The following is a 56889-nucleotide window of genomic DNA, read 5'->3' on the forward strand; positions in this document are numbered from 1 at the left end:
CAGCGGAAGATGAAGGCCGGTGCCAAGGAGATGCTCGCGCGCATCGGCAACACCACCCTCTCGCTCACGCAGGAGGTGGGCGGCATGTCCGGCGGCCAGCGCCAGGCCGTCGCAATCTGCCGGGCGGTCGCCTGGGGCGCCAGGACGGTCATCTTCGACGAGCCCACCGCGGCCCTCGGACCGAACGAGAGTGCCGAGGTGCACCGCCTCATCGCCTCGCTGCGCGAGCAGGGCATCACGGTGATCCTCATCAGCCACAACTTCGAGGAGGTCATGGGACTCGCCGATGTCATCTGGGTCATGCGGCAGGGGCGGGCCATCGCCAAGCGGAGGGCCTCGGAGACCACGGGCCGTGAGCTCGTCACGCTGCTGACCGGTGCGGACATCGCCGCGTCCTGACACCGGGTGGGAAGGGCGCGGCCCTCCCCCGGACGGGGCGGGCCGGCCCCTCCCGCCGTGGCGGGACGGGTGGCACCGGCGAGGCGGTGCCGTCCGGGGGAGGTGCTGCCGTGGCACTGCCAGGCGATGGCCGCGGTGCGCCGGGGCCGAGGGCATCGTAGGCTCGCATCATGTGCCGAAATCCGCGTCGACCCGTGCCCGCATCCTCGGACGGCGCCCCATGACGGGGACCGACCCGCAGGCGGAGTGGTGGCGGGACGCCGTCGTCTACCAGGTCTATCCGCGCTCCTTCGCCGACCACGACGGCGACGGGGTCGGCGATCTCCCCGGCCTCACCGCCCGCCTGCCGTACATCGCGGACCTCGGCGTCGACGGCCTCTGGATCACCCCCTTCCAGCCGTCGCCGCACGTCGACCAGGGGTACGACGTGAGCGACTACTGCGGCGTGGACCCCCTGTTCGGGACCCTGGCGGACTTCGACGACGTGCTCGACGCCGCCCACGGCCTGGGCCTGCGCGTCCTCATGGACATCGCCCCGAACCACTGCTCGTCCGAGCACCCGCTGTTCCAGGCCGCCCTCGCCGCCGGACCCGGCTCACCCGAACGGGACCTCTTCCACTTCGCGGACGGGCCCGACGGCGACACCCCGCCGAACAACTGGATCTCCTCCTTCGGCGACCGGTCCTGGACGCGTGCGCACCCCGGCTCGGACACCGACCAGCAGTGGTACCTGCACATCTTCTCCTCCGCCCAGCCGGACTGGAACTGGCGGAACCCGGCCGTCGGCGACTTCTTCGAGGACGTCATCCGCTTCTGGTTCGACCGCGGGGTGGACGGCTTACGGGTGGACGTCGCGCACGGGCTCTTCAAGAGCGAGGGCCTGCCGCACGCCGAGGACCCGGCCGCCGTCGCGCGGGGCCTGCGCTTCAATCCGCACCTCACGGACCAGGAGGAGCTGCACGGGGTCTACCGGCGGTGGCGTGTGATCGCGGACGGATACTCGCCCGCGCGGGTCCTAGTGGGCGAGGTGAACCTCGACGCCGACCGGGCGGCTCGGCTCGTCCGGCCGGACGAGATGCACCAGGCGTTCGCCTACCCCTTCGTCAAGGTGCCCTGGGATGCCGCCACCTGGGCCTCGGCCGCCGGCGCGCTCACCGCGGCACACGCCGCCCACGGCGCGGCTCCGGCGTGGTCCGTGGAGAACCACGACGTGGTCCGGGCCGTGACCCGCTACGGCGGCGGGGCGAGGGGGCAGGCCCGGGCGCGGGCGGCCCTGCTCACCGTGCTCGCCCTGCCCGGCGGAGCGTACCTCTACCAGGGACAGGAACTGGGCCTGCCGGAGGTCGACGTGCCCGTCGGGGACCGCGTCGACCCGATGTGGCTGCGCGGCGGCATCTCCCGCGACGGCGCCCGCATCCCGCTGCCCTGGACGACGGCGGAGGAGGGGTCCTTCGGCTTCTCGCCGGCGGGGACGGACGCACCCTGGCTGCCCACGCCGTCGTTCTGGGGGAGGTACTCGATCGAGGACCAATGGAAGGACCGGGACTCGATGCTGACCTTCGTGACGACGGCGCTCGCACTGCGGACCTCCCTGGTCGCCGACGGGACGCTGGTCCCCGCGCGGGAGGCCGGCTTCCGGGTGGAGGACGGCGGCCTGCTGGTGTGCGCGCGAGGGGGCCGGTTCCTCGCAGTCATGGCGATGGGGGACCAGCCCGCCCGGCTGCCCGCCGGTGACCTCCTCCTCGCCACGGCGCCCCTGACCGGCGATGGGCTGCTCCCTCCTGACGCCGGCGCCTGGCTGGTGCGCGCGCCCTGACACGCCGGCGTCATCCACCGACGTGTCCGGGACCGGAGTCCTCGGGTCCCCCCTACAGCAGGAGTGAGGGTGGGGCAAACGCTGTTCGGGCGTCGGTGCTGCCGCCTACACTCTGAATCAGGTGGAGATCCGTTCGGAACCGCAGGTGTCGCAACCGTTGGGGAGCGACTGATGTTGGGGACGGGACCGGGGATCCACCGCGCCAGGCCATGGCTCCATGGCCACTTCGGGTTCACCTGGTGACCCGCCCACGGCGAGTGTACGCAGCGCGGACAGATCACGTCCTGGCACAACGGCCTGCCGTTGCCCGGGCCACTTCCGCGACCCCACGGGATGCACGATGCGCTTCCCCTCCCGACACCAGAAGAGGACCCATGATGCGAAACCGCACACAGATCCGTACCGGCATCACCGCGATGGTCATCGCCGCCAGCCTCACGTCCCTCACCGCCTGTGGTGCCGGTTCGCGGACCGGGGCCGAGGACGCGACCGCCGTCGAGTGCGACTACACGATGCCCGAGGGCGAGACCACCGTGAACGTGCTCGCCTACAACTCGTCGGCGATCGATCCGTTCACGAACACCATGGTCAAGAGCTGCACACGCGAGAACGTGACGCTCAAGCACGACCCGATCGACTTCAGCGGACAGGTCACCAAGACCACGGCGACGCTCTCCAGCGATACCGGCAGCTACGACATCCTCGAGACCTACGGCTTCGCCGTCCCCGAGATCGCCTCCGCCGGCAGCATCGTCCCGCTGGACGACTTCGTGGCCGAGTACGGGGAGAAGTACGAACTGGACGCCCTGAACGAGGGCATGCGCTCCGCGCTGTCCTACGACGGCAAGCTGTACGCACTGCCGATGCAGGCGCAGATGTACGTCATGGCCTACCGCCAGGACATCTTCGACGAGCTGGACCTCACCGCCCCCGAGAGCTTCGAGGACATGATCGCGGCGGCCGAGGCCATCCGCGAGCAGGGCGACATCGAGTACCCGATCGCCCTCCCCATGAGCGCCACCGCGGACATCTCCACGATCTACCAGGCCGCCATGAACTCGACGGGCACGGACTTCCTCGACGCGGGGGAGCCGCAGTTCACCTCGGACGGCTCGCGCGAGGCGCTCGAAGGCCTGAAGTCGCTCCTGCCGTACATGGACCCGGAGGTCACAACCTTCGACCAGCCGTCGGTCCAGCAGCAGATGTTCAACGGGAATGCGGCCATGGCCATCATGTTCTCGGGGCGCATGAACGACCTCACGCTGGAATCGAACTCGCCCAACTTCGACAAGTTCGGATTCGCCGCTCCGCCGTCGCTCGCCGCCGATGCCCCGTACCTGTTCAGCCGCCTGTCGGTGGACGGGTGGGCGATCCCCGAGAACACGCAGCTCGACAAGGACATGCTCTTCCAGATGATCGCCTCCTCCGTGGGGGAGGACGCCTCGAACGCGTCCGTGCCCGCCGCCTACCCGGCGCGTGAGGGGATCGTCACCGACGAGAGCTCCGCGTACGCGGTCGCCGCCAACGAGACGATCGCGGCCACGATGCCCGCCCCGAACGACCCGTTCAGCGCGCCCGTGACCAACGCGATCCGCCCGGTCCTCGTCGAGGTGCTCCTCGGCCAGACCGAGGTCGAGGACGGCATGCAGGAGATGCAGCGCCTCGCCGAGGAGACCGTCTCGGGAAGCTGACGCCTCCGGGAGTGAGCGCCCCACCGGCGCTCACTCCCTCGTTCCTTGTCTCTTCCGAAGCCAGGAGTACCTTGTGCGTCGTCGTGAATTCGCCAGCTTCATCGGCCCCAGCCTGCTCGTCATGGTGGGCCTGCTCGTCCTCCCCCTGATCCGCACCGTCCAGTGGAGCTTCCAGGAGGTCAACTACGGGCAGGCGGGAACCTTCATCGGGCTGTCCAACTACGCGCAGGCCCTCGGCGACCCCCGGTTCGGCCGCGCCGTCTTCTTCACCCTGCTGCTCACCGCCATCGTCACGGCGCTCATCGTGGTCGTCGGGTACCTCGTGGCCATCGGTGTCAACGGTCTGGGGAAGCTCCGCCCCTACATCCTCGGTTCCATGCTCGTGGCCTATGTGCTTCCCGGCGTCGTCGGGGCGGTGAGCTTCTCCTGGCTCTTCAACTCGAACTTCGGCGGGGTGCTGAACCTCGTGATCGAGCGGCTGACCGGGCAGGAACTCCTGTGGTTCACCGACACCTGGCCCAACCGCGTCATGATCATCGCGCACACCGTCTGGCACCTGCTGCCGTTCTCGGTGCTCATGATCCTTGCCGGCCTCCAGGGCGTGCCGAAGGAGCTGCGCGAGGCGGCCAGGATCGACGGCGCCAATGCGCTGAAGATGCACCTCTGGGTGATCATCCCGACCATGCGCGGCATCATCGGCTTCGTCTGCCTGATCACCATCATGGACGTGCTCCGCACCTTCGACAGCCTGATCCCGCTCTCGCCCCAGGCGGATGCGATCGGCAACGAATCCATCATGTTCTATGTCTTCGACAATGCGTTCCGGGACGGCTCGCAGCAGCTGGGACTCGGCAGTGCGGTCAACGTGCTCTCGATCCTCCTCATCCTGATCTGCCTCTTCCCCTTCATCCGGGACCTCCTCAAGGAAGCGAAGGCCAAAGCATGATCCCCAGTACCGCCACCGCACCGGCCACGAAGGTCGTGGGGCCGGCCCCGAAGCGCCGCCGCCGACGGACGAACCCGACCGCCGCCATCCTGCTGATCCTGCTGGCCGTCGTCATGCTGGCGCCCTTCATCTGGACGGCGCTGTCGGTCACCAAGCCCACCGACGTCGCCTTCGCGAACCCGCCGGTACTCAGCGGCTACACGCCCACCCTCGAGGCATTCAAGAACCTGTGGGAGACCACGTACTTCGCGGAATACCTGGTCAACACTGCCGTGGTGGCGGTCATCTCCACGGTCGTCGCCCTGGTGCTGGGTATCCCCGCCGCCTACGCGCTCTCCCGCTTCCCCGGGTACGTCTCGGCGATCCTGCTGCTCCTCGCCCTGGTCTTCAGGTCCCTGCCGCGCTTCGCCGTGGTGCTGCCCATGTACGACATCAGCCGGGCGCTCGGGATCTACGACACCAATTTCGCGCTGGCCGCAGCGCTCGTGGCCATCAACCAGCCCTTCAGCATCTGGCTGCTCCGCAATTTCTTCGCCGAGATCCCCAAGGAACTGGACGAGGCGGCGATGATCGACGGCTGCACCCGGTGGGGTACGCTGCGCCGCATCATGATCCCGCTGATTCGACCGGGCATCCTCACCGCCGGTGTCTTCGTCTTCCTCTTCGCCTTCCAGGAGTACCTCACGGCGCTGGTGCTCACCGACACTGCCTCCAAGACGGTGCCGGTCTTCATCACCACCCAGCTGGGCCAGACCCTCCCCATGCTCCAGCAGGCAGGCGCGGCAGCCATGCTCCTGACCCTTCCGGTGATCGCCATCTCCTTCATCGCCCAGAAGTACCTCGTCGCCGGGCTGAGTGACGGCTCCGTGAAGGGCTAGGCGGACCGGTTCGGCACGTGCTGGCGGCGGCGGCCGTTTCTGCCCCGTCATTCGGGGGATACACGTCGGCGATCCACGCCGGCGGTTGCTGGCCCCTTCGGTGCGGGACGGGTAAACTGCTAAGCCACCTGATGATTTCGGGTGTGAGGCGCACGACCGAAGGAGATCCGATGGGTATCAGCACTATGGTCAAGAATGCAGCGAGCCGCTACCTCGGCCGGTCCGGCACCGGCACGACGTCGGGCCGTCCCGCCGGAGGCGTGTCGGGCGGACGGCGCGGAACACCGGTGCCGTCCGGCAAGGCGGGCGGAATCCTCCGCAACCTCCTCAACCGGCGGTAGCACCGGCGCTCGGGCCCCGACCCCCGGGGAATAGGGCCCGAGCCCGTCGCGGTTGTCCCCGGTATGAAGATCGAGATCTGGTCCGACGTCAAGTGTCCGTGGTGCTTCGTGGGCAAGCGCCGTTTCGAGAAGGCCCTCGCCGACTTCCCGCACAGGGACGGCGTGGAAGTGACATGGAAGAGCTACCAGCTCGATCCGGACCTCCCCGACCACTACGACGGCACGGAGCAGCAGTACCTCGCGGAGCGCAAGGGGATCGATCCGGACCAGGTCCGGCAGATGTGGCAGCACCTCGCCCAGCAGGCGGAGGGCGAAGGCCTCGCCTTCGACTTCGACCGGATCGTGGTGGGGAACAGCTTCACCGCCCACCGATTCCTGCATCTCGCCAAAGCCCACGGCCTGGGCGATGCCGCCAAGGAGGCCGTCATGTCCGCGCACTTCGAACAGGGCCTCGACACGTCCGACGTCGATGTCCTGGTCCCGCTCGGCGCGGGGATCGGGCTGGCGGAGGACGAGATCCGGTCCACCGTCGCCGGGGACCGATTCGCCGAGGACGTCCGCCGCGACATCGAGGAAGCGCGCACCATCGGCGTCCAGGGCGTCCCGTTCTTCGTCATCGACCGGAAGTACGGTATTTCCGGAGCCCAGCCCACCGAGCTGTTCCGGCAGGCCCTGGATCAAGCCTGGCAGGAGGCGCATCCGCTGGTGTCGCTGACGCCGTCGGCCGACGGACCGGCCTGCGGCCCCGACGGGTGCTGAACAGCCGGCGCCGCCCGCCACATCACATCGATCGGCCCTCGTCGGACGCCTGACCGGATCGGGCCCCGGCGCGATCACGGCGGGACGGCGAGATGATGACGGGTATCCCACTGGCCATCTTCCTCAGTTCCTCCTGCACGCGGTCCATCTCGCGCCGCCGCTGGACCTGCACCTCGTCCGGGTCCAACGGGCGGCGTCGCGGTGCGGCGGGTGGCTCCCGTCCGTCGTCGTCCTGCTCCGGCAGGTTCTCCTCCGGCCGTCGGCCCTCGCCCTGCAGGGGGTCGAAGAACAATCCGTTGCGCTCCATGGTCCTCCTTGCGCTCTCTGCTCGGACCCGACGGTATCCCGGTCGTGTTTCCAGCTGTTTTCGAACGCCCGGCAGCGGTCAGCCGAGGCCCGACGCGCGGGTGATCACGCCGCCGTCGCCGATCCGCGTCACGGCCCACCCGATGCCGCCGACGGCGTAGAGCGAGACCGGAACCAGCAGGCACCACTCGCGGATCGAACCCGCGTTGCCGAGCAGGGGCACGGCGATGTTGCCGTTCGGCCGCCACACCTGCGCGATCACTGGAACGCCGGTGAGGCGTCGTGGTCTCCGCAGCCGCAGGGGGTAGACCGGATTGCAGCCGCCGGTCGTCAGCATGTCGCCGAGGATGTGCACCACGACCCCGATGCCCACGGATAGCGGGAACCAGAACTGCTCCTCCGGGGCGAACGCCGTGACGAAGGCCCCGGCCGTCAGCCCGACGGCCCAGGGTGATCTCCGCATGCCGTCCGGGATGATCTTCAGTGCCTTCGCCGCGAAGGAGACGAGCAGGACAGTGAGCAGCCCGGCGCCCGGGTAGACGGTACCGAACCGGGCGGTCTCCACCGTCCAGAGGCCGGCGAGGAAGGCGACGGCGACGAAGGCTGCCACACCGAGCAGCGAATGGGTGCCGCGGCGGTGGCCGCCCGAGATCATGCCGACGCCGGCGCAGAAGAGGTTGGACAGCGGCGGGAGTGAGTGGGCGATCGTGGCGCTGTGGTGGTCGGCGTCCGGCAGGAGGGCCGCGCCCGCCGTGACGAGCGCTCCGGTGACCACGCCGACCGGGCTGACATCCAGCAGCCCGAGGCCGAGGGTCACCGAGTCGGGGAGGGCCGGGACGAGCAGGGCCGGGTGGACCTCGATCCGGGTGGTGGCAGCGACCCAGGCGGCAGCGCCGCAGGCAGCATGGTGGGCGCCCATCATGGCGGGAGTCCTTTCGGCAGAGACCACGCCGGCGCGGGATGGCGGCCGGCGGCGATCTCCCATCCTGCCCGGTGGCACGGTCATTATCCGCAGCGGTCTCCCGGGGTGCACCTCCCGGATGCACCGGCCCGCTGCCGACGGACGGCGTGACGCGACGCGCCACGCACGGAATGGGGCCGGGACGCCCGTGGTTCCCACCGGTATGCCCCTCCCCTTCGCTGCCGTGTCCATCCTCGACCGAGCGCAGTCACGCCAGGGCTCGCCCGAGGCGGAGAGCCTGCACCACGTGATCGCGCGTGCGCAACGCGCCGAGGAGCTGGGCTACCGGCGGTTCTGGGTGGCGGAGCACCACGGCGTACCGGGGATCGCTGGATCGGCGCCCGCCGTGCTCGCCGCAGCAGTGGCATCGAGGACATCGACGATCCGTGTGGGGAGCGGCGGCATCATGCTGCCCAATCACCAACCGCTGGTCGTCGCCGAGCAGGCTGCCACGCTGGGTGCGCTGTTCGGGGGCCGCTTCGACCTGGGGATCGGGCGATCGCTCGGATTCACGCAGGCCGTGCGGTCGGCGCTGCGGACGGGCAAGGACGAGTCCGCCCGGTTCGGCGAGGACGTCGACGATCTGCTCGCCTTCCTCGACGGTTCGGCACCGGTCACCGCCAGGCCCGCGGACGCGGGGCGGACACCGGTGTTCGTGCTCGCGACCGGGCACGGCGTGGAGGTCGCCGCGCGGGCCGGTCTGGCCGTCGTCGTGGGTGGCCCCGCGCTCGCCAAGAAGGCCGGTGGTGCCCTGGAGCTGTACCGCGAGTCCTTCCGGCCCTCCCGCTGGTGGGACCGTCCGTTCGTCCTCGCGTCCCTGAACGTGGCCGTCGCCGAAACCGCGGCGGCGGCGCGGCGGCTCCTGCTGCCGGAGGCGCGGGCCCTGGCCTCCTCGCGGACGAAGGGCTCGTTCCCGCCGCTTCGGGCCGAGACGGGGGAGGGCCTGACGGATCGTGAGTCCGGGTACCTCGAGGAGTCACTCCGCTCCGCCGTCCATGGCACACCACCCGAGGTGGAGCGTTCGCTCGTCGACCTGCAGGCGCGTACCGGGGCGGACGAGTTGCTGGTCAGTGGCGGGGCCTACGACCTCGAGGGCCAGGCAAACTCGGACCAACTCCTGGCGGACCTGTTCCGCTGAAGTGCCGGGCCGGTTCAGCCCGCGTAGGTGTAGGTGCCCCCGCGCTGTACCGACGGGAGGACGGACGTCACGTAGGTGCCCCGCTGCAGGGGACGGGCCTGGTCGGTGGCTCGGGCTGCCGTCGAGACGTAGGTGCCCTCCGTGCCGGGCCGCGGCGTGGTGGCGGTGACGTAGGAGCCACCCGGCAGGTCCGGGGTGTCGGCTGCCGGCTGGTGGGTGGTTGCGGCGGAGTGGCGGGCGTAGCGGGGGCGGTCGATGATCGTCATGGGTGCGTCCTCACGTCGGTGGGGCCGCCCGGGGTGTCGGGCAGGCTGATTCGGGGCGCGGCACAGCACGGGGAGTGCATCGGGGAGGACCCGCGCCGTCCTGGCTGCGGCCGTACTCCCAGGCTAGTTCTTATTATGATTTACTCAAAATAAGCCGGGCGTACGATGCATCACACGCGGCAGGCGGTGCCCCCCGTCAGTGCCGCCCATCCCTGCCTGTCTCCCCGGACCATTAGTAAGCATGCTTGCTATATCCGGCCGGGCGGCCCTACCCTGAGGTTCAGCCGCCGCTTCCATGGCCGCTCCCGACGACAGGACTCCGCATGCTCTCGATGACCGACCTCGATCCGTTGATCCGACGCCGCAGCGCAGTGCAGTCGGGTGACGGCGACAGGCTGGGTCCGATCGGTGTCGTCTATCTCGACGATGCCGACGAAACACCCACCTGGGTGACCGTGCACACGGGACTCTTCGGCACGCGGGAATCCTTCGTGCCGCTGCAGGGGGCGTCGGTGCAGGGACAGAAGCTCGTGGTCGCCTACCCGCGCGATCTCATCAGGCATGCTCCGTCGATCGATCGGGACGGCCACCTCGGTCCCGAGGAGGAGGCCGAGCTGTACCGGCACTACGGTCTGGATCGGGTCGCGCCGCCCGCGACGTCGTCGGCCCCAGCCACCCCGGTGGCGGTGACGCTGCAGCCGGAGGGCCCGGCTGTTCCCGGCGACGGTGGAATGCGCATGCCCGACGACGGCGGTACGCGACCGCTCGACGACGGCCGCACGCGCGCGCTCGGCGCTGCAGGAACAGGCCCAGAGGACGCGGTCGGCACACGCAGACCCGACGAGGGCGCCCCGCAGACCCACGACGACGGCCGCACGCGCGCGCTCGGCGCTGCAGGAACAGGCCCAGAGGACGCGGTCGGCACACGCAGACCCGACGGGGGCGCCGCGCAGACCCACGACGAGGGCGGCACCCCGTGGGTCGTCCGGTCCGAGGAGCGGCTCCGTGTGGGCACCGAGCGGGTCGACGCTGCCCGTGTGCGCCTGCGGAAGTACGTCGTCACCGAAGAGGCCATGGTGAGCGTTTCCCTGAAGCGCGAGGAGTTGCGGATCGAGGTGGAACCCGTCACGTCGGCATCCAACCTCGACGGTGACGACGCACCGTTCCAGGAGCAGTCCGTGGAACTCGTGGCACGGGAGGAAGTCGCCGTCGTGGGCAAGGAGACGGTGGCCCTCGAACGCGTGCGGATGAGAACGGTCGAGGGGGACGGCAGGGCGACGGTGCGTGAGGAGGTCCGCAAGGAGCGGATCGCCAGCACTGTCGCCGGCACTGTCTCAGGCACTGTCTCAGGCAGCGTCGAGGGCAGCGCCGGTGGCGTCGATGCCGCCGACGTCGACGACGCGCCGACCAGCCGAGGGCGCACCTCCTCGACCCGCGACCGCACGTCCTCCGCCCGCGACCGCACCCGGACGGGTTCAGGGAGCCCTTCGACCACCGGATCGAGGGCGAACCCGCTCATGAAGGGCGGGAAGAGGCGGCGCTGACCGGGGCGCTGATCGCTGGGCGACCGTAGGGTTGGCAGCATGGGAGACACCGGGAACGACGCCGCAGCCTTCGCCGACTATCAGGCCGACTTTTCCGAGGCGCCCGGGTACCTGAACTTCGCCAGCTACGGTCCGCCGTCGGGCCGGGTCACGGACCGCGTGGCGCACCTGCTGCAGATCGCCGGTGACGGCGACGCGCGCGCAGCGGACCAGCTGCACGGTGAGGACCTGCGGGCCCGGTCCGCGTTCGCGAGGCTCACCGGTTTCCCCCTCGAGCAGGTGGGGCTGACGGGCAGCACGTCGCTCGGGCTGTTCCAGGTGGCCTTCGGCCTGACCGGCGGCACGGTGCTGGTCGGCGCCGGCGAGTTCCCGTCCAACATGTACCCCTGGCTGCGCACCAGCGATGCCGGCCGGGCCCGCGTCGAGCTCATCGGCGAACCCGGGACGCAGATGACGCCGGACGTCGTCGCGCGCGGACTGACCGACGACACCGTGGCGGTGAGCGTCAGCGCCGTCGACTTCCGGACCGGCTACCGCGCGGATCTCCCCGGCATCCGGGACGTGATCGGCCCTGATCGGCTCCTCGTCGTCGACGGAATCCAGGGATTCGGCGTCGTGGACAACGCCTGGACGCTCGCCGACGTCCTGATCGCCGGCGCCCAGAAATGGGTCCGCGGCGCCTGGGGCGTGGCCGGGATCGCCGTGTCGCAGCGGGGCGTGGAGCGGATCGAACCGCTGCTCACCGGCTGGACGGGCGTCACCGAGTCGCGACGGTACGACGGCGAGGAGCACCCGCCGCTGCCGGGTGCCGGGCGGTTCTCGATCTCGAACCTCTCGCCCTACGCGAGCGGCGCCTTCGCGGAAGCCCTCGAGCTGATCGAGTCGGTGGGTGTTCCCGCGATCGAGGGCATCGTGTCGACGCACGCGCAGGCGCTCATCGCGCAGCTGGACGACGCCGGCGTGCCGGTCCTCTCGCCGCGCGACCGTGCGGAGCGGGCGGGCATCGTGGTCGCGCAGGTCCCCGGCCGCGCTGCCGAGGCGCAGGCCGCCCTCACGGCCGCGGGCATCTCGACGACGGTCCACGGCGAGGACCGGATCCGCCTCTCCGTGCACGCGACCACCCGCTCCGAGGTGTTCGGCGAGGCGGCCGGAGTGCTCGCGTCCTTCAGGTAGGCGGGCGCCTTCCGCCAGCCGGTCGGCGCGGCAGTATACGTCGCCTCGCCCTCCTCCGCCAGAGGGGGACACGCCGATGGTTCACAGTAGGCAACGATCTTCCGAAGTGTCCTGGCGCGGTGCTAGCGTGCCCAGCAGAACGTGTGACCTAGGCAACATGTTCTGCCACACCAGGTACTCAGCCTGCAGATGCAACACACCAGCTGGGACATTTCATGAAGGAGAACCCTTGAATTCCATTCCTCGTACCCGGAGGCTGCGGTGCGCGATGGCGCTCGCCGTGACCAGCGCCGTCGTCCTCGCCCCGGTGAGCGCGCAGGCCACCGCCGGTGCCACAGCAGACGCACCGACCGCGACGTCGTCGTCCTTCACCTCCTCGCCCACCGTCGACGGCGCCGCCGAGAAGCTCCACGACCGTTCCGACCCCGCGGCGGAGGAGCGCCGCGACCGCAACCAGCAGGGCGTGGCGAAGGTCATCTCCGGTGCGGCGAAGGTCGAGGACCGCGGAGGGTCCAGGGCGGTCAAGGTGGCCCCGGGCCAGTGGGCGCAGTACGGACTGCAGGACAGCGACCAGATCCTCTCCTTCCTCGTCCAGTTCGGCGACACGGTGGACCCCCGCTTCCCCGGCTCGACCGCCGGCCCCGTCAGCGGCGCCATCAAGGAGCCCGACCGCGCGGTGGACAACTCCACCTACTGGTCCGGCACCTTCGACCGCGAGCACTACCTCGACATGTTCTTCAGCGAGGAGGGCGAATCGCTGAAGGGCGTCTACGAGGAGATGTCGAGCGGCCGCTACACGGTCGACGGCGACGTCAGCGACTGGGTGACCGTCCCCTACACCTCGGCGAGCTACGGCGAGACCGAGAGCCAGGCCGACATGACGCGCTTCGTGCAGGACACCGCGGACGCCTGGTACGACGCCCAGATCGCCGACGGCACGACGCCGGCGGAGATCGACGCCTACCTCGCGACCTTCGACCAGTGGGACCGCTACGACTTCGACAAGGACGGCGACTTCGACGAGGCCGACGGCTACATCGACCACTTCCAGGCCATCCACGCCGGCGAGGGCGAGGAGGCCGGGGCGGCGTCGTCGGCCATCTGGTCCCACCGCTGGTCCGTGGGCCAGGCGGGACGCGGCACGGCCGGCCCGGCAGCCAACCCCTTCGGTGGCATCAGGATCGGTGATTCGGACGTCTGGATCCGCGACTACACCACCGAGCCCGAGAACGGCGGCCTCGGCGTCTTCGCGCACGAGTACGGACACGACCTCGGCCTTCCCGATCTGTACGACACGAGCGGTGGCGAGAACGGCACGGGCTTCTGGACCCTCATGAGCTCCGGCTCCTGGCTCGGCCACGGTGACGGCTCCATCGGCACCACCCCGAACCACATGGGCGCCTGGGAGAAGCTGCAGCTCGGCTGGCTGGACTACGACGTGGCCAAGGCCGGTGTGAAGTCGACCCACAAGATCGGGCCGTCCTTCCACGCCACGAAGGCCCCGCAGGCCGTCGTCGTGAACCTGCCGAAGGACGCCGCCGGCAAGGACCGCTTCTACATCGCCGAGAACCGAATCTACGCCGGCTACGACGCGACGCTGGCCACCGGTCCGTACAACTTCGGCTGGGGCGTCACCGCCCCCGACACCGTGGAGCACTACGCGTACCAGGACGGCCTGAGCATCACCTACTGGAACACCGCGCAGAGCAACAACAACACGCGCCAGCACCCCGGGGCCGGCCTGGCACTCCCGGTCGATGCGCATCCCAAGGCGCTCACCTGGTCGGACGGCACCGTGGTCCGCAACCGCATCCAGAGCTTCGACGCCACCTTCGGCAAGCAGGCCACGGACGCGCTGAGCCTGCACCGCGAGACCGCAGCGGGCTCGAGCACGGTCACGGCTCCGTCGCAGCCCGGTGTCGCCGTCTTCGACGACACCGACCCGAACGCTTACTATGACGTCACGAACCCGCAGGGGTCCGTCGTCGTCGCCGGGACGGGGACGAAGATCGAGGTCGTGCAGTCCAACCCGACAGGCATGCTGACCCTGCAGGTCCGCTAGTCCGCCGCGGGCACCCGCCCGCACGCACGGAAGGAGCCGGGACACGCGTCCCGGCTCCTTCCGTGTGCGGACGTGGCGCCGCGCTGTCAGCGGATGCTGGCGGTACCCTGCAGCGTGGCCTCAGCGGAGGACGTGCCGACGTAGACCGGGACATTGCCGGTCGGCGTCACCCAGGCGTCGGTCGCCGAATCCCAGGAGGAGAACGCACGCGGGTCGAGATCGATCGTGACCTTAGACGTCCGTCCGGCCGGAACGTCCACCTTCGCGAAGCCGGCGAGCTGACGTGCCGGCGTGGCGACCGCCGTCGTCGGGAGCGAGCCGACGTAGACCTGCACGGTCTCCCTGCCGGCGCGGGCGCCGGTGTTGGCGACGTCGACGGTGACCTTGACGTTCGCCGTGCCGCCGTTCTTCACGGGCTTGCCCGAGGAATTCACCTTGAGCTTCGAGTACCCGAAGTCGGTGTAGCTCAGGCCGTGACCGAAGGCGAACTGCGGGGTGATGCCTGCGGCGAGGTAACCGCGGTAGCCGATGTTCACGTCGTCGGCGAAGGAGGCCGTCCTGCCGATACCCGGGAAGAGGGCCGGCGCGGCCGTCGGAGTCGCGGCGTCTCCGGTGGCGAAGGTGACCGGCAGCTTGCCGGACGGGTTGACGTCCCCGAAGAGGACGCGCGCGATCGCCGCGCCCTGCTCCTGGCCGCCGTACCAGGCCTCGAGCACCGACGGCACGCGGTCGAGCCACGGCATGGTGACCGAACCGGCGGTCGTCAGGACGACGACGGTGCGCGGATTCGCGGCCGAGACGGCGTCGATCAGGGCATCCTGCTCGTTGGCGAGCGTCAGCGTGTTCTTGTCGCGGCCCTCGCCCACGTAGTCCCGGGCGAAGACGACGGCGACGTCCGATGCCTCGGCGGCAGCGACGGCCTCCGCGACCGCCGGGGTCACCACGTCCTCCGGGTGCTCCCAGGTCATGACGAGGTCGGCGGCGGATTCCTGGTCGGGATCACTCGCGTTGTTGGAGTACTCGACGCGCAGGTCGCGGGCTTCGCCCGCGTCGAGCTGCAGTGCGAGGCTGGAATCAGTGCGGACGGCGTGGGGATCGGAGGCATCGATGACCTCTTCGCCGTCCAGGAACAGCCGCGCGCTGCCGAAGCCGGTCAGCGAGAGGGTGTATTCGCCGGTGGCGGGAGCCGTGATGGTGCCGGACCAGCGTGCGGTCAGCGGGCCGCCGAACGGGTAGCCCGGGATCTTCGGGACCGACGAGCCGTACAGCCCGTCGAGGGCGAGGAACCCGGCGCTCATGGCGACCTGGTCCTCGACGCGTGTCACCGTCGGAGTGCCCGCCGTGTCGGCGCCGTTGAACCAGTACTCGGCTGTGATGCCGGTCGCCATCGGCTGACCTGCAGGCGCGAGGACGGAGGACGGGACCGCCGCACCGCTGAGCGAGTGCGCCGGTCCGACTGCGTCGGTGCCCTCGGCGTAGGTGACCTCGACGCCGGCGCCGGCACGGGCCGTGAGCGCGTCGAGGGGGGTGGAGGTGCTGGTCGGCTTCACCACGGAGCTGCCGCCCCCGGTGGCGAGGGCGTCCGCGTCCGCCCCGATGACTGCCAGGGAGGAGATCGAGGCGGCGTCGATCGGGAGGGCGGCCGACGGCGAACCGGCCGGGGCGTCGTTCTTCAGCAGGACGGCGGAGCTCTCGGCCACCTCGCGTGCGACGGCGTTGCCGGCCGCGACGTCGATCGGCGTGACCGCGACCGGGGTGTCGAAGCTGCCGAACTCGAACATGGTGCGGAGGATACGGTGCACCTTGTCGTCGATCGTGGCAGTGCTGACCTCGCCCCGGTTCACGGCGTCGATGAGCGGTTGCCCGAAGTACACGGCGGCCGGGAATTCGACATCGAGCCCGGCGTTGGCGGCGTCGACCGTGCTGTGGGTTGCGCCGTAGTCCGTCTGGATGAAGCCCTTGAAGCCGTAGTCCTCCTTGAGGATGTCGAAGACCTCGGAGCTCTCGCAGGCGTAGACGTCGTTGACCTTGTTGAACGAGCACATGGCGGACCCGACGCCGGCCTTGATGGCGGCTTCGATGGGCGCGAGGTACACCTCGCGCAGGGCCCGCTCACTGATGGCGACGTTGCCACCGGCCAGACGCGACTCCTCCTGCGAGTAGGCGGCAGGGTGCTTGACGGTCGCGACGACGTCGTGCGCCTGGACGGCCTTGACCTGGGCCTCGAGGAGACGCGAGGTCAGGCGGGGATCCTCGCCCAGGCTCTCGAAGGCGCGCCCCCAGCGGGCGTCGCGCACGAGGTCCCCGGTAGGACCGAGCAATCCGTTCTGGCCGGATGCACGCGTCTCCGCGCCGAGGATGTCCCCGTACTCGGCGGCCAGTGAGGTGTCCCAGGTCGCACCGAGTGCGAGTGGTGCAGGGAGGGCCGTGGCTCTGCCGTCATTGGTGTCCTGGTTCGTGACGCGGACGCCCGCTCCGGCGTCGGTCAGGAGCAGGGCGGGGATGCCGAGCCGCTCGAGCGGCGCGATGTAGAACGCGGTCTCGCCACTGAACTCGCCGTGCAGGCGCGAGACCTTCTCCTCGAGCGTCATCTGGGCGAGGAGGAGGTCTGCCCGGCTGTCCGAGGAGAGCCGGGTGTTCATCCAGGCTCCGTCGACCGGTGCGACGGTGGTCTTGCGGCCCGACCCGTTGCGCAGGGCCTTCTCGCGGGCGTCCTGCTGGGCTCCGCGGCCGGCGCCGTTGTTGTTCTCCGACCGCGAGGGGGAGTCTGCGGGTGGTGCGGCTACGGCGGGGAGCCCGACGCCGGCGGTGACGGCAAGGGCCAGGGCGCCGGACGTGACGGCGAGGGCCGTCCGGTTGCGGCGCGTGAGTGTCTTCGTGATCAAGGTGTTCCTCTTGCGTGGTGCGGATGGGAGGACCTGGCGGAGAAACGCACCACGGGCGGAGGCTCCTGAGCCGCCATGCACCACGGGTGTCCCTGCACCACGGCGGGCAGAAAGAAAACCAAGTCTCCTTAGATTCTGGTTCACAGGGACTTCTCGGAAACGGCGCTCTTCTACCCGAAATATGCCGCCGGCACTCTAGTCTGCGAGCAGCACTACCCGATGAACCGGTTCAGGTTGCAGGGGTCCACCGACCTCACCTCGCGCAGTGCCCTTCCGGTGACGTCGCGCCGGTTCCGCCGCGGTCCGCCGCGCGGACACAGAAGGAGTCGGGGACACGCCTCCCGGCTCCTTCTACCTGCGTGGCCTAGTGCGTGCGGCGCGGGCGGCGAGGCTGGGCGACGACGGCGATCGCCAGGGCCAGGGCGACGGCGACGATACTGAGGACGCCTGCAGCGATGTAGCGGGCGGGATCCGAGCCCAAGGGGGTGGCGGCCTCGACCACGGCATCACCGGCCGGCTGGTCCTCGGGCGTCGTCTCGGCCGATGCGGCCGAGGTAGCCGGGGCGGCCGACGTGGTGCGTGCGGTTCGGGCTCCGGACGCGGGAGCGCCCATGCCTCCGGTGTCATTGCCGACGTTCCTCACAGGCCCTCCGGCCCCGGCGGCTCCCTCGGCGGAATCCGTCGCGGGCGCCGTCGCGGCATCCTCCGAGGGAGTGGGGGCCGGACTCGCGCTCTCATCGGGCGGGGTCCCGGCCGGTGCGGGCGGACTGCTCGCAGGGTCGGCGGTCGGTGCGGGATCCGCCGCCGGCGCCGAGGGCTCCGGGGCGGGAACCACGGCTGGGTCGGAAGTCGGGGGAGCGGGCGCTGCCGGGTCGGTGGGGCCGGTGTCCGGCGGTGCCGGCTGGCCGGGATCCGGAGGCACGATCGGCGTCTCGCCGGGGGCCGTCGGAGGCCCGGGTTCGACGGCGGGCACCGGAACCGGCGGCAGCGTCGCGTTGGCTGGGGGTAGCAACACCGGTCCCTGGTGCCGCGCCGACGCATCGGTCCGGTTCGGGGAGGCGGGTGCCGGCGATACGGTCTGTGCGACGGCGACCCCCGGGAGGGCGATCAGGAGGCCGCAGCTGAGGGTCAGGGAGGTGATGGCGTGACGGACGCGCATGGGAACTCTTCGGGACGCGGGCGGACAGCAGCTTCAGAAGCATGCTGAGGATCTGGGTCAATCGTACGCGGGACGGGCGGAGCTTCCCAGAGGAGTGCGCCGCCCATCGCCGATGGTGCTTCGGCGCCGGACCTGCCTACGGACCGGTCACGGAGGGCTGTGGCGAGGCCGGGAGGGTCGCCGGGCGGAAGACGAAGAAGCGGTAGGCCCCGTAGCGGAACACGTTGCCGAGCAGGACCCCGATCACGTTCGCGGAGATGTTGTCGGCGAGCGGACTCGTGAGACCCAGGACGTAGTGGGATACGACGAGGCAGGCAGCCGCGATGCCGAGCCCGATGAGGTTGGTGAGTCCGAACAGCAGTGCTTCCTCGCGCTTCGGCCGCCCGGCGAACATCCGGAAGGTCAGGTAGTGGCTGCCGACCCAGGAGACGCCGGTGGCGAGGACCACGGAGACGATCTTCGACGAGATGGGCCCGATGCCGAGCCCGGACGCGAGGATGTTGAACACCGAGATGTCGACGACGAAGGCCACCGTACCGACGAGGGTGAAGGAGCCGAGTCGCCACAGTGCTGCTCGCACATGTCCTCCCTCCGGTGCCGACGATCCATCTTACACTTAGGCTGCCTAAGCAACTAATGGGGGTCGACGCGGCGGAAGGGCCACCCCTGACGGGTGGCCCTTCCGGAGGTCGAAGCGCGCCGGATGGTGCGCGGTCGGATGGCTAGTGGCCGGGGGTGATCAGGCTCGACGCCCCGGTCCTCGCGGCCTGGAAACGGGCCTGGACATCGGCCCAGTTCACCAGGTTCCACCACGCCTTCACGTACTCGGGCTTCGCGTTCACGTAATCCAGGTAGAACGCGTGCTCCCACATGTCCAGCATCAGCAGCGGGACGGTGCCTACGGGCACGTTGCCCTGCTGGTCGTAGAGCTGCTCGATCACGATGTTCTTCCCCAGCGGCTCATACGCCAGCACCGCCCACCCCGACCCCTGCAGCGACGTCGCAGCGGCGGTGAAGTGCGCCCGGAACGCGTCGAAGGACCCGAACGCGTCATCCAGCGCCGCGGCGAGCTCACCCTCGGGCTTGTCCCCGCCCTCGGGCGACATGTTCTTCCAGAAGATGCTGTGGTTGATCACACCACCCACATGGAACGCCAGATCCTTGGAGAGCTTCGGGATCGTCCCGAACTCGCCCTTCTCACGGGCCTCGGCCAACTGGGCCAGGGCATCATTGGCGCCCTTCACATAGGTGGCCTGGTGCTTGGAATGATGCAGCTCCATGATCCGGCCCGAGATGTGCGGCTCCAGGGCCGCGTAGTCGTAGTCAAGATCCGGCAGTACGTAGTCGCTCACGTAGTCCTCCTCGGTGGTGGGGTGGTCGTCGTTCGGTCGTTCAGTCCAGCAGCGACTGGTCGCCCAGCCGGTGGTAGGAACGGTTGTGGTAGACGAGCGGTGCGCTCCCGCCGTCGTCCGCTGCCTGTTCGATCCCCAGCACTTCCGCGGCGAGGATCATCGAACCGCCCACGGGCAGGCGGTGCAGGATCCGGCAGCGCAGTGCCCAGGGCGCGTCATTAAGGAGCGGCTCTCCCGTCGGCAGGGTGCGCCAGACCGTGGCCGGGCCGAAGCGGTCCGCACCGCGCGTCGAGAAGAGCTGGGCCAGACCGAGCTGGCCGGCTCCGAGCAGGTGCACCACCATCGTCCCGGCGTGGACCAGGGCGGCGGCGGACGGCGATGCCGTCGAGACGGAGAACGCGAGGACCGGCGGCTCGGCCGACACGGACGAGACGGACGACGCCGTCAGTCCCACCGGACCCTCCGGCCCCTGCGCCGTGATGACCGCGATACCCGCCGGATGGGCGCGGAAGGCGTCCTTGAAGAGATCGGCGGTGGGGACCGCGTGGTCCGTCGAGGCTGTCATACCCTCCACGCTAGAACCTCGACAAAGGTTGAGGTCAAATCGGGGGATCACGGATCGAGGAGGGTCGACGGCACACCGCGGCGCCCGGCGTCGTCGTCCGGGTTGACGAAACCGCACGTCGCGAGCGAGAGGCAACCGCAGCCGATGCATCCACCCAGACGGTCCCGCAGGTGCTCCAGCTGGGCGATCCGCTGCTCGATCTCCTGCCGCCAGGCCGCCGACAACCGCTGCCAGTCCTCCTGGTCCGGGACCCCGTCCGTCGGCAGTTCGGCGAAGGCCGTGCCGACGGACGCGAGGGGGATGCCCGCGCGCTGCGCCGCCCGGATGACGGCGACGCGGCGCAGGACGGACCGGTCGAAGCGACGCTGGTTGCCCGACGTGCGGTGGCTCCGGATCAGGCCCTGGCGCTCGTAGAAGTGCAGGGCGGACACCGTCATGCCGCTGCGGGACGCGAGCTGCCCCACCGAGAGGTCCTGGTCGTTCGGCACGTGTCTCCCCTCCGGTCTCCGTGATGCGTGGATGCGTCGTGCCAGCGTAGCGGCGGCCGGCCCGCGGCGGCCTGCCGGCTACCCGAGCAACTCCGCGACGTACTGCCTGAGGGGCGTGGTGGGTCGGCCGATGATGCGGGACAGCGTCCCGTCGCTCTCGGCCAGGAGGCCGTCGGCGATGTTCGCGTCGATCGCGGCGACGAAGCCCGCCGTCCCCTCGTCGAGCCCGAAGCCCTGGAGCGCGGCGACGTGCTGGTCGGTGGAGACCTGTTCCACCGCGACGTCGTCCCCCCGCACGTCGGCGACCACCGATGCGAGCTCGTCGACGGACCACGGCTCGTCGCCGCCGAGCTCGAGGATCTCGCCCGCGTACTCGTCGGACAGCAGGACGACGGCGGCCGCCTCCGCGTAGTCGCGGCGCGTCGCGCTGGCCACCCTGCCGTGCCCCGCGCTCGTCAGGATGCTGCCGGTGGAAGCGGCCTGGCGGATCGTGTCGTCGTAGTTCTCCGTGTACCAGTTGTTGCGCAGCACGGTGTAGGTGAGGCCGGACCCCTCGAGCAGGCCCTCGGTGGCCTTGTGCTCGGGTGCGAGGACGAGGGCCGACGTCGAGGCCTTCGGCGCGCTCGTGTACACGAGGGATGCGTCCACCTTCCGGGCGGCGTCGATCACGGCCTTGTGCTGCACCGACCGCTTGCCCACCTCGCTGCCGGAGATCAGCAGCACCTTCTCTGCGCCGGCGAAGGCGTCGTCCAGGGTGGCGGGATCCGCGTAGTCGATGCGAGCGGTCCGGACACCGTGCGCCGCCAGTGCGGCGAGGGCTTCCTCGTTGCGGCCCCCGGCGACGACGGTGGACGGATCCACGCCCCGGGCCAGCAGCTGCTCGACGACCTGGCGGCCCAGGTGCCCCGTGGCTCCGGTGATGACGATGGTCATGGCAAGTCCTCCCGATCGGGCGCCAGGCTGGCGCGTCTACTGGCGGTAACCGGGATCAGGCCGAAAGGCTTCCCGTGCGGCTCCGAGGGTGGTGCACGGCGAGCCGCACGGACTGCTGGAGGGGCACGCGCCGGAGCGGCCCGGGCCGACGAGCGAAGGGCAGCATCAAGGACCGACCCGCGGCCGAGGACGACCGGTGGAGCAGGAGGCGCCGGCCCTGCGCCGCGCAAGGGCTCACCGTCGAGGTAACGGCCCGGTCGCCCGACCTCAGGAGATCGGCTGGCGGGCGGCGAGGATGCTGAGGAGCTGCAGCTTCTCGAAGCCCTCCGAGCCCGGCGGCGCGGTGAGGACCAGGAGCGACTGCGCCTGGTTCTCCGTGAAGAGCACCTGGCAGTCCACCTCGATCTCGCCGAGCTCGGGGTGCACGAGGGTCTTGTGGTCGTCGAACCGGCTGCGGATCTCGTATCCGCTCCACACCTCGGCGAACTCCTCGCTCTCCGCCAGCAGGGCGTCGACGATCCGCCTGCCACGGGTGGAGGTACCCGTTCCCAGGGCTGCCCGCAGGGCCGCGGCCCGCACGCGCGACTGGTGCGCGTGGTCCCGCCCGGGGTAGAACCGGCGTTCCGCGGGATCGGTGAACCACCGGTAGTAGGAGCTGCGGGCGAGCCCCCGGTGGCGGAGGTCGTCCCCGAGCAGTGCCACCGCGAGCCTGTTCTGCACGAGGGTCTCCGCGAGCTCCGAGAGCACCAGGGCGGGAGTGTCCTCGAGCCGGTCGAACACCCGCATGAGGGCCGGGCCCACATGCTCGGAGGGCTGCGAGCGCGCGGGCGGACGCTGACCGGCGAGGAGGAAGAGGTGGTCGCGTTCGTCGAGGCTCAGCCGGAGGCCACGCGTGATCGCCAGCAGCATCTGGTCCGAGGGCTGCGGGCCGCGGCGCTGCTCCAGGCGCGTGTAGTAGTCGGTCGACATGCCGCACAGCACGGCCACTTCCTCGCGGCGCAGGCCGGCCGTCCGGCGTCGCACTCCCGGCGCCAGCCCGACGTCGCCGGGCTGGAGGGACTCACGGCGCTTGCGGAGGAACTCGGCCAGGTCATCGCGCTTCATGGCTCCATCATGGCCCCCCGCCGGGGGTGGAGACAGGGACCACCGATCCGTGGATGAGCCCTCCTCTCCCGCCCGTCGGCGGAACGGGGCACTGTCGAGGCATCAGCACTCAGCCCCTCGGAAGGACCATCATGCAGCTCACCGGAAAGACCATCCTCATGGCCGGCGGAACCTCGGGCATCGGACGGGGGCTCGCCCTCCGCCTGCATGCCGCAGGCAACCGCGTGATCGTGGCAGGCCGCCGCGAGGAGATCCTGCAGCGGATCGCCACGGACCATCCCGGGATCGACACCGCCGTCCTGGACATCGCGGATCCGGACTCGATCTCCTCGCTGCGGGATGCCCTGCTCGTCTCCCACCCGGACCTGGACGTCGTCGTCGCGATGGCCGGGATCATGGAGCCCGAGGACCTCCGGGACCCGTCGTCGCTCGCCACCGCCGAGCGGACCGTGACCACGAACCTGCTCGGCCCCCTCCGCCTGGTCAGCGCCTTCGTGCAGCACCTCGAGAGCCGGGAGGATGCGGCGATCATCACGGTCACCTCGGGCCTCGCCTACGTGCCCCTGCCGGTCGCACCGACCTACAGCGCCACGAAGGCGGCGCTGCACTCCTGGACCGACAGCCTGCGCGTGCACCTCGGGGACACCGCCGTCCAGGTCATCGAGCTGGCCCCGCCGCTCGTGCGCACCACGCTCATGGGTAACCAGGACAATGAGCACGGCATGCCGCTGGAGGAGTTCCTCGACGAGACCATGGCGCTGCTGGCAGCCGGACCGGAGGCCCGGCAGATCCTCGTCGAGCGCGTGAAGTACCTGCGGTTCGCGGAGGCCACGGGGCAGTACGACGCCGTGCTCGACCACCAGAGCATGCTGCCCGGGTAGCCCGGGCCGCGCCGCAGTGCATAGGGTCGGAGGATGCAGCCCGATGCGATCATCGCCCTCCGCCGCCAGTTCCACGCCCACGCCGAGCCGGGCTTCCTCGAGTACCGGACGGCGTCCGTCATCCTCGGTGAGCTCCGCGCGATGGGTGTCCGCACCACGACGGGCACGGACGCCATCGCCCTGGGGAGCATCGCGCTGCCGCCCACCGAGGCGGAGCAGGAGGAGTGGGCGCGACGCGCCGTGGAAGCCGGGGCGCAGGCCGACGACGTCGCCTGGCTCCGGCAGCACGGCACCGCGGTCATCGCCGAGCTCGAGGGCAACCGCCCCGGTCCCACCTGGGGCCTCCGGGTGGACATCGACGCCCTGCCCGTGGACGAGGAGACGGCGGCGGACCATGCGCCGGTGGCGGGCGGGTTCCGGTCCACGACGCCGTACATGCACGCCTGCGGGCACGACGGGCACGCCGCGATCGGCCTCGCCCTCGCCGACCGCCTCCGCGACGGCGATTTCCCAGGCCGAGTACGCATCATGTTCCAGCCCGCCGAGGAGGGGGTGCGGGGGGCGCAGCCCATGATCGACGCCGGGGTGACCCGCGGTGTGGACCGTATGCTCGCCGTGCACCTCGGCGGTGACCTGCCCACCGGCACCGTGCTCGGCGGGGTCACCGACGCGATGGCCACCACCAAGTGGACCGCCCGCTTCGAGGGCGAGGCCGCTCACGCCGCCGCAGCTCCCGAGAAGGGCAGGCACGCACTCGCGGCAGCCGCGCAGGCCACCCTCGCGATCCTCGGGCTCACCCGGTTCGCCGAGGCGGACACACGCGTCAATGTCGGGACCTTCCACGCGGCCGGGAGCGCGAACATCATCCCTGCCCTCGCCACCATCACCTACGAGACACGGTCCACGTCGAATACCGTGCTGGAGGAGCTGAACCGCCGTGCCGAGGCCGCCGTGCAGGGTGCCGCGCGGATGTACGGGGTCGAGGCGGGCACGAAGGCCTACGGCCGCGCCGCGGTGTCCCAGCCCGACGCCGTCCTGGTGGAGGACGTGGGACGCGCCGCGGAGGGGGTTCCGGCGATCACCACCTTCACGCCGGCCGGCGCCTCGGGAGGAGGGAGCGACGATGCCCACCTGCTCATCGACGACGTCCAGCGTGCGGGCGGACTGGGCACGTACGTCTTCGTCGGGGCCGCCAACCCCGCGCCCCACCACCACCGGCGGTTCGACCTCGACGAGGACGCCCTGGCGATCGCCGTGGACCTCCTGGAGCGCCTCTTCCGCGGCTGACGCGACATTCCCTGGACCGGTGGCACGTCCGGTGCCATGGTGGGTCCATGGTCAGCGAACACGACGTCCGGTCCGCGTGCCTCGCACTGCCGGGCGCCACCGAGCGGCTGAGCTGGAGCAGGCCCGCCTGGTTCGCGCGCACGCTGTTCGCCCGCATGTGGGACGACACCGTGCTGACCGTCAAGACCGGTGAGCGGGACGCGTTGCTCGCCGGGCAGCCCGGTGCGTTCTTCGTCCACCCGCACCACGAGCGGTATCCCTCGCTCGTCCTGGTGCGCCTCGGCCGCATCGGCGGCGGCGAGCTGACCGAACTGATCGAGGAGTCCTACCGGATCGCCGGGACCAGGACACCCTGACGCCGGGCTCCCGCTACGGCAGCGGTGCCGCGAGCCCGACGCCGTCCCCGAGGCCCTCCGCCACGCCGGACGGATGCGCGCGCAGGTGGGTGGGCAGCACGCTGCCCGGCGCACGGCTGCGGATGTGGAGGAGGTCCAGGGCGTGCTGGTGCAGCCGGCGGTCCTCCTCCGAGCGCGGCACCCAGGGCGGCACCGGTACTGCGGAACCCTCGGCGTCGCGCGCCACCATGACAGTCAGGCACGTGGTGGTCAGGTCCATCTCGCGGGAGCGCGGGCTGCCGGAGCGCACGTGCACGGCGACGTGCATGCCCTTGTTCCCCGTGTAGACGAGGCGCGCCTCCACCTCGACGACATCGCCGATGTGCAGTGGCTTCAGGAACCGGACGCCGCCCGAGAACACGGCCACCGTGTCCAGCCCGCAGTGCCGGGCGGAGCACACGTAGGCCGCCTCGTCGATCCAGTCCATCACCGTGCCGCCGTGCACCTTGCCGCCCCAGTTGACGTCGGTGGGCGCGGCCAGGAACCGCAGGACCGTCCGCTCGGCGGTGCCCGCCGCCGTGTACTCCTGCCGCCGCATCTCCTCGACGATCTCCCTGCGGACGCCGATCCGCGCCTCCGCGTGCTCGCTCTCCCTCCGCTCCGCCGCCGTGCGGGGCTCGAAGGCCGGCACGGGGACGGGCGCGCCGTCCGGACCGACCGCCACGAAGACGACGAGGCACTCGCTGCGCCTGCCGCCGCCCTCTCCGGAGACCGGGCCGGAGGACACGACCGTGCGGATGTGCATGGAGGACGTGCCGGTGTGCACGATCGTCGCCTCGACCTCCACGAGGTCGCCGACCACCACGGGATCGGCGAAGTGGATGTTGCCCACGTACGCCGTGACGCAGTAGGTCTTGGCCCACCCGACGGCCGCCGCGTACGCCGCCTTGTCCACCCACTCGAGGACGGTCCCGGCGTCCACGGAGCCGCTGTGCCCGAGGTCCGTGGGAGAGGCGAGGAAGCGGAGGGTGACGGCGTTCGGCGGGGTGCTCATGGTGTCCATGATCCAGCCTTCACGCCTGCAGCCAGGCGAGCAGCAGGGCATCGAACCGCTCCTGCTTGGCGCGGGCGTCGTCGAGGTCGGTGAAACCCACGGTCCCGCGGTCGGCGGTGATCGGGGCCAACAGGCCCGACGGGTCGGCGAAGACGAATGTGCCGACGTCGTCGCGCACCGCCGCACCCCGATGCAGGACGAGCTGCACCCGGTCCACCGGACGGAGGTTGAACGTGACGCGGTCCTCGCCCTCGTGGGTGTAGCTGGGGGCGTTCCACTTCACGTGCTCGCCGAGCGGCAGGGGCAGGGCGAGGATCGAGGTCCGCAGGAACATGATCGTGGTCCGGAGCGGGTGGTCCGACCGTTCGAGGAGCGTGTCGACGGCGGGCGAGGGTTCGTTCATTCACCAGTATCACCACGGGACGTGATCGAGCGGTAGGCCGTCGCCGTCAGCGGCCGACGTCGATGACGGTCACCCCGCCCGCCGAGCGATCGCCCGCCATGGCGACGAGGGCGTCCGGAACGTCAGCGAGGGTGATGCGGCGTTCGATGAGGTCCTGCGGGCGCAGCCGTCCCTCCGCGACCAGCGCCATGAGCCCGGGGTAGTCCTGCGCGGGCATGCCGTGGCTGCCGAGGATCGAGAGCTCCCTGCCGATCACCGCGCCCAGGGGCAGGACCGGGTCGGCGGGGAAGAGCCCGATCTGCACGTGCCGGCCGCGCGGCCGGAGCGAAAGGATGCCGACCGCAGCGGTCTCCTCCCGGCCGAGGGCGTCGACGGAGACATCCACACCGTCCGGAGCGGCGTCCCGGAGCGCTGCCGGCACCTCCTCGCGGGACCGGCCCGAGGAATCGACGGTGGTCTCGGCGCCGCACCGGGCGGCACGCGCCAGAGCGTCGCCGTCGATGTCCACGGCGAGGACCCGCGCACCGAGCGCTGCGCCGATCATCACTGCGCTCAGCCCCACTCCGCCGCAGCCGACCACCACGAGGGTCTCCCCGGCGGCGAGCCGCGCCTGGTGGACGAGGCCGCGGTACGAGGTCGCGAAGCGGCAGCCGAGCAGCGCGGCGGCACCGGCGTCGAGGGTCGCCGGGACCGGGATCAGGTTGGTGTCCGCGTGGTGCAGTGCCACGAGGTCCGCGAACGAGCCCCAGTGCGTGAAGCCGGGCTGCGTCTGGTTCCGGCACACCTGGCCGTTGCCGGAGAGGCACTCGGGGCAGGTTCCGCACGCGCAGACGAAGGGCGTGGTCACGCGGTCGCCGACGGCGAAGCGCCGGACCTCGTCCCCCACCGCCTCGATGGTTCCCACGAGCTCGTGGCCGGGCACGTGCGGGAGCGTGATGCCGTCGTCGTGCCCCAGCCAGCCGTGCACGTCGCTGCGGCACAGACCGGTCGCCTCCACCCGGACGACGACGCCCGCAGGGGAGGCCGTGGGCTCGGGGACGTCCCGGAGGACAGGGCGGGCGGAGAACCCGTCGAAGCAGACAGCGCGCATTGCACCATTCTGCCCCGCGGGCGCTCCGCCCGGAGAGCCGGCCACCCGGGAGGTGGCGGTCAGGACCGCATCAGCTTTCGGGACGAACAGCCTTGCGTCCGACGCGGGCGCCGGTCCTGCGTGCTCCCGTGATCATCGGATCCTTCGCCAGGTCCATCATCAGCGCCACGCACAGGCCGATCATCACCAGGAGGAACGGTGCGGCCGCGATGATGGTGAGCGTCTGCAGGGCTTCCAGACTCCCGACCGACAGCAGGACGGCGGCCACGCCACCGGTCAGCGCGCCCCAGAGGATGGTCAGCCACTTCCTCGGCACGGCCGCGCCGAAGGAGGACAGCGAACCGAGGACGATCGATGACGCATCGGCCCCGGAGATGAAGAACACGGCCACGAGGATGACGACGAGGATCGAGGTCACGGATGCCAGCGGGTACTCGGCGAGGAGGGCGAACATCGCGGACTCCTGGCTCTCCGCGTTGGCCGCCGCGATGTCCACGCCGTTGTCCTGCAGATTGAGGGCCGAGCCGCCCCAGACGCCGAACCAGATGACGCTGATGACGCTGGGGACGGCGACGACGCCGATGATGAACTCGCGGATGGTGCGGCCCCGCGAGATCTTCGCGAGGAAGGAGCCCACGAAGGGGGTCCAGGAGACCCACCAGGCCCAGTAGAAGATGGTCCACGCGGCGAGCCACTCGTGGCCCCCAAAGGCGCCCGTCCGGGACGCCATCTGCGGCAGGCCGATGAGGTAGTTGCCCGCGGAGGCCGGGATGAGCTCCAGGATGAAGACCGTCGGCCCGACCACGAAGAGGAAGAACAGCAGGGCCAGGGCCAGGATCATGTTGCCGTTGGACAGCCACTTGATGCCGCGGCTGACACCGCTCACGGCGGAGATGATGAAGCAGACGGTGAGCACGGCGATCAGGGTGATCTGCAGGGGCAGGCTGCTGCCCACGCCGAACACCTCCGTGAGTCCACCGTTGATCTGCAGCACGCCGAGCCCGAGGGACGTCGCGGAACCGAACAGGGTGGCGAAGATGGCGAAGACGTCGATGGCCCGCAGGCCCCGGGGGGTCGGACGGCCGCGGAAGAGAGCGGTGAAGGCGCCGCTGAAGCCCGCGCCGCGGCCCTTGCGGAAGGCCGAGTAGGCGAGGGCCAGGCCGACCACCGCGTAGATGGCCCAGGGGTGGATGGCCCAGTGGAACAGGGTGTAGTTCATCGCCTGGCGCGCGGCCTCGGGCGTGCCGGGCGTGATGCCGTCGACGGGCGGGGTGAGGTAGTGGGAGATCGGCTCGGTGACGCCGTAGAACATCAGGCCGATCCCCATGCCGGCGCTGAACATCATGGCGATCCAGGAGGCCCTGCTGTACTCGGGCTTCTCACCGTCCTGGCCGAGCGGGATCCGCCCGTACTTGCTGAAGGCGAGGAACAGGGCGAACACCACGAAACCCGTGGCCGTGAGGACGAACGCCCAGCCGAAGTTCGCGACGAGTCCGTTGAGCACGGACGTGGTGATCGCCGAGAATCCGGCCGGGAAGACGACCGCCACGAGCATGAGCAGGATGACGATCGAGAGGGAGACGAAGAGGACGGGCCTGTCCAGCGGGGCCTTCGCGGGAGCCTCTCCTGGAGGCGCCTCGAACGGCGTGTCCTCGCTGGGCGGTGATCCTTGAATGGGCTCGGTGGAATTAGACATACGCCTCAGGGTACGCGCGGCGCGCCGGTCCGGTCAGGGGCCGGCGGTGTCCGCACGCCCCCTGGGGTGGCGCCCTCGTGGCACGCTCCGACCGCTTCGCTGCGCGCTGTCGCCGGGCGGGGTGTACGGCGGACAACACCCCTGCATCCGCGCGGCTGCGGCGATCCGTCCCTCCGACCGCGACGCCGAGCCCGGCTGCGCACGGGGCGGACGGCCCCCGCTGCGATACCGCGGCGGGACCGACGCGCGTGGCCCGGATCGACCGCTGGATTGTGACCAAGCACCCACCTGAGGCACCGGATCGCAGGGGAAGATCCCGGCGGACGAGCTCAGTCCTCGCGGAGTCGGTGGCGCTCCCTGCGGTCCCCGCGGACGTCGGTGGTGAGGCTCAGCCCGAGCCCCGCGGCCACGAGGACGATCATCACGAACGGGAGGATCCCGAGCCCCACCCCGTCGAGGAGGAGCCCGCCGAGCAGCGCACCACCGCCGATGCCGATGTTGAACGCCGTCGTCTGCAGGGCGGCCGAGAGGTCGCGGGTGCGGAAGGACGCCGTGCGCAGCATGCGCGTCTGGAGCATGGCCGGGATGCCACCGAAGGCTGCGCCCCAGACGATGACCGCGATCAGCACCACGACGGTGTTCGTGGTGGCGAGGGCCAGGGTGAGGACGGCCGCCATGACCACGAGGACGACGCCGATGAACGCCTTCCGCGGGAACCGGTCGGCGGCGTAGCCGGCACCGAACAGGCCGATGATCCCGGCGCCGCCGTAGAGGAACAGGACGAGGGCGATCGATCCCGGTTCGAAGGACGAGACGTCGGTCAGCCAGGGGGCGATGTACGTGTAGAAGGTGTTCTGACCGGTCAGGAGGATGAGGATGACCGTGCAGAGCAGGAGGACGCCCCTGAAGCTCGGATCCCGGGTCAGGGGAACGCGTTCCTCGCCCGCCTTCCGCTCCACGTGGTGGTTCACGGGCGGCAGGAACTTCACGATCACGAGCGCCAGGAGCGCCACGACCACCCCGATGATGGTGAACGCGGTGCGCCAGCCGAACGCGTTGCCGATCGCCGTGCCCACGGGGACACCGAGGACGAAGGCCGCCGTACCGCCGCCGGCCGTGATCGCCACGGCCTTGCCGAGCTGGTGTGCCGGGACCAGGTGCGCGGAGTACGCGGCGACCACGGCCCAGAACAGCCCGTGCGCGAGCCCGCCGAGGATCCGCGCAGCGACCAGCACGGCGTAGGTGGGGGCGATGGCCGCGAGCACGTTGGCGACGGCGATCACCGAGAGGACGACGACGATCAGCGACTTGCGGGAGAAGCGCTGCGTGATCGCGGCGAGGGGCGTCGTGGCCACGACGACGGTCCCTGCGAAGATCGTCACGAGGTACCCGGCGGTCGAGATGCCGACATCGAGATCGCGCGCCATCGCGGGCAGCAGGCCCGTGGGGAGGAACTCACTGGTCACGGAGACGAAGATGGCGCCGGCGAGGGACAGGAGCCCCAGGTACGGGAACGGCGCGGTGCCGTTCACGGGCGGTGAGGAGACGGACAAGGGGCACCAATCATGGGTTCCGGTCGGGGAAAGCGCCCCGGGTGCGCCGTTGGATTCCGGAGGGCGTGCTGCGGTCAAGGCTAGCGAGGCCCCGACCCCTGCGCTAACACCGCTCGCCCCCGTGACATTCCGCATCGTCCTTCGTGTCGCCGTCGCCCGCCGTCGCCGTCGCCTGCCGTCGCCCGCCGTCCGGGTCGCCACGCGCGTCACCCTCGCCGTGGTCGTCCGCGTCACGGTCCGGCGGGTTGCGGACCGCGGCAGCCCCCGTGCGTCAGCCGCGTTGCGCGTCCGCCCACGACCCGCCGCGTGCGCGTGCCGAGAGGCCCGCGGATGCACCCGGGTCGCCTGCCTGGGTTGCGCTGTCGTGCCCGGCGGAGGTGGAGCCGCGCTCCGCGTCGTCGTCCTCCCGCGGCGGCACGAGGCTGAGGCGGGGGCCCGCATCGCGCTCGTCGAGTTCGTCGGCGAGCTCGTCCTTCCGGGCGGCCGTCTCGGCGTCGACCTCACCGTCGGTCGAGAACTCGTGCTCGATCTCCCGGTGCACCTTGCTGTTGAGGACCTCGACGTCCTCGTCCCGGAGACGCTCGAGTCTCGCCGGGAAGGGCTCGTCGGGGGAGATCCTGCTCTTCATGTCCGCTCCATCTGCCGTCCGCGCCTCGCGCGGTGATCGGGTGAAGGCTAGACCCCGTCCGGGTACCGGAGCAAGCAGTCTGCTGAGCACCGGCGAGTCGACGCACGAGGGCTGGAATGTGCCGTCCCTGAGCTCCTCCGGGTGGCACGCTCGGGGTGCTCGCTCAGGCGAGCAGGGCGGCGACACCGATCAGTGCGGGGATGGCGAGGATCGAGGAGAGCAGCACGGTGTCGCGTGACAGCGGGATCCCGCGCGCGTAGCGGCTGGCGAACATGAACACGTTCTGTGCGGTCGGGAGCGCCGAGACGACGACGGCACCGAGCAGGCGATCGCCCGTCAGCCCGAAGACATGGTGCGCGACGAGGTAGGCGGCCACGGGCATGAGCGCCGTCTTGAACAGCGTCGCGATGAGGACCTGCAGCCGGTCGGGGCTGGGTTTCAGCGGCCTGCTGTCGGGTAGTGACATGCCGAAGGAGATCAGGACCATCGGCACCGCGGCTCCGCCGATGAGCGCGATCGAATCCCAGGCGGGCCCCGGGGGCCGCACCCCCGTTGCCGCGACGGCGACGCCGAGCAGCGACGCGATGATCATCGGATTCCGGAACGGCTGCGTGAGGATGGCTCGGACGGAGGGCTTCCGGCTGGAGGTCAGGTCGAGGATCGTCAGATAGAGCGGCGCGAGGACCAGGAGCTGGACGAGCAGCACGGGGGCGATCAGCGTCGCGTCGCCGAGTGCGTAGACCGTGATGGGGATCCCGATGTTGTTGGCGTTGACGTAGGAGCTGGCCATCGCGCCGATCGCCGTCTCCGCGGCCGGGCGGCGGAACAGGAACCGGCTGACAAGGACGTAGAGCCCGGCGATGGCCACGGACGAGATGAGGGCGATCGGCACGTACTCGGAGAACACCGCCGCGAGATCGGCGTCGGCGAGGACGGTGAACAGGAGGGCCGGGTTGGTCACGAAGAACGCCACCTGGTTGAGCGCGAACCCCGCCTGCGGTCCGCCGATCACGAGCCGACCTGCGATGTAGCCGACGAGGATCACGGCTCCGACGACGGCGAACCCGCCCAGCAGTCCCAGCATGCGTCCTCCGTCCCGTGGCAATCCCTCCCCCCCGAACCTTTCGGGTGGACACGCGGGCCGGGGTGTCGGGTCCGCGGGGCCCACACCGGTCTGACACGCTGACGCGGGTCCGGGCGGCGGGGCAGGGATGATCAGGCCCCTTGCTAGGCTCGCAGCAGGAATCACGACTTCAAAGGAGCAGGCTGTGGCCGATACCGCACGCACGGACGTCGACGGACTCGAGAAACCGAAGTGGCGGCTCGTCGGGCCGGGCCTGCTGGCGGCTGCCACCGGTGTCGGCGCCGGCGACCTCGTGGCCACCCTGATCGCCGGTAGCCGCTACGGCTACGTGCTCCTGTGGGCGGCGGTGATCGGCTGTGTCCTGAAGATCGTCCTCGTGGAGGGTGTGGGTCGCTGGTACCTCGCGACCGGCAAGACCATCTTCCAGGGCTGGCGCACCCTCGGTGCGTGGACCAGCTGGTACTTCGGCCCCTACATCATCATCTGGGGCTTCGTGTACGGCGCGACGGCGATGAGTTCGACGGCGCTCCCGCTGCAGGCCCTGTTCCCCGCGATACCGCTCAACGTCTTCGCGGTCGCCTCGGGACTGATCGGACTGGCCCTCGTCTGGTTCGGGCGGTACGGCCTGTTCGAGAAGATCATGACCGTGATGGTCGGCATCATGTTCATCTCCGTCGTCGGATCCGCGGTCCTCGCACTGCCGAACATCCCCGCCATGCTGGGCGGCCTCGTCCCCACCCTGCCCGGCGGGTCGGTGTTCTACGTGCTCGGCCTCGCCGGCGGTGTGGGCGGCACCATCACCCTGGCGGCGTACGGCTACTGGCTGCGGGAGAAGGGCTGGAACAAGCCCAAGTGGATGAAGGTCATGCGGGTGGACAACACCGTGGCCTACACCATGACCGGCATCTTCGTGGTCTGCATGCTCATCCTCGGCGCCGAGCTCCTCTACAGCGCGAACATCTCGCTGCAGAGCGGCGATCGCGGGCTCCTGGACATGGGCGTCGTCCTCGAGGACCGGTACGGCGTGGTGTGGGCGAAGGTCTTCCTCGTCGGCTTCTGGGCGTCGTCGTTCTCCTCGCTCCTCGGGGTCTGGCACGGTGTGAGCCTCATGTTCGCGGACTTCTGGGCGAACTTCCGCAAGAAGGCGGACGACCTCTCGGACGACGACGCCCCCGGCTCGCACAGCGTCCCCGCCCGTGCCTACATGCTCTGGCTGACCATCCCGCCGATGCTGCTCCTCCTGCTCGGCCGACCGTTCTTCCTGATCCTGCTCTACGGCGTTCTCGGCTCGCTCTTCATGCCGTTCCTGGCCATCACCCTCCTGGTCCTGCTGAACAGCACGCGGCTGGCGAAGGAGTGGCGGAACCGCTGGCTCTCGAACGTTTTCCTGGTCATCACGACCGTCGTCTTCCTGGTGCTCGGCGTGAACGAGCTCGTTAAGGCGGTCACCGGGGCCTGACCGGCGGGCCCGGTGCGTGCCAGACTGGGGTCCATGCTCATAGCCTTCAGCGTCGCCCCGTCCGGTTCCTCCGACCTCTCCCGCGAGAATCCCGAAGGGTCGGTGCACGACGCCGTCGCCGCGGCGGTCGCCGTGGTCCGCGAGTCAGGGCTGCCGAACCACACCGACTCGATGTTCACCACCATCGAGGGTGAATGGGACGAGGTGATGGCGGTCGTGAAGCACGCCACCGAGGCGGTGGGCCGGTACGGCAGCCGCGTGTCGCTCGTGCTGAAGGCCGACATCAGGCCGGGACGGACGGGTGAGCTCACCGGCAAGCTCGACCGCCTCGAGGCCGCGCTCGCCGAGCAGGAGCAGTTCGAGGGCCATTCCTGATCCGGCCGGATCCGGGCGCCACTCGGTAGCCCCAGGCCACTAAACTGGTCCCGTGACCCACCCCCCGCTCACGTTGCCCTACGTCATCCGGCCCGCGACGGTCGACGACGCCGAGGCCTACGCACGCACCCATGTCGCCGGCCTGCACGAGACGTACGAGCACATCATGCCGCGCGAATACCACGAGTACTACGACGCCGAGCTGCCCGCCCTCATCGAGCGCCGCAGTGCGGCCTTCGCGGAGGCCGGACGGACGCCCGGCGGCGCGCGCAGCTGGCTGGCATTCGACGACGAGGGCGAGCCGGTCGGCATCGCGACGTCCGGTCCGGGGCGCGACGACGACCGACCCGACTTCGAGCTGCACCACATCTACACGCTGCGCTCCACGCACGGCACCGGCCTCGGGCAGCGCCTGCTGGACACGGCCATCGGCGGACGTGCCGCCTACCTGTGGATCCTGAACGACAACCCGCGCGCCGAGCGCTTCTATGTGCGGAACGGATTCGGGCCGGACGGCACGTCGATGCTCTGCGGGCCCACCTGGCACCATCGGCCGATGTTCCGCATGCACCGCCCCGACCAGGCCGCTGAAGCGGGTCCGGCCCGCGGCTAGCATGGGAACCATGCCCTCCTCCGAGCGTCCGACCGTGTCCGACGGCGCCCTCGCGTCCGTCGCCGGGCGTCCGGACCGCGCCTGATGGCGAAGCCCTCCGGCCCGCAGCCGCAGATCGGCGAGTTCCCGATCGACACGGGCACCTGCGAACTCGAACCCGACCCCTACAGCACCAACGGATGGGTGCTGCGCATCAACGGCGTACCCAGCTCGCACATCGACCTCGACGACCCGCTGCGGCTCGACTTCGAGTACATGCGCTGGATCGCCTCCCTCGTCGACGCACGCTTCCCTGCGACGGAGCGGCTCCGTGCACTGCACCTCGGCGGCGGGGCCTGCTCGCTCGCGCGGCGCTTCGCCGCGTCGCACCCGCAGGCGCGGCAGGTCGTCGTCGAACTCGACGGCCGCCTGGCGGAACTGGTCCGTGCATGGTTCGACCTCCCACGCGCGCCGCTCATGCGCCTGCGCGTCGGCGAGGCCCGGGCGGTGACGGAGTCGCTGAGCGAGGGCAGCCGGGATCTCGTGATCCGTGACGTCTTCGCCGGCGCCGTGACGCCCGCGCCCCTGACCACGCAGGAGTTCACGCGCGCCGTCAAACGCGTGCTCGGGCCGGGCGGCGTCTACGTGGTCAACTGCGGCGACAGCCCGAACCTCGCCATGGCCCGGCGTGAGGCGGCGACCATCGGGGGCGAGTTCGGCCACACCGCGATCATCGCCGACCCCGCGATGCTCAAGGGGCGGCGCTACGGCAACGTGATCATCGCGGGCAGCGACGCCCCGCTCGGGGCCGCTCCGGGACTGGCGCGCGAGCTGCTGGGCGGCGGTGTTCCGGCGCAGCTCTGGCAGGACGAACGGGTTCGCACCTTCGCCGCCGGGGCGCAGGTCATCGCGGACTGACCGCGGCGCGCTCCACGGCACCGCCGGGTGGGACGCCGCGTGCTCACCCGGGCGTGACCGGAGCGGACGGCGGGGCTCGCGCCCCACTAGGCTTGCACGGTGGAACTGGGCTTGCTGGGCATCATCGGAATCGCCGTCCTCGTGGCCGTCGCCGTGCTCTCGCAGCGCGTGCGTGTCGCCGCCCCGCTGCTGCTGGTCGTCGTCGGCATCGGACTCTCGTTCGTCCCCGGTGTGCCGTCCTTCAGGATCCCGGACGAGTGGATCCTCACCGGGATCCTGCCGCCCCTGCTGTACGCGGCCGCGATCAAGACCCCGGTGATGGACTTCCGCCGCAACTTCACGCCCATCGCGAGCCTGTCGGTGGCACTCGTGGTCGTCTCCGCGTTCGCCGTGGGATTCGTGCTGCACCTGCTGCTGCCGGGTCTCGGACTCGCCGCGGCGATCGCCCTGGGCGCGGTCATCAGTCCGCCCGACGCCGTCGCCGCCACCTCGATCGGACGCCGGCTCGGCCTTCCGCCCCGCCTGCTCACGGTCCTCGAGGGGGAGGGCCTGGTGAACGACGCGACGGCCCTCGTACTGCTCCGCAGTGCCATCGCGGCCTCGGCCGGGGCGCTCGCCGGGTTCGGCGCGGCGGCTGCGGACTTCGCCTTCGCCGTCGTCGTCGCGGTGGTGGTCGGCTACGCGGTGGGCGTGGTCACGGTGTTCGTGCGGTCGAAGCTCGACGACCCGGTGCTGGACACGGCGATCTCCTTCGCCGTGCCGTTCATCGCGTTCATCCCGGCCGAGGAGCTGGGCGCCTCGGGCGTGCTGGCGGTCGTCGTGGCCGGGATCTACACCGGGCACCGGAGCGCGAGCCACCTCGACGCCCGCGCCCGCATCAGCGACAACGTCAACTGGCGGACGGTGCAGTTCCTCCTCGAGAACGGCGTCTTCCTGCTGATCGGCCTCGAGGTCCGCAGCCTCCTGCAGAACATCGACGAGTCGTTACTGACCGTCGGCCAGACCGTCACGATCGGCCTCCTCGCGACCCTCGCACTGATCGCACTGCGCTTCCTGTGGGTGTTCCCCCTGGTCCTGCTCATGCGGTGGCTGCCGAGCCGGGCCGCCCGCCGCTCGCTGCAGCTGCGCCGCGGGCTGAACCGGCTGAAGCGCCTGCCCGCGCTCGACGCCCGGCAGGAACGGCGCAAGCGGGCGCTGACCCGGATGTACGCACGGAGGCAGGCCGACCTCGAGCTGGAGCGGCGTGAGGGCTTCGGGTGGAAGGGCGCCACGGTGCTCGGCTGGTCCGGGATGCGGGGCGTCGTGACCCTCGCCGCGGCGCAGTCGCTGCCGTCGTCGTTCGCGTACCGCGAGCAGCTGGTCCTCATCGCCTTCACCGTGGCGGTCACCACGCTCCTGGTGCAGGGCAGCACGCTGCCCTGGCTCATCCGGGTGCTGCGCATCGAGGGGGTCGACGTCGGATCGGACCGCGAGGAGTCGGCCACCCTCTTCGACGAACTGCGGACCGAGGGGCTGCGGGTCCTCGCCGATCCGGGATCGATCATCGGCGAGGGCGTCATGGTGGACCAGGACGTCCTGGACCGCGTCCGGGCGGACACCGGCATGCGGTCGGAATTCGAGTGGGAGAAGGCACGCCTGCCGGAGCAGAAGCTCGTGCGTTCACCGCACCGGCAGTACCGCGACCTCCGGCTCGCCGTCCTCGAGGCTGAGCGGGCGGCACTGCTGGCCGCCCGTGCGAGCGGGACCTACTCGTCCCGCGCCCTCGCGAGGGCGCAGCGGATCCTCGACGTCGAGGAGACGCGGCTGCGGCCCCACGGCGGTGCGGCGCACTGACGGTGCGGCAGGCCGCCTCAGCTACCGGGCGGAGCGGTCCCGCCGGCCGAGGAGATCCGGTTCGAGCGCGCGTGTCGCCTCCCGGAGGGCCTCGACGACGGCGGCGACGGCGGGCTGCCGCAGGGCGTCGGGCCGCACGACGAGCCAGTAGTCCAGCCGCTCGGCGACGAGCTCCGGGAGGATCCGGACGAGATCCGGGTGGCGGTCCGCCATGAAGCAGGGCAGGAGTCCGAGGCCCGCACCGGCCCGCGTCGCCTCGACGTGCACGAAGACGTTCGTGGAGCTCAGGGCATCCCGCATGGCGGGCAGGAGGCGCCGCGGCGCGTCGAGACTGTCCACCTGCAGCATCGAGTCGATGAAGTAGACGAGGGGGTGAGCCACCACGCCCGCGAGGTCCGACGGCGTGCCGTGCTCCGCGAGATAGCGCCGGGAGGCGTACAGCCCCAGCACGTAGGTGCCGAGCCGCGTCGCCTCGGCGCGGTGGACCTGCGGCTCACCGACCACCACTTCGAAGTCGAGCCCGGTGCGGGTCTGGGAGGCCCGCCGGGTCGCCGCGACGATCTCGATCCTCAGCCGCGGATTGCCGTTCCGCAGCCGGGCGAAGGCCGGTGCCGCGATGAACGCGCTGAAGCCGTCGGTGGCACTCATCCGGACGACGCCGGAGAGTGCCCCGAGGTCGTCGTCTCCCAGCAGGTCGACAGCGGCGGCGACGGTCTCGGCCGCGTCGGCGGCACGTCGGCCGAGATCCGTGAGTTCCCATCCCCCCGCACCACGGGAGAGGACGTGGCCGCCGAGCGCCTTCTCGAGCGCGGCGATGCGCCGGGAGACCGTGGTGTGGTTCAGGCCGAGCGTCTCCGCCGCCGTGGTGAAGCGTCCCGTCTGCGCGACGGCCCTCAGGACGAGGAGATCCTGTGCGTTCGGGGCGACCATGTGTGCAGTATCGCAGAGGGAGCCTGCCGAACTGGTCATTGGTCCTCCTGCACCCTGCAGGAATACTCAGGGGGAATGCGGGGTCATCCCGCCCGGCGCGGAAGGAACACGATGGGCCCCGACGGAGTGGCAGCTCGACCAGGTGCGGGTGGTTCCGCGGGTCCGCTCGAGGGACGACGCGCGGTGATCACCGGCGGTGCGAGCGGCATCGGAGCGGCGTGTGCGCGGGCGCTCGCCGGCCTCGGCGCGTACGTCGTGGTCGCCGATCGGGACGGGGACGGTGCGGCGGCGCTCGCCGACGAACTGGGCGGTGAGGCGTGGGCCGTGGACCTCCTCGATACCACCGCGCTGGAGGAGCCCGCCCTGGAGGCGGACATCCTCGTCAACAACGCCGGCATCCAGGTGGTCAGCCCGATCGAGGACTTCGGGCCGGCGGACTTCCGCCGCATCCAGAAGCTGATGGTCGAGGCGCCGTTCCTCCTCATCAGGGCCGCGCTGCCGGGCATGTACGAGCGCGGCTTCGGCAGGATCATCAACATCTCCTCGGTCCACGGACTGCGGGCCTCGCCCTACAAATCCGCCTACGTGACCGCGAAGCACGGGCTCGAGGGCCTCTCCAAGGTCACGGCGCTCGAGGGCGGCGCGCACGGCGTGACGAGCAACTGCGTCAACCCCGGCTACGTGCGCACGCCGCTGGTCGAGAACCAGCTCGCGGACCAGGCCCGCGTCCACGCCATCACGGAGGAGCAGGTGCTCTCGCAGATCATGCTCACGGAATCCGCCATCAAGCGGCTCGTGGAGCCCGCGGAGGTCGCCTCGCTCGTCGCCTGGCTCGCGGGCGACGACGCAGGGATGGTGACGGGCTCGTCCTACGTCATGGACGGCGGCTGGTCCGCCCGCTGACGCGGCGTCCGGTCCACGAACCGGCGACGACGGCGGTCCCCCATCCGCCGTCGTCGCTCCTTCTCCCGGTGGTCAGATGCCCAGGATCTCCTCGATCGGGCCGATGCCGAAGAACACCACGAAGGCGGCGGCGACGGCCCACATGAGGGGATGAACTTCACGGCCGCGGCCCTGGATGGCGCGGATCAACACGAAGGCGATGAACCCGGCGCCCAGGCCGTTCGCGATCGAGTAGGTGAACGGCATGAGGATGAAGGTCAGGAACGCCGGGATGGCGATGCCCCAGTCATCGAAGTCGATGCGGCCCACCTGCGCCACCATCATGAAGCCGACCACCACGAGCGCGGGCGCCACGGCCTCGAACGGTACGAGGCTGATGAGCGGGGTGAAGAACATAGCGAGCAGGAACAGCAGTCCGGTCACCACGTTGGCGAGACCGGTCCGGGCGCCCTCACCGATGCCGGCGCCGGACTCGACGTAGATCTGGTTGGAGGAGACCGAACCGGCGCCGCCCGCCACAGCGCCGAGCGCGTCGACGACCAGCACGCGGTTGACGCCCGGGATGTTCCCCTTGGAGTCCACGAGCTTCGCCTCGTTCGCGAGGCCCACCATGGTGCCCATGGCATCGAAGAAGATGCTCAGCAGGATGGTGAAGGTCAGCAGGAGCGCAGCGGTGCCGCCGAGGTGTCCGAACGCACCGAACAGGCTCACGTTGCCGATCAGTCCGAGGTCGGGCAGTCCCACCCATGAGCCCGCCGGCAGTTCCGGCACCACGAGCGACCACCCGGCCGGGTTGGCGTCCTGCCCGGGGATGAAGCTCGGGCCGACGTCGAACACGGCTTCGAGGACCACGGCGAGCACCGTCGCGGCGAGGACGCCGATGAGGATGGCGCCGCGCACCCGGCGGACCACGAGGGCGATGGTGAGGATGAGGCCGAAGACGAAGACCAGCGTGGGCCAGCCGATCAGGACGCCGCCGAAGCCGAGGCCCACGGGCACGGTGGTGCCGGCGACGTCGGGGACGCGGCGCACGAAGCCCGCGTTGACGAGCCCGATCAGGGCGATGAACAGGCCGATGCCGACGACGATGGCCGTCTTCAGGCTCTCCGGCACCGCGTTGAACACCGCCGTCCTGAATCCCGTCAGGACCAGGACGAGCATGGTGAGGCCCGCCAGCATCACGAGCCCCATGATGTCCGGCCAGGTGAGGCCGGGGTTGGTGGCGACGGTGATCGCCACGAACGCGTTGACGCCGAGTCCGGTGGCCAGGGCGAACGGATACTTGGCCCACGCACCCATGGCGATGGTCAGGATGCCCGCGACGAGCGCGGTGACGGCCGCGACGCGCTCGAACCCCAGCTCGGTGCCGGCGGAATCCGCGCCGGCCAGGATGAGCGGGTTGAGCACCACGATGTAGCTCATGGCGAAGAAGGTGGCGAGGCCTCCACGGATCTCCCGGGAGAACGTCGACCCCCGCTGCGTGATGTCGAAATAGCGGTCCAGCACGGAACCAGTTTTGAGCATGGGGGATCCTAGGGCGGAAGGGGCGGGAGCGGTCGCGAAGATTCTATCCCGGCGCCCCGTCGGTCCCGGTGGTTCATGACGCCGGCCGGCGGGCGGCACGCGTCCCAGCACCCGGTCAGGGTCTCCGCGTAGGGTTGCAGCATGGCTGCCCTCCTCCAGACTCCCTCCCTTCGCCCGGTGACCTCATCCGGACGGCGGAAGCACCCGTTCCGGGCCACCGCCGCCGGCCTTCTCGCGGTCCTCCTGGCCCTTGCCGCGCTCGTCGGCGCCGGCGGTGCGGCCAGCGCCCATGACGAGCTGGTCGGCACCACCCCGGCCGAGGGCACCACCATCGCCGTCCTTCCCCCCACGCTCGAACTCGCCTTCTCGAGCGTGCCGTCGGGGATCGGATCGCAGGTGCAGGTGCTCGACGAGGCAGGCGAGGACTGGGCCGAGGGCCCCGTGGAGATCGTGGACCGCACGGCGACGCAGGCGCTGCGCGCCGGGGCGCCGGCCGGCGAGTACACCGTCAACTGGCGCGTCGTCAGCTCGGATTCACACCCCATCGAGGGGACGTTCGCCTTCACCACGCAGCAGGGCGGGACGACGGTGCCGGACGCGGCGACGACGGCAGGGCCGATGGACACGCAGGATGACGCCACCAACGAGACGCAGGCGGCAGGCGTCAGTGACTTCCCGTGGAGCGTCATCCTGATGATCGCCGCCCTCGTGGCCATCGCCGTGGCCCTGGCCCTCACGGCCCGCAGGAGGCTCGGCGCGAACAGGTAGGACGCGGAACCGCCGCCGGCGTCCCGCCGGCTACGCGCCCAGCGGGGAGATGGCGGCGCGCGGCGGCGAGATGCGGTTCAGCGCCGCGGGACCCTGGGCCTGGATGGCGTCGCTCACGAGCTTGGCCTGGCGGACGATCTCCCTCGTCGTGGGCGTGAGCAGTTCGCCGACGCCCACGAGGTGCAGGCCGATCGCCCGCAGCGCCGCCTTGAAGTCCCGTCCGATCGCGATGCCCATCGAGCGGAGGAATCTCCGGAGTTCGTTCTGCGGGTACTTGGTGAGGACCACGTGGTCGGCGAGGAGGACGCCGTCGGCTGTCTGTACGGCCCACTTCTTCCGCCCCACGGATGCCTTGAGGAGTGTGGGGTGGCCGATGATGCTCAGTTGTTCCGCCACGGTGCTCTGCCTCACGTCCAGCTGGTGGGCGGCTGCGTACCCGCGCAGGAGGCGCATCAGTTCTGTCCGCTCGGACAGCGAGACGGAGTCGGTCATCACGGTGCGCATGGCACCGGAGTCGAAGCACTCGAGGCTCTCGACGACGATCGAATCGATACCGCGGCGGCTCAGTTCGCTCGCGACGGCGAGGCCGGACAGTCCTGAGCCGATCACCACGGTGCTCGTATGCTCCGCGGACGCGGGCGTCGCGGACGCTGAGCGGACCGGGTCGAGCGGCAAGGAATTCACCGGGTTACCTCCACACGAAGCATTGGTCCCGTACGGCCCGGCGCCTCTTCCGGGCCGTACGGACTCTTGGCTGCGAACGGGTCATCCAAGAGCACTGCGTGCAGGGATGAGTTGCCCAGGGGGCAGCCCCGCAACGGGTGCTCGAAGCCTATATAACTTTTCAGACCGTGGATAGACCGTCCCCCGGGAGGTGCGCTACAAATGGTTGACCGGCCGCCGACGGTGGCCGGGACACGCGACCGAGGGAGGCCTGCCGTGGGCAGCGAGCACACAGAGGGTTCATCGGAAGAGCTGGCGCAGCACGGGATCGTCGTCGGTGTCGACGGCTCGGACCAGAGCACGTGCGCCCTGCTCTGGGCCGCCCAGGAGGCCGAGCGACGGAAGGCGCCGCTCTACGTGGTGACCGCCTACACGGTGCCGGTCTTCGCGGCGTCCAGCATGGACGCCGGCTACGCCACCGTGGACGACGAGGTCATCCGGGAGAGCGCACAGTCCGTCCTGCAGGAGTCGCTGACGCACCTGGCCGGTCTGCAGGTCGATGTCCATCCCCGCATCGAGACGGGTGACGCCGCCGGGGTGCTCCTGGACCTCTCGGAGCAGGCCGAACTCATGGTGGTGGGCTCGCGGGGTCGCGGCGGGTTCGTCGGCCGCCTGCTCGGCTCCGTCAGCAGCGCCCTCCCCGCTCATGCCAAGTGCCCGACGGCGGTCATCCCCGTCTGCACCGGCGCGCGCCTGGGGCACCCGGAGCTCGGACGGAAACAGGGGCGCGACCGGGACAAGCCCGCCCTCGCTGTCGAACCGGTCGTGGTGGTCGGCGTCGACGGGTCTGAGCAGGCCCGGATGGCATCCCTCGCCGCAGGGGAGGAGGCCCGCTCACGGGGACTCGCCCTGCGCGTGATCTGTTCCGTCGCGCCGTTCAACGGGTCCCTGGCCTGGGTGCCGGCACCTGTGGACCGCGAGGCCCTGCACGCGGACCTCGCCCTCCAGCTCGCCGCCGGTCGTGACTGGCTGCAGAGCCACTACCCGGACGTCGACATCACGGTGGACCTGGTGGACGGACCGCCCGCAGAGGTCCTGATCGCGGCATCGGCGACGGCGGAGCTCCTCGTGGTGGGCACGCGGGGCCGCGGTGGCTTCGCCGGCATGCTCATGGGTTCGACCAGCCAGGGAGTCCTGCACCATGCCCGCGGTCCCGTCCTCGTGGTGCCCGACAAGGCCGATCCGCGGCTCGAGAACCGCAGCTCCTTCGGCCCGATGGTCGCGCCCGCGCGCTAGCGCGGACGGCGCTGCGCGCCCTGTCGCCGGAACGCTGCAGCAGGGGCTGTCGCTGGGCGTTCCGGCCGGGACCCGGCGGCCGGGTACGCCGGTGGACCGCGGGTGCCGAGCGCCTCGACGGACCGCTACGGCTGGATGCTCCGGGGGACCGCTCCGGCTGGGCGTCCGACCGCTGTCGCGTGGAGGCCGGTGATCAGACGCGCCCGGCCGAGGGGTTCAGGGCACCCATGCCCGCCATGTCCGCCAGTCGCGTGGTGAGGATGCCCTGGTCCGGGTTCAGTGCGTTGACCACCGTGCCGTCACCGATGTAGATCGCGACGTGCCAGATGGCGGCACCCTCACCCCAGAACACGAGGTCACCCGGCCGCAGCTGCGACAGCGGGACGTGCTGCACGGCGAAGTACTGCTGGGCGGCGGTCCTCGGCAGCGATACGCCGGCGGAGGCGAAGGCCTGCTGCGTGAGTCCCGAGCAGTCGTACCCCAGCGGCCCGTTGCCTCCCCAGGAGTAGAAGTACGGCGCGCCTGTCTTCGACAGGGCGTAGCTCATGGCGACGGCGCCGGCACCGCTGCTCGAGGGTGGCGACGGCGGCGACGGCGGCGACGGCGGTGCCGGAGCCGGCACCGGAGCCGGCGGTGCGGGCACGGGCGGCACAGGAGCCGGGGGTGCGGGCTGCACCGGAGCAGGCGGTGCGGGTGCGGGCTGCACGGGAGTCGGAGGTACGGGGACAGGAGTGGCAGGGGGAGCCGGGGCAGGGTGGACGGGAGCCGGTGCGGGGCGGACGGGAGCCGCGGGAGCAGGGGCGGCAGGCGCGGGGCGCACGGGGGCCGGTGCAGGAGTCTCGGAGAGGGCGGGAGCGGGTGCGCGGAGGCCGTGGTGGGCGGCGGTCCAGCGGAATCGATCGGTGCCGGGTCGCGCAGGGGTGGCGACGTGACCGGTGCGGGCGCAGGTCCGGCGACAGCTGCTGCCGCTGCTGCCGCCGATGCGGCGATCGTGCGGGCGAGATCCCGCTCGCGCCGGGCCTGCTCGAGACCCGTGATCCGTCTGTCCTCCAGCTCCGCCGTCGTATTGCGCAGGGTGGCGAGCTGTCCGACGAGGGTCGCCCGCTCCGTCGCCTTCTCGACGACGAGGCGCTGGGCGTCGTCGGCGGCGGTCCGGGCTTCCTTCCCTGCGGCCTCCGCGTCGTCGGCGGCGTCCTGTGCGGCCTGGCGCGCTGCCGCCGCGTCCTCGGTCAGGGAGGTCCATGCCTCGGAGGCCGCCGCCGCATCGTCGAGGGTCCGCGTGCTGTTGCTCGAGAGCCCGTAGAGGGTGGACGCCCGGTACATGACCTCGTCCGGATCGCTGCCGTCGAGCACACTCTCGATCCCCGGGTTCATCCCGCCCGAGCGGTACAGGTCACCGGCCAGCCTGCCCACCTGGTCGGTGGCGGCAGCGTGCCGACGGGCGGCCTCTTCCGCGCGCTGTTCCGCCAGATCCGTTGCTGTGCGCCGTTCCTCGAGGACGGCGAGGGCCGTGGTGTAGGCGTTCTGCATCTGGAACGCCGAGAGCTGCGCCTCCTGGAGCTGGGTGCCGGCCGCCGCGATGACGTCCTCGATGTCCTCCACCAGGCCCGCGGTCGCTGCGGCGTCGTCCTGGGCGCGGTCGATCTCCTCGAGCGAGGGGATGTCCGTGGACCGCAATGTCGCGACCGGGGGAGCGGCGAGTGCGGGGGAGATGACCGATCCGCCGAGCAGGACGGCGGCCGTGAGGGCTGCGATGCTGCGGCGGAAAGAGTGGCTCGTACTGCTCGATGACTGCACGTTCTGTCGCTCTCTCGTCACGCCTGGTGGTGATAGGTCACACAACAGTCACGACGATAGGGCGCCTTGAGTCACTTTGACAACAGGCGTCCCTTGCGAATCGTAAACAACATCCGTGTCATTTGGGTGGAACTCGACCGCGTGTCGCGTCAGCCCCATCCGAGTTCGTGCAATCGGGCATCATCGATGCCGAAGTGGTGCGCTACCTCGTGCACGACGGTCACGAGGATCTCCTCGACCAGTTCCTCGCGCGACGTGCACAGGCGCATGAGTGGCTGACGGAAGATGCTGATCCGATCCGGCAGGGAGCCGGCCTCCCACCAGCCGTCGCGCTCGGTGAGCGGTGTGCCCTCGTACAGGCCGAGCAGTTCGGTGTCCGGCGCTTCGCCGGGGCCGGGCTCGTACTCCTCCACGACGAAGATCGCCACGTTGTCCATGGCTTGGGCGAGGTCGTCGGGGATACGATCGATCGCGTCGTCGACGGCTTCCTCGAACTCCTGGCGGGTGATCTCGAACGGCACGCCCCGATCGTACCGACACGGGGCCTGCGTCGGTGACCGGCCCGGTCCTGCGTGCCGGGTGGTGATTTTGTGGATTCGGGACGGTGCCCCTATAGTTTTATAGGTCCACGACAGGGAATGATCCGCCGGAAATGCACCGTGTTCCGGAAGGTCGCAGGAACCCGAACTGTGGTTCTGGCCCCCATCGTCTAGTGGCCTAGGACACCGCCCTTTCACGGCGGCGACACGGGTTCGAATCCCGTTGGGGGTACGCATGAGCAGCCCTCGCGGGCGGTCAACCGGAGCGAAAAGTGCTGGTAGGCTGGAACTCTTGCAAATCGGCAAGTGAAGTTAGCAAGGCCCTGTAGCGCAGTTGGTTAGCGCGCCGCCCTGTCACGGCGGAGGTCGCGGGTTCAAGTCCCGTCAGGGTCGCTCAGGCGGCTGGATCCCCTCGGGGAGTCCCGCCCGGCTGGATACGGTGATCATCGCGAAGATGGTCGCAAGGCTCTGTAGCTCAGTTGGTAGAGCGTTCGACTGAAAATCGAAAGGTCACCGGATCGACGCCGGTCGGAGCCACCGCTGAAAACCCCCGGATACCCGGGGGTTTTTCTTTTGTCCGGATGACCGGAGCAGGCCCGACCCCACCTCGTCGCGCATCCGACACCACGGCGTCCCCCACCCGGCATCGACGTCGCCGGGCTGCGCCCCGACGGCGGCGGGAGATCGACTGCTCGCATTCTGTGAACGTTCCCAGTAAGTTCGGGATGTCCCTGTTCAACGACGAAGTTGGAGCACGCGCATGGCGCAGCAGTACCTCCCCACGTTCACCCGACGGCTGGTCGCCTCCCTCGCGATCGCCGCCGTCGCCCTCTCGCCGGCCCTGCCGGCTTCCGCCGCACCCGGCCCGGCCGCCGGCACCTCCGCCGAGGCTCCGTCAGCCGCCGCCGCGGTGGACCTCGACCTCTCGGGTACCTGGAAGTTCGCCACGGGCGACGATCCGGCGTACGCCGCGCCCGGTTTCGACGATTCCGCCTGGACCGATCTGCAGGTCCCCCAGACCGACGGCGCACCGGAGTTCGCGGACTACGACGGCTACGGCTGGTACCGCCTCACCTTCGAGCTGCCGGCCGGCGCCGAGGGCCAGAACCTCGTGGCGTCCCTCGGGTTCCTCGACGACGTCGACGAGGCGTTCCTCAACGGGGTGAAGATCGGCGGCTCCGGCTCCATGCCGCCGAACGCCCAGAGCCAGTGGTTCGAGCAGCGCCTGTATCCGGTCCCGGCCGAGGCGCCCGTCTTCGGTGGGACCAACACGCTGGCCGTCCGGCTCTTCGACATGTCAGGTGGCGGTGGCTGGTACCAGGGTCCCGTGGGCCTCTTCTCGAAGGACGCGCTCCGTGAGCAGGTCTACGGGATCAGCGGCTCGCCGGCCGATGCGGCCACCACGGCATGGGTCACGGACCTCCTCGGACGCCAGGCCGCGGCCCTCGCGGCGGGCGATGCCGACGCCTACCTCGCCACCCTCTCCGACGACTACTTCCACGACGGGCGCGACCGTGAGCGGCGCGAGCGAGAGATCCGCGGCTGGCTCGCGGAGTCCGGCACCCTGACGGTCGACGACGGCGGCGTGGAGATCATCCGGTCCGATGACGACCGCCTGCTCGTCGACACGAACCGCACCATCTCCGGCACGCGGGACGGGGCGCCCTTCGCGTTCCAGCCGCGGACCCAGGAGTTCCTCACCCTCGACGCCGCGACGCGGACCGAGAGCGGCAACCAGTCCCGCTTCTTCCGTGACTTCGTCGAGTCGGGGCTCGAGGACGCGCGCCGCGAGTACGTGACCTACCTGCCGCCGTCGTACCTGGAGAACCCGAACCGCGAGTACCCGGTGGTGTACCTCCTGCACGGCGTCAACGGCGGCAGCCGCGAGTGGGAGCCCCGCGACTTCGGGGCGCGGCTCGACGAGCTGTACACCACCGGCGGCCTCGAGGAGTCGATCGTCATCATGCCCGACGGCGAATCGCTGTGGTACGTGGACAACGAGGGCGGAACGCCCTGGCGCAGCATGTTCGTCGACGAGTTGATCCCGCAGGTGGACGCCGAGTACCGCACGCTCGCGGGCCGTGAGTTCCGCGGTCTGTCCGGCGTCTCGATGGGTGGCTTCGGCGCCTACTCGATCGGGCTGGCGCACCCCGAGCTGTTCTCGTCCCTCGCCTCCCACATGGGCGCGCTGAGCCTGGCGCCCGCCCTCGTCGGCGTCACCTCGCCCGGCGGGCCGGCGGGGCAGTCCGCCTCGCCGCTGGCCGACGTCGCCGCCCGCAGCACCGAGCAGCTCTCGCGCTACGCCTTCTTCTACGACGCATGCGAGGAGGACGACTACCGGTTCGACAACGCGGTGCGGTCACTCGACACGCTGCTCGACGCGAAGGGGATCGACCACACCTCCGCCGTCTACCCCGGGGGCCGGCACAACGATGACTGCTGGGTGCCCCGGATCGCGGACTCCTTCGGCCTCCACTCCGACCAGGTACGCGAGGCGTTCGGCGCCGACACCACGGCACCGACCGTATCTGCAGCCCTCGATGCCGCGACCCGCACCGTGGTGGTCGAGGCCGAGGACGGGACCGGTATCTCCCGGATCGAGTACTCGGTGAACCGCAACAACGGCTCCTTCTCGGAGTACGGTGGCCCGATCGCGGTCGGTGACCGGGCGGCCACCGTGTACGTCCGGGCCGTCGACGCCGCGGGCAACGTCGGCGCCGTCGTGAAGGTGAAGGTGCTGCCCTCCCGCGCGCAGGGCGGGAAGCGCTGACCCGAGGCCGACCGCAGGCCCGGCCACCGCAGGAGGGCTCCGTCGCGATGCGGCGGAGCCCTCCGTCCTCCCAGCCAAACCGGGGTTTGGCACCGTACCATCACCGGGACGGCTGCCCGTCCGGTGGGTTTCCGTTGGGTCTCCGTCCGAACGGCGCGGCCCATCGATTGCCCGGGGGAACCACCTGGGATCATTGTCGAGGCTTCACGCGTTGAACCTCCGGCACCGTACCGAGACGAAAGGGCACCTGTGAGAATCCCGCCGTCCGTCGTCGGACTCTGTGCCCTCGCGCTGGGCCTGGCCGGGTGCAGTCAGGGTGATCCGTCGCCGACCGGAACCCTGCTCACCATGCCCGCCAGCCCGTATGCCGAGCCGGTTCCGGGCGGGACGCCGGCGTCGGATGCCCTCCCTCCCGAGGACGGCGGGGCCACCGGTTCCGCGGCCACCGATCCGTCGCCCCACTGCGTGATCGTGGCCGGCGGGATGACGACGGCGATGCTCGCACCCCTGAGCCTGCGGTCCTCGGCCGATGCGGAGGACCTCGCAACCCTCGAGGACCAGCTCCTCGTGCTCCGCGACAAGGTGCCCGCCGAACTCCACGACGACTTCACGCGGCTCGCCACCTCGGTCGAGGCGCCGCCCGAGGGCTCCGGCACCTTCGACGAGGAGGCGTTCCGCCGGGCGATGACGCCCGTGCAGGACTGGCTCGGCCGGCACTGCGACCGTTCCTGACCCCCACCCGGGTCCGTCCCGACGGAGCACGGCAGCGCAAGCCGCTGACGTGCGACGACGACGCGCTCGCGTCCCGCGGGCTGCGCCCCGTGGCTTAGGCTGGGGCACGAGCGAAAGGGACGTCGATGACCGAGCAATCCATGGGGCGGCCTCTGCCCGTCCTGCAGGACGCACCAGCCGGCAGGACCGTGATCGGGGATCCGGCCGCCATGAAGATCGCGGCGATCGCCGCCCGGGCGGTTCCCGGCGTGCACGCCCTGGGCCCGGGGACGGGACGGGCGCTCGGTGCCCTCCGCGACGCCGTCGGCGCGAACGACCTCTCGCACGGGGTGAAGGTGGAGATCGGGCAGACGCAGCTCGCCGTGGACATCAGCCTCGTCGCCGACTACGGGTTCGCCCTCAACGCGCTCGCCGACGCGGTGCGCGCCGCGGTGTACGACGCCCTCACGGACCTGGTGGGGCTCGAGGTCATCGAGGTCAACATCGAGGTCCTCGACGTGCACCTGCCCCCGCCCGCGGAGTCGAGGACCGAGTCGAGGGCCACGGTGTCGGCGACCACAGAGACCCGGCGGGTCGGGTCCGGGTCGGCCGGACGCCTCCGCCCGACCGGCGCCACCCAGCTCGAGCAGGCGGGCGAGTGACGCGATGCTGACACCCACCACCATCGGCATGGCCGCCGGCGCCGTCCTCGCCTTCGCGGCGCTCATCTTCGGGTTCTGGGGCTTCCTCCTCACCCTCGTCCTCATGCTGGGCGGCGCCGTCCTGGGGCGGATCGCCGAGGGGAAGCTCGATCTCCGCGGCGTCCTGGACGCCCTGGCCGGCCGTCGCTCGTCCTCGTGACCGGAGAGGTACCTCCAGCCGATGCGCCCGTCCGGCCCCCGCGCATCGGCCCGGTACTCATCGCAGGTCCGCGGGACGCCGAGGGTGCACGTCCCGATGCCCGCCCCCGCGAGGGCCACAACCGCATCACCACGCAGGCCCTCACCAGCACCGCGCGCGCCGCGACCGCCGAGGTGCTCGGCGTCGCACCCGCCCAGGTGAAGGCGTCCTTCACGGATGACGCCGGTCTCCTGGCCCTCCAGCTCGCCCTGCCCCTGCCGGTACCGGCGCTCACGCGGGTGGCCGAGGATCCGTCCGTCGTCGACTCCTTCGGCGGACCCCTGTGGTCCCGGGCCGATGCCGCGCGCGGGCAGATCCTCGACCGCGTCCAGCACCTGACCGGTGCGCGGCTCAGCCGGGTCGACATCCGCATCATCGGCAGCACCGTCACCCGTGGGGCGAGGGTCCTGTGACCGACGATCCGCTCGACCGCTCCACGGCCGCCGGGACGGCGCGCCTCGTCCGGCGCGAGATGCACTCCTCCCGTGCCGTGTCCTCCGTGGTGACCGCGGTGGTCCTGGTGCTGGCGTGCCTCGTGCTGCTGTTCGAGGCGGTGCTGCAGGCGGTGGGGGACCGCCCGTTCCTCGTGGACCTCGACGCCGCGGCCGCGTGGATCGGGGCTGTCCCGGCCGGGGTCCCGGCGTCGCTCCTCGGTGCGGGCTCCTTCCTGCTGCTCGTGCTCGGGCTCCTGCTCCTCCTGCTCGCCCTGGTGCCGGGCCGCCGTGCCCGCTACACCATCCCGAACGGTCGCGCCGCCGTCGTGGTCGACGCCGAGGTCGTGGCGTCCTCGCTCGCCCGCCGAGCTAGGACGGCAGCCGGCGTGGCTCCCGAGCAGGTCCTCGTGACGGTGGGGCGGTCATCCGTGACCGTGCAGATCCGTCCCACGTCCGGGATGCCCGTCGACGCCGACGCGGTCCGCGCCGCGGTGGCCGACGACCTGCGCCGCTCCAGCGTGGAACCCGCACCGCGGATCTCCGTCGTCGTGGCCGAGACGGGGGTGATCGGCCAGTGAACACCACGCCGCGCCTGCTCAACCGACTCCTCCTCGCCGTCGTCGGGCTCATCGCCCTCGCGGCCGGCGCCTTCGGGCTCGCGCTCCTGGTGCTGCCAGGCGTCGCGCCGTGGTGGAACCGGACGGCACCGCGGATCGGGGACCGTATCGCCGACGTCCGGACCGGGACGACGCTCGAAGGCCAGGCCGACACCTGGCTGTGGATCGCCCTGGCCGCCGTGCTCGTGGTCGTGATCGTCCTGCTCCTCCTGTGGATCGCCGCGCAGGGGCGGGGGCGCACGGGCCTGTTCGCCTCCGTGGACGGACGTCGCGGGCGGAGGGCGACCGCCTCGTCGGGCGACGACGACGGGAGCGTCCGCGGGACGGTGACCATCACCGCCGCCGCCGCGGAGCAGGCGCTGAAGGCCGCGCTGCTGGAGCGGTCGGACCTCGCCGGTGCGTCCGTGAGCACCTGGGAGATCCGCGGCGTCCCGGGCCTGAAGGTCAGGGTGTTCCCGCGGAAGGGCGTCCCTCCCTATGCGGTCGCCGAGGAGGTCTCCCGCCTGGTCGAGGCGCTGGACGCCGTCACGGGGTACCGCACGCCGGTGCTCATCAGCATCACCTCGGGTGCCCGCGCACGCTTCATGCGCACCGAGCGCGTCGACTAGTTCTTCTCCGCTCATCCCGGCGATGTCCTGGCGATGTCCTGGTGATGTCCTGGAACCGCCGCCGATGCGCAGGGGTGCGACGCGCGTCACGTTTCGGTATCGAAATCCCGGACCCGGCCGACCCACTTGTGAGTGGTCATGTAAGCGCTTACTGTTCAGGTACACATCAGTGAGGCGGCGCAGTCGAGGCGGGCAACCAGGTTGCCGAGGCACCCTCGCGGTCCGCAGGACAAAGGAGTCTTTTCCATGGCGATACTTCGCTCACGCAGGTTGATGGTGCCCGTCGCGGCACTCAGTGTTTCCCTCCTCGCGCTCGCAGGATGCGGATCAGGAGGCAACGACAGCGCCGGTTCCGGTGACGCGGACTGCGCCGACTACGAGACCTACGGCACCTTCGACGGCGCCGAGGTCAGCGTCTACTCGACCATCGTCGACCTCGAGGCCGAGCTGCTCGAGAACTCCTGGGCGGATTTCGCCGAGTGCACCGGCATCGAGGTGGCCTACGAGGGGTCCAAGGAGTTCGAGACGCAGATCGGCGTCCGCGCCCAGGGCGGTACCGCTCCGGACCTGGCGATCTTCCCGCAGCCCGGCCTGCTGGCCGACCAGGCCTCGAACCTCGTGGCCGCCCCCCAGGCCGTCTCGGACCTCGTGGATGAGAACTGGTCCGAGGACTGGAAGAAGTACGGCACGGTGGACGGCACGTTCTACGCCGCTCCCATGCTCGCGAACGTCAAGGGCTACGTCTGGTACGTCCCGGCCACTTTCGAGGAGAACGGCTGGGAGGTCCCCACCACATGGGACGAGATGACCGAGCTGACGGAGCAGATCGCGGACGAGGGCGGCGACGTCAAGCCCTGGTGCGCAGGTTTCGAGTCCGGTGAGGCCACCGGCTGGCCGGGCACGGACTGGGTCGAGGACGCGGTACTCCGCGAGCACGGCCCTGAGGTCTACGACCAGTGGGTCACGCACGAGATCCCCTTCAACGATCCCCAGATCGTCGCGTCCTTCGACCGGGTCGGCGAGATCCTGAAGGACGACAGCAACGTCAACGGTGGCTTCGGCGACGTCCGGTCCATCCTCTCCACGCCGTTCGCCGAAGCCGGGCAGCCGGTGCTCGACGGCCAGTGCGCCATGCACCACCAGGCGTCCTTCCAGGCCGCCAACTGGCCGGAGGGCACCACCGTGGCGGAGGACGGCGACGTCTGGGCCTTCATGACGCCGCCGATCGACGCCTCCCAGGGCACTGCGATCACCGGTGGAGGCGAGCTCATCGGCGCCTACGCCGACCGGCCCGAGGTGCAGGCGCTGCAGACGTACCTCGCGAGCGCCGAGTTCGCCAACGCCCGCGTCTCCCAGGGCGGTGCGATCAGCGCGAACAAGGGACTCGACCCGGAGGTCGCGCAGTCGGACCTCGACCGCCAGTCGATCGAGCTGCTGCAGGACCCCGAGACGGTCTTCCGCTTCGACGGTTCCGACCTGATGCCCGGCGCCGTGGGCGCCAACTCCTTCTGGAGCGGCATCGTCAACTGGATCAACGGCTCCTCCACCGAGGAAGTCACGCAGTCCGTCGAGGACAGCTGGCCCAGCTCCTGATGCGCTGACGCCCGGTGCCGGCCCGCAGGTCGGCACCGGGCGTCGTCGACGGCACCGGGTACACCACGCTCGCCGCGGTGTACCCGGTGCTGCCGACCCTCCCCCCATCACGTCATGCGCACCAAGGAGGCTGTGCTGTGGAAGATATTGCAGAAAAAGGGCTACAGGTGGTGGTGGGGCTCGCCGTCTTCGCAGCCATCATCGGATTGATCATGCTGCTCGTGGATCGCGCCCCCAAGTCGGGCCGCGAGAAGGTGCAGATCGCCGGATTCCTGGCGCCGGCACTCGTCCTGCTGGCGGTGGGCCTCGTGTACCCGGCCCTCCAGACCTCGTACCTCTCCCTGACGGACCGCAACGGTGAGTTCGTGGGACTGGACAACTTCGTCTGGATGTTCACCCAGCCGGAGGCGCTCGTCACCCTCAGGAACACCGTCATCTGGGTGGTCCTCGTGCCGCTGCTGGCATCGTCGATCGGTCTGGCCTACGCGGTGTTCATCGACCGGGCCCGCGGAGAGAAGGCCCTGAAGGCACTGGTGTTCATGCCGATGGCCATCTCCTTCGTCGGCGCCGGCGTCATCTGGCGCTTCGTCTACGCCTACAAGGGCCCGGAGCAGGACCAGATCGGGCTGTTCAACCAGATCCTCGTGTGGTTCGGCCAGGAACCGAAGCAGTTCCTGCTCGACGCCCCCGAGAACACCCTCTTCCTCATCGCCGTCATGATCTGGATCCAGACGGGATTCGCCATGGTGGTGCTCTCCGCGGCCATCAAGGGCATCCCGACCGAGATCGTCGAGGCGGCGAGACTCGACGGCGCCAGTGCATGGCAGCAGTTCCGGAACGTCACCATCCCGACGATCCGCGGCTCGCTCATCGTCGTGGTCACCACCATCACGATCGGCACGCTGAAGGTCTTCGACATCGTCAGGACGATGACCGCCGGCCAGTACGAGACCTCCGTCGTGGCCAATGAGATGTACACCCAGGCGTTCAGGGCGGGTGAACCCGGACGGGGTGCCGCACTCGCCCTGGTCCTGTTCCTGATGGTGCTGCCCGTGGTCGTCTACAACGCCCGGCTGCTCCGCAAGCAGAAGGAAATCCGATGAGCACCGTTCCCCTGGAGAACAAGAAGAACCTCCTGCCGGACGTCGCCGACGACGCCACGCAGGGCCGCCCCACCATGCAGCGCCGGGTGAAGCAGCGACTCACCTCGCGGACCGCCACGGCTGCTGCGGTGATCATCGCCGTCATCTGGACCATTCCGACCTTCGGCCTGCTGATCTCGTCCTTCCGCCCGGAGGACAACATCAAGGGCAACGGCTGGTGGAACGTCATCACGGACCGCCAGTTCACGCTCGAGAACTACGCGGACGTCCTCAGCCCCGGCGGCAGCCAGTCCCCGAACCTGCTGTCCTACTTCGTGAACTCGCTCGCGATCGTGGTCCCCGGGACCATCTTCACGCTGGTCCTCGGGGCCATGGCGGCCTACATGTTCGCGTGGGGGCGCTTCAAGGGCAAGGACAGCCTGTTCATCTTCGTCTTCGCCCTGCAGATCGTCCCCCTCCAGATGGCCCTGATCCCGCTGCTGCAGCTGTTCACGCAGGTCCTCACGTTCGGTGACTTCCAGCTCCTGCCGAGCGGCACCTACGCCCAGCTCTGGGTGGCCCACACCATCTTCGGGCTGCCCTTGGCGATCTTCCTGCTGCACAACTTCATCGCCGAGATCCCCGGTGAGGTCATCGAGGCGGCGCGGGTGGACGGTGCCGGACACAGCACCATCTTCTGGCGCATCATCGTCCCGCTGGCGACGCCGGCGCTCGCCTCGTTCGGCATCTTCCAGTTCCTGTGGCTGTGGAACGACCTCCTGGTGGCCCTCGTCTTCTCGGGCGGCGGGGCCGACGTCGCCCCGATCACCCAGCGGCTCGCGGAACTCCAGGGCTCGCGCGGCGGCGAGTGGCAGCGCCTCACCGCCGGTGCCTTCGTCTCGATCATCGTGCCCCTCGCCGTCTTCTTCGGACTGCAGCGGTACTTCGTCCGAGGGCTGCTGGCAGGCGGCCTGAAGGGCTGATCGTGACGAGCATCGACGACGTCGCGGCGTCCCTCGGGGTGTCCACGGCCACCGTCTCCCGGGCACTGCGGGGTCTCCCCGGGGTGGCGGAGGAGACCCGTGCGCGGGTCACCGCGACGGCGAAGGAGCTCGGGTACGTGCCGTCGTCGGCCGCCTCCGGGCTCGCCTCCGGGCGCACCATGGCCCTGGGCGTCCTGGTCCCGGTGATCGATCGCTGGTACTTCTCCGCCGTCCTCGAGGGCGTGGACCGGCAGCTGCGCGCCGCCGGCTACGACCTGATCGTCTTCAGCCTCGGCGGGGCCGGCGTGAACCGTGACCGGGTGTTCCACCGCTCCATCCTCCGCAAGCGCATCGATGCCCTATTGGTCATGTGCATGCACCTGACGGAGGAGGAGCGGAAGGCCGTGCAGCAGCTGGAGTACCCCAGCATCGTGGTCGGCGGGGCCGTGGAGGGGGTGCGGCACGTGGGCATCGACGACGCCGCGGCGGCACGCGACGCCGTCGAGCACCTCATCGGCCTCGGCCACACGAGGATCGCCCACATGCGCGGCGGGGGGTCCTTCGACATCGACTTCGAGGTGCCGCGCATCCGCGAGCAGGCGTTCCAGGACACGATGGCCGCGCACGGTCTGGGTGTGCGGGAGGACTGGTCCGCCTTCGGCGACTTCCGGTTCGCGACGTCGCGGGCTTCGGCCCTCACGCTCCTCGAGGATCCGGAGGACCGGCCGACGGCGGTGTTCTGCTCGTCCGACGAGATGGCGTTCGGTGTGCTGAAGGCCGCGGCGGAACTGGGCATCGACGTACCGGGGGAGCTGTC

At 70.6% G+C, this 56889-nt stretch carries 58 protein-coding genes and 3 tRNA genes (2 of these 61 only partly in view); 37 read left to right on the top strand and 24 right to left on the bottom strand.

The window, feature by feature from the left end; translation table 11 throughout:
• The 7 genes from NVV32_RS01095 to NVV32_RS01125 all read left to right on the top strand — a co-directional run.
• Positions 1-399: the 3' portion of an ATP-binding cassette domain-containing protein gene (locus NVV32_RS01095; protein WP_235498615.1), read on the top strand. It extends 342 nt beyond the left edge of the window; 399 of the gene's 741 nt are visible here — the last part of the coding sequence; its start codon lies beyond the left edge, outside the window; its stop codon occupies positions 397-399.
• Between the two features lie 220 nt (positions 400-619).
• Positions 620-2215, top strand: coding sequence for an alpha-amylase family glycosyl hydrolase (locus tag NVV32_RS01100; protein ID WP_422391071.1), 1596 nt, complete (start codon positions 620-622; stop codon positions 2213-2215).
• Between the two features lie 374 nt (positions 2216-2589).
• Entirely contained in the window at positions 2590-3906 is a 1317-nt protein-coding gene (locus NVV32_RS01105) for an ABC transporter substrate-binding protein (protein WP_422391072.1), read from the top strand.
• A gap of 73 nt (positions 3907-3979) precedes the next feature.
• Positions 3980-4852, top strand: coding sequence for a carbohydrate ABC transporter permease (locus NVV32_RS01110; RefSeq protein WP_422391073.1), 873 nt, complete (start codon positions 3980-3982; stop codon positions 4850-4852).
• A complete protein-coding gene (locus NVV32_RS01115; RefSeq protein WP_422391074.1) occupies positions 4849-5730 on the top strand; it encodes a carbohydrate ABC transporter permease in 882 nt (293 codons plus the stop codon). Before NVV32_RS01110 ends, NVV32_RS01115 begins: the two co-directional genes overlap by 4 nt.
• A 170-nt stretch (positions 5731-5900) precedes the next feature.
• The gene (locus NVV32_RS01120; protein ID WP_157365693.1) at positions 5901-6071 is read left to right on the top strand and encodes a hypothetical protein; all 171 of its coding nucleotides are present in this window, start codon (positions 5901-5903) and stop codon (positions 6069-6071) included.
• 63 nt (positions 6072-6134) lie between these two features.
• Positions 6135-6830, top strand: a complete 696-nt coding sequence (locus NVV32_RS01125; RefSeq protein ID WP_422391075.1) for a DsbA family oxidoreductase — start codon at positions 6135-6137, stop codon at positions 6828-6830.
• A 22-nt stretch (positions 6831-6852) separates the two neighbouring features.
• Here NVV32_RS01125 and NVV32_RS01130 read toward each other — a convergent pair whose 3' ends face one another.
• Positions 6853-7137: a hypothetical protein gene (locus NVV32_RS01130; RefSeq protein ID WP_422391076.1), complete on the bottom strand. Its 285-nt coding sequence runs from the start codon at positions 7135-7137 to the stop codon at positions 6853-6855.
• A gap of 78 nt (positions 7138-7215) precedes the next feature.
• Positions 7216-8058 carry a metal-dependent hydrolase gene (locus NVV32_RS01135; protein ID WP_055765619.1) on the bottom strand — a complete coding sequence of 281 codons (843 nt, stop codon included), beginning with the start codon at positions 8056-8058 and terminating at the stop codon, positions 7216-7218.
• 202 nt (positions 8059-8260) lie between these two features.
• Between NVV32_RS01135 and NVV32_RS01140 the strand changes: the two genes are divergently transcribed.
• A complete protein-coding gene (locus NVV32_RS01140) occupies positions 8261-9235 on the top strand; it encodes an MsnO8 family LLM class oxidoreductase (RefSeq protein ID WP_422391077.1) in 975 nt (324 codons plus the stop codon).
• A gap of 14 nt (positions 9236-9249) precedes the next feature.
• On the opposite strand, the gene NVV32_RS01145 is transcribed toward NVV32_RS01140, so the two are convergent.
• The gene (locus NVV32_RS01145; protein ID WP_422391078.1) at positions 9250-9501 is read right to left on the bottom strand and encodes a hypothetical protein; all 252 of its coding nucleotides are present in this window, start codon (positions 9499-9501) and stop codon (positions 9250-9252) included.
• A gap of 323 nt (positions 9502-9824) precedes the next feature.
• Between NVV32_RS01145 and NVV32_RS01150 the strand changes: the two genes are divergently transcribed.
• From NVV32_RS01150 to NVV32_RS01160, 3 genes are all read left to right on the top strand, one after another.
• On the top strand, positions 9825-11045 hold the full coding sequence (locus NVV32_RS01150; RefSeq protein WP_422391079.1) for a YsnF/AvaK domain-containing protein: 1221 nt from the start codon (positions 9825-9827) through the stop codon (positions 11043-11045).
• 39 nt (positions 11046-11084) lie between these two features.
• A complete protein-coding gene (locus NVV32_RS01155; protein ID WP_422391080.1) occupies positions 11085-12218 on the top strand; it encodes an aminotransferase class V-fold PLP-dependent enzyme in 1134 nt (377 codons plus the stop codon).
• Between the two features lie 229 nt (positions 12219-12447).
• Entirely contained in the window at positions 12448-14280 is a 1833-nt protein-coding gene (locus NVV32_RS01160) for an immune inhibitor A domain-containing protein (protein ID WP_422391081.1), read from the top strand.
• A gap of 86 nt (positions 14281-14366) precedes the next feature.
• On the opposite strand, the gene NVV32_RS01165 is transcribed toward NVV32_RS01160, so the two are convergent.
• Together NVV32_RS01165 and NVV32_RS01170 are read right to left on the bottom strand one after the other, a co-directional pair.
• Positions 14367-17165: a glycoside hydrolase family 3 protein gene (locus tag NVV32_RS01165; protein WP_422391082.1), complete on the bottom strand. Its 2799-nt coding sequence runs from the start codon at positions 17163-17165 to the stop codon at positions 14367-14369.
• Between the two features lie 364 nt (positions 17166-17529).
• Positions 17530-17778 carry a hypothetical protein gene (locus NVV32_RS01170; protein ID WP_422391083.1) on the bottom strand — a complete coding sequence of 83 codons (249 nt, stop codon included), beginning with the start codon at positions 17776-17778 and terminating at the stop codon, positions 17530-17532.
• Between NVV32_RS01170 and NVV32_RS01175 the strand changes: the two genes are divergently transcribed.
• A complete protein-coding gene (locus tag NVV32_RS01175; protein ID WP_422391084.1) occupies positions 17777-18313 on the top strand; it encodes a hypothetical protein in 537 nt (178 codons plus the stop codon). The genes NVV32_RS01170 and NVV32_RS01175 overlap by 2 nt on opposite strands.
• A 147-nt stretch (positions 18314-18460) precedes the next feature.
• Here the strand turns inward: NVV32_RS01175 and NVV32_RS01180 are convergent, their stop codons facing one another.
• The 6 genes from NVV32_RS01180 to NVV32_RS01205 form a co-directional block, all read right to left on the bottom strand.
• Positions 18461-18904: a GtrA family protein gene (locus NVV32_RS01180; protein ID WP_422391085.1), complete on the bottom strand. Its 444-nt coding sequence runs from the start codon at positions 18902-18904 to the stop codon at positions 18461-18463.
• 142 nt (positions 18905-19046) lie between these two features.
• Complete coding sequence (locus tag NVV32_RS01185; RefSeq protein WP_422391086.1) at positions 19047-19676, bottom strand: superoxide dismutase; 630 nt, start codon at positions 19674-19676, stop codon at positions 19047-19049.
• A 40-nt stretch (positions 19677-19716) separates the two neighbouring features.
• Positions 19717-20241 carry a flavin reductase family protein gene (locus NVV32_RS01190; protein ID WP_055765592.1) on the bottom strand — a complete coding sequence of 175 codons (525 nt, stop codon included), beginning with the start codon at positions 20239-20241 and terminating at the stop codon, positions 19717-19719.
• Positions 20242-20288: 47 nt separating this feature from the next.
• Entirely contained in the window at positions 20289-20729 is a 441-nt protein-coding gene (gene soxR, locus NVV32_RS01195; RefSeq protein WP_422391087.1) for a redox-sensitive transcriptional activator SoxR, read from the bottom strand.
• Between the two features lie 78 nt (positions 20730-20807).
• Entirely contained in the window at positions 20808-21662 is an 855-nt protein-coding gene (locus tag NVV32_RS01200; protein ID WP_055765586.1) for an SDR family oxidoreductase, read from the bottom strand.
• A 267-nt stretch (positions 21663-21929) separates the two neighbouring features.
• A complete protein-coding gene (locus tag NVV32_RS01205; protein ID WP_422391088.1) occupies positions 21930-22766 on the bottom strand; it encodes a helix-turn-helix transcriptional regulator in 837 nt (278 codons plus the stop codon).
• Positions 22767-22897: 131 nt separating this feature from the next.
• On the opposite strand from NVV32_RS01205, the gene NVV32_RS01210 reads away from it, so the two are divergent.
• From NVV32_RS01210 to NVV32_RS01220, 3 genes are read left to right on the top strand one after another with little or no spacing between them, the layout of a single operon-like run.
• On the top strand, positions 22898-23647 hold the full coding sequence (locus NVV32_RS01210; protein WP_422391089.1) for an SDR family oxidoreductase: 750 nt from the start codon (positions 22898-22900) through the stop codon (positions 23645-23647).
• A gap of 33 nt (positions 23648-23680) precedes the next feature.
• The gene (locus NVV32_RS01215) at positions 23681-24934 is read left to right on the top strand and encodes an amidohydrolase (protein WP_422391090.1); all 1254 of its coding nucleotides are present in this window, start codon (positions 23681-23683) and stop codon (positions 24932-24934) included.
• A gap of 47 nt (positions 24935-24981) precedes the next feature.
• A complete protein-coding gene (locus NVV32_RS01220) occupies positions 24982-25290 on the top strand; it encodes an MmcQ/YjbR family DNA-binding protein (RefSeq protein WP_422391091.1) in 309 nt (102 codons plus the stop codon).
• Between the two features lie 13 nt (positions 25291-25303).
• Here the strand turns inward: NVV32_RS01220 and NVV32_RS01225 are convergent, their stop codons facing one another.
• The 7 genes from NVV32_RS01225 to NVV32_RS01255 all read right to left on the bottom strand — a co-directional run bounded on the left by NVV32_RS01225 (position 25304) and on the right by NVV32_RS01255 (position 32777).
• Positions 25304-26332: an acyl-CoA thioesterase gene (locus NVV32_RS01225; protein ID WP_235498593.1), complete on the bottom strand. Its 1029-nt coding sequence runs from the start codon at positions 26330-26332 to the stop codon at positions 25304-25306.
• A 10-nt stretch (positions 26333-26342) separates the two neighbouring features.
• Positions 26343-26726, bottom strand: a complete 384-nt coding sequence (locus tag NVV32_RS01230; RefSeq protein WP_055765571.1) for a DUF1801 domain-containing protein — start codon at positions 26724-26726, stop codon at positions 26343-26345.
• 46 nt (positions 26727-26772) lie between these two features.
• Positions 26773-27816, bottom strand: a complete 1044-nt coding sequence (locus tag NVV32_RS01235; protein WP_422391092.1) for an alcohol dehydrogenase catalytic domain-containing protein — start codon at positions 27814-27816, stop codon at positions 26773-26775.
• 70 nt (positions 27817-27886) lie between these two features.
• A complete protein-coding gene (locus NVV32_RS01240; protein WP_422391093.1) occupies positions 27887-29512 on the bottom strand; it encodes a BCCT family transporter in 1626 nt (541 codons plus the stop codon).
• A 329-nt stretch (positions 29513-29841) separates the two neighbouring features.
• On the bottom strand, positions 29842-31065 hold the full coding sequence (locus NVV32_RS01245; protein WP_055765561.1) for an MFS transporter: 1224 nt from the start codon (positions 31063-31065) through the stop codon (positions 29842-29844).
• Between the two features lie 271 nt (positions 31066-31336).
• Positions 31337-31693 carry a hypothetical protein gene (locus NVV32_RS01250; protein WP_055765558.1) on the bottom strand — a complete coding sequence of 119 codons (357 nt, stop codon included), beginning with the start codon at positions 31691-31693 and terminating at the stop codon, positions 31337-31339.
• A 163-nt stretch (positions 31694-31856) separates the two neighbouring features.
• Entirely contained in the window at positions 31857-32777 is a 921-nt protein-coding gene (locus tag NVV32_RS01255) for an AEC family transporter (protein WP_422391094.1), read from the bottom strand.
• A gap of 184 nt (positions 32778-32961) precedes the next feature.
• Between NVV32_RS01255 and NVV32_RS01260 the strand changes: the two genes are divergently transcribed.
• The 5 genes from NVV32_RS01260 to NVV32_RS01280 all read left to right on the top strand — a co-directional run bounded on the left by NVV32_RS01260 (position 32962) and on the right by NVV32_RS01280 (position 37954).
• Positions 32962-34236 (top strand): Nramp family divalent metal transporter, encoded by a 1275-nt coding sequence (locus tag NVV32_RS01260; protein ID WP_422391095.1) that lies wholly within the window; start codon positions 32962-32964, stop codon positions 34234-34236.
• A gap of 33 nt (positions 34237-34269) precedes the next feature.
• On the top strand, positions 34270-34611 hold the full coding sequence (locus tag NVV32_RS01265; protein ID WP_422391096.1) for a thiamine-binding protein: 342 nt from the start codon (positions 34270-34272) through the stop codon (positions 34609-34611).
• A gap of 52 nt (positions 34612-34663) precedes the next feature.
• A complete protein-coding gene (locus tag NVV32_RS01270; RefSeq protein ID WP_235498591.1) occupies positions 34664-35224 on the top strand; it encodes a GNAT family N-acetyltransferase in 561 nt (186 codons plus the stop codon).
• Between the two features lie 84 nt (positions 35225-35308).
• Positions 35309-36121, top strand: a complete 813-nt coding sequence (locus tag NVV32_RS01275; RefSeq protein ID WP_055765550.1) for a spermidine synthase — start codon at positions 35309-35311, stop codon at positions 36119-36121.
• A 99-nt stretch (positions 36122-36220) separates the two neighbouring features.
• On the top strand, positions 36221-37954 hold the full coding sequence (locus NVV32_RS01280) for a cation:proton antiporter (protein WP_422391097.1): 1734 nt from the start codon (positions 36221-36223) through the stop codon (positions 37952-37954).
• 21 nt (positions 37955-37975) lie between these two features.
• Here NVV32_RS01280 and NVV32_RS01285 read toward each other — a convergent pair whose 3' ends face one another.
• The gene (locus NVV32_RS01285; RefSeq protein ID WP_422391098.1) at positions 37976-38884 is read right to left on the bottom strand and encodes a LysR family transcriptional regulator; all 909 of its coding nucleotides are present in this window, start codon (positions 38882-38884) and stop codon (positions 37976-37978) included.
• Positions 38885-38995: 111 nt separating this feature from the next.
• Between NVV32_RS01285 and NVV32_RS01290 the strand changes: the two genes are divergently transcribed.
• The gene (locus NVV32_RS01290; protein ID WP_422391099.1) at positions 38996-39787 is read left to right on the top strand and encodes a 3-hydroxybutyrate dehydrogenase; all 792 of its coding nucleotides are present in this window, start codon (positions 38996-38998) and stop codon (positions 39785-39787) included.
• A 72-nt stretch (positions 39788-39859) separates the two neighbouring features.
• Here the strand turns inward: NVV32_RS01290 and NVV32_RS01295 are convergent, their stop codons facing one another.
• Entirely contained in the window at positions 39860-41311 is a 1452-nt protein-coding gene (locus NVV32_RS01295; protein ID WP_055765540.1) for an NCS2 family permease, read from the bottom strand.
• 141 nt (positions 41312-41452) lie between these two features.
• On the opposite strand from NVV32_RS01295, the gene NVV32_RS01300 reads away from it, so the two are divergent.
• Entirely contained in the window at positions 41453-42079 is a 627-nt protein-coding gene (locus NVV32_RS01300; protein WP_422391100.1) for a copper resistance CopC family protein, read from the top strand.
• Between the two features lie 30 nt (positions 42080-42109).
• Here NVV32_RS01300 and NVV32_RS01305 read toward each other — a convergent pair whose 3' ends face one another.
• Entirely contained in the window at positions 42110-42763 is a 654-nt protein-coding gene (locus tag NVV32_RS01305) for an FAD-dependent monooxygenase (RefSeq protein WP_422391101.1), read from the bottom strand.
• A 255-nt stretch (positions 42764-43018) separates the two neighbouring features.
• On the opposite strand from NVV32_RS01305, the gene NVV32_RS01310 reads away from it, so the two are divergent.
• The gene (locus NVV32_RS01310) at positions 43019-44038 is read left to right on the top strand and encodes a universal stress protein (protein ID WP_422391102.1); all 1020 of its coding nucleotides are present in this window, start codon (positions 43019-43021) and stop codon (positions 44036-44038) included.
• A 193-nt stretch (positions 44039-44231) separates the two neighbouring features.
• On the opposite strand, the gene NVV32_RS01315 is transcribed toward NVV32_RS01310, so the two are convergent.
• The 3 genes from NVV32_RS01315 to NVV32_RS01325 all read right to left on the bottom strand — a co-directional run bounded on the left by NVV32_RS01315 (position 44232) and on the right by NVV32_RS01325 (position 46356).
• Positions 44232-44585: an NlpC/P60 family protein gene (locus NVV32_RS01315; RefSeq protein WP_235498685.1), complete on the bottom strand. Its 354-nt coding sequence runs from the start codon at positions 44583-44585 to the stop codon at positions 44232-44234.
• Positions 44582-45856, bottom strand: coding sequence for a coiled-coil domain-containing protein (locus NVV32_RS01320; protein ID WP_422391103.1), 1275 nt, complete (start codon positions 45854-45856; stop codon positions 44582-44584). Before NVV32_RS01320 ends, NVV32_RS01315 begins: the two co-directional genes overlap by 4 nt.
• Before the next feature lie 128 nt (positions 45857-45984).
• On the bottom strand, positions 45985-46356 hold the full coding sequence (locus tag NVV32_RS01325; RefSeq protein ID WP_422391104.1) for a metallopeptidase family protein: 372 nt from the start codon (positions 46354-46356) through the stop codon (positions 45985-45987).
• A gap of 177 nt (positions 46357-46533) precedes the next feature.
• Between NVV32_RS01325 and NVV32_RS01330 the strand changes: the two genes are divergently transcribed.
• The 14 genes from NVV32_RS01330 to NVV32_RS01395 form a co-directional block, all read left to right on the top strand.
• A tRNA-Glu gene (locus tag NVV32_RS01330) sits at positions 46534-46606 on the top strand.
• Between the two features lie 87 nt (positions 46607-46693).
• A tRNA-Asp gene (locus tag NVV32_RS01335) sits at positions 46694-46767 on the top strand.
• Between the two features lie 71 nt (positions 46768-46838).
• A tRNA-Phe gene (locus NVV32_RS01340) sits at positions 46839-46911 on the top strand.
• Positions 46912-47134: 223 nt separating this feature from the next.
• Positions 47135-49144 (top strand): alpha/beta hydrolase-fold protein, encoded by a 2010-nt coding sequence (locus NVV32_RS01345; RefSeq protein ID WP_422391105.1) that lies wholly within the window; start codon positions 47135-47137, stop codon positions 49142-49144.
• 249 nt (positions 49145-49393) lie between these two features.
• Complete coding sequence (locus NVV32_RS01350) at positions 49394-49876, top strand: hypothetical protein (RefSeq protein ID WP_055765526.1); 483 nt, start codon at positions 49394-49396, stop codon at positions 49874-49876.
• 125 nt (positions 49877-50001) lie between these two features.
• Positions 50002-50517: an Asp23/Gls24 family envelope stress response protein gene (locus NVV32_RS01355; protein ID WP_422391106.1), complete on the top strand. Its 516-nt coding sequence runs from the start codon at positions 50002-50004 to the stop codon at positions 50515-50517.
• Positions 50518-50524: 7 nt separating this feature from the next.
• Positions 50525-50716 (top strand): DUF2273 domain-containing protein, encoded by a 192-nt coding sequence (locus tag NVV32_RS01360; protein ID WP_055768871.1) that lies wholly within the window; start codon positions 50525-50527, stop codon positions 50714-50716.
• A gap of 59 nt (positions 50717-50775) precedes the next feature.
• Positions 50776-51168, top strand: a complete 393-nt coding sequence (locus NVV32_RS01365) for a hypothetical protein (RefSeq protein ID WP_055768868.1) — start codon at positions 50776-50778, stop codon at positions 51166-51168.
• Complete coding sequence (locus NVV32_RS01370; protein ID WP_422391107.1) at positions 51165-51767, top strand: DUF6286 domain-containing protein; 603 nt, start codon at positions 51165-51167, stop codon at positions 51765-51767. Before NVV32_RS01365 ends, NVV32_RS01370 begins: the two co-directional genes overlap by 4 nt.
• On the top strand, positions 51764-52414 hold the full coding sequence (locus tag NVV32_RS01375; protein ID WP_422391108.1) for a hypothetical protein: 651 nt from the start codon (positions 51764-51766) through the stop codon (positions 52412-52414). Before NVV32_RS01370 ends, NVV32_RS01375 begins: the two co-directional genes overlap by 4 nt.
• 246 nt (positions 52415-52660) lie before the next feature.
• On the top strand, positions 52661-54007 hold the full coding sequence (locus NVV32_RS01380; RefSeq protein ID WP_055765520.1) for an ABC transporter substrate-binding protein: 1347 nt from the start codon (positions 52661-52663) through the stop codon (positions 54005-54007).
• Between the two features lie 137 nt (positions 54008-54144).
• A complete protein-coding gene (locus tag NVV32_RS01385) occupies positions 54145-55110 on the top strand; it encodes a carbohydrate ABC transporter permease (RefSeq protein ID WP_055765516.1) in 966 nt (321 codons plus the stop codon).
• Positions 55111-55184: 74 nt separating this feature from the next.
• Positions 55185-56072 (top strand): carbohydrate ABC transporter permease, encoded by an 888-nt coding sequence (locus tag NVV32_RS01390; RefSeq protein ID WP_422392075.1) that lies wholly within the window; start codon positions 55185-55187, stop codon positions 56070-56072.
• Between the two features lie 2 nt (positions 56073-56074).
• Positions 56075-56889, top strand: partial view of a LacI family DNA-binding transcriptional regulator gene (locus NVV32_RS01395; protein ID WP_055765513.1) — the 5' portion only. Its footprint extends 196 nt past the window's final position; only the first 815 of its 1011 coding nucleotides appear in the window; it begins with the start codon at positions 56075-56077; the stop codon falls past the right edge of the window.

This window comes from Arthrobacter sp. N1, assembly GCF_048288285.1.
Taxonomy (GTDB): Bacteria; Actinomycetota; Actinomycetes; order Actinomycetales; family Micrococcaceae; genus Arthrobacter_D.

Bases quoted from the DNA above. Each gene is read 5' to 3' on its own strand.
- NVV32_RS01100 (WP_422391071.1), top strand. From the start codon at position 620: ATGACGGGGACCGACCCGCAGGCGGAGTGGTGGCGGGACGCCGTCGTC.
- NVV32_RS01105 (WP_422391072.1), top strand. From the start codon at position 2,590: ATGATGCGAAACCGCACACAGATCCGTACCGGCATCACCGCGATGGTC.
- NVV32_RS01115 (WP_422391074.1), top strand. From the start codon at position 4,849: ATGATCCCCAGTACCGCCACCGCACCGGCCACGAAGGTCGTGGGGCCG.
- NVV32_RS01120 (WP_157365693.1), top strand. From the start codon at position 5,901: ATGGGTATCAGCACTATGGTCAAGAATGCAGCGAGCCGCTACCTCGGC.
- NVV32_RS01125 (WP_422391075.1), top strand. From the start codon at position 6,135: ATGAAGATCGAGATCTGGTCCGACGTCAAGTGTCCGTGGTGCTTCGTG.
- NVV32_RS01130 (WP_422391076.1), bottom strand. From the start codon at position 7,137: ATGGAGCGCAACGGATTGTTCTTCGACCCCCTGCAGGGCGAGGGCCGA.
- NVV32_RS01135 (WP_055765619.1), bottom strand. From the start codon at position 8,058: ATGATGGGCGCCCACCATGCTGCCTGCGGCGCTGCCGCCTGGGTCGCT.
- NVV32_RS01140 (WP_422391077.1), top strand. From the start codon at position 8,261: ATGCCCCTCCCCTTCGCTGCCGTGTCCATCCTCGACCGAGCGCAGTCA.
- NVV32_RS01145 (WP_422391078.1), bottom strand. From the start codon at position 9,501: ATGACGATCATCGACCGCCCCCGCTACGCCCGCCACTCCGCCGCAACC.
- NVV32_RS01150 (WP_422391079.1), top strand. From the start codon at position 9,825: ATGCTCTCGATGACCGACCTCGATCCGTTGATCCGACGCCGCAGCGCA.
- NVV32_RS01155 (WP_422391080.1), top strand. From the start codon at position 11,085: ATGGGAGACACCGGGAACGACGCCGCAGCCTTCGCCGACTATCAGGCC.
- NVV32_RS01175 (WP_422391084.1), top strand. From the start codon at position 17,777: ATGCCTCCGGTGTCATTGCCGACGTTCCTCACAGGCCCTCCGGCCCCG.
- NVV32_RS01170 (WP_422391083.1), bottom strand. From the start codon at position 17,778: ATGGGCGCTCCCGCGTCCGGAGCCCGAACCGCACGCACCACGTCGGCC.
- NVV32_RS01190 (WP_055765592.1), bottom strand. From the start codon at position 20,241: ATGACAGCCTCGACGGACCACGCGGTCCCCACCGCCGATCTCTTCAAG.
- NVV32_RS01200 (WP_055765586.1), bottom strand. From the start codon at position 21,662: ATGACCATCGTCATCACCGGAGCCACGGGGCACCTGGGCCGCCAGGTC.
- NVV32_RS01205 (WP_422391088.1), bottom strand. From the start codon at position 22,766: ATGAAGCGCGATGACCTGGCCGAGTTCCTCCGCAAGCGCCGTGAGTCC.
- NVV32_RS01210 (WP_422391089.1), top strand. From the start codon at position 22,898: ATGCAGCTCACCGGAAAGACCATCCTCATGGCCGGCGGAACCTCGGGC.
- NVV32_RS01215 (WP_422391090.1), top strand. From the start codon at position 23,681: ATGCAGCCCGATGCGATCATCGCCCTCCGCCGCCAGTTCCACGCCCAC.
- NVV32_RS01220 (WP_422391091.1), top strand. From the start codon at position 24,982: ATGGTCAGCGAACACGACGTCCGGTCCGCGTGCCTCGCACTGCCGGGC.
- NVV32_RS01225 (WP_235498593.1), bottom strand. From the start codon at position 26,332: ATGGACACCATGAGCACCCCGCCGAACGCCGTCACCCTCCGCTTCCTC.
- NVV32_RS01230 (WP_055765571.1), bottom strand. From the start codon at position 26,726: ATGAACGAACCCTCGCCCGCCGTCGACACGCTCCTCGAACGGTCGGAC.
- NVV32_RS01235 (WP_422391092.1), bottom strand. From the start codon at position 27,816: ATGCGCGCTGTCTGCTTCGACGGGTTCTCCGCCCGCCCTGTCCTCCGG.
- NVV32_RS01240 (WP_422391093.1), bottom strand. From the start codon at position 29,512: ATGTCTAATTCCACCGAGCCCATTCAAGGATCACCGCCCAGCGAGGAC.
- NVV32_RS01250 (WP_055765558.1), bottom strand. From the start codon at position 31,693: ATGAAGAGCAGGATCTCCCCCGACGAGCCCTTCCCGGCGAGACTCGAG.
- NVV32_RS01255 (WP_422391094.1), bottom strand. From the start codon at position 32,777: ATGCTGGGACTGCTGGGCGGGTTCGCCGTCGTCGGAGCCGTGATCCTC.
- NVV32_RS01265 (WP_422391096.1), top strand. From the start codon at position 34,270: ATGCTCATAGCCTTCAGCGTCGCCCCGTCCGGTTCCTCCGACCTCTCC.
- NVV32_RS01275 (WP_055765550.1), top strand. From the start codon at position 35,309: ATGGCGAAGCCCTCCGGCCCGCAGCCGCAGATCGGCGAGTTCCCGATC.
- NVV32_RS01285 (WP_422391098.1), bottom strand. From the start codon at position 38,884: ATGGTCGCCCCGAACGCACAGGATCTCCTCGTCCTGAGGGCCGTCGCG.
- NVV32_RS01290 (WP_422391099.1), top strand. From the start codon at position 38,996: ATGGGCCCCGACGGAGTGGCAGCTCGACCAGGTGCGGGTGGTTCCGCG.
- NVV32_RS01295 (WP_055765540.1), bottom strand. From the start codon at position 41,311: ATGCTCAAAACTGGTTCCGTGCTGGACCGCTATTTCGACATCACGCAG.
- NVV32_RS01300 (WP_422391100.1), top strand. From the start codon at position 41,453: ATGGCTGCCCTCCTCCAGACTCCCTCCCTTCGCCCGGTGACCTCATCC.
- NVV32_RS01315 (WP_235498685.1), bottom strand. From the start codon at position 44,585: ATGAGCTACGCCCTGTCGAAGACAGGCGCGCCGTACTTCTACTCCTGG.
- NVV32_RS01345 (WP_422391105.1), top strand. From the start codon at position 47,135: ATGGCGCAGCAGTACCTCCCCACGTTCACCCGACGGCTGGTCGCCTCC.
- NVV32_RS01355 (WP_422391106.1), top strand. From the start codon at position 50,002: ATGACCGAGCAATCCATGGGGCGGCCTCTGCCCGTCCTGCAGGACGCA.
- NVV32_RS01380 (WP_055765520.1), top strand. From the start codon at position 52,661: ATGGCGATACTTCGCTCACGCAGGTTGATGGTGCCCGTCGCGGCACTC.
- NVV32_RS01390 (WP_422392075.1), top strand. From the start codon at position 55,185: ATGCAGCGCCGGGTGAAGCAGCGACTCACCTCGCGGACCGCCACGGCT.